This is a genomic window from Pseudomonas sp. KCJK9111, from assembly GCF_046231935.1.
Classification (GTDB): domain Bacteria; phylum Pseudomonadota; class Gammaproteobacteria; order Pseudomonadales; family Pseudomonadaceae; genus Aquipseudomonas; species Aquipseudomonas parafulva_B.
Genome location: NZ_JBJJMO010000001.1, coordinates 108,724 through 166,394, shown reverse-complemented (window position 1 = coordinate 166,394; position 57,671 = coordinate 108,724). Strand labels below are relative to the sequence as shown.

Annotated in this window: 49 protein-coding genes (2 of these 49 only partly in view); 20 read left to right on the top strand and 29 right to left on the bottom strand. The window is 62.5% G+C overall.

Features of this window, described 5'->3' with window-relative positions; genetic code table 11:
- The 3 genes from zwf to ACK59L_RS00850 form a co-directional block, all read left to right on the top strand.
- Window positions 1-622 carry the 3' end of a glucose-6-phosphate dehydrogenase gene (gene zwf, locus ACK59L_RS00860; protein WP_409271263.1) on the top strand. Its footprint begins 887 nt before the window's first position, so 622 of the gene's 1,509 nt are visible here — the last part of the coding sequence; its start codon lies off the left edge, out of view; it ends in the stop codon at window positions 620-622.
- Between the two features lie 91 nt (window positions 623-713).
- Window positions 714-2,507 (top strand): glycoside hydrolase family 15 protein, encoded by a 1,794-nt coding sequence (locus tag ACK59L_RS00855; protein WP_409271261.1) that lies wholly within the window; start codon window positions 714-716, stop codon window positions 2,505-2,507.
- Between the two features lie 147 nt (window positions 2,508-2,654).
- The gene (locus tag ACK59L_RS00850; RefSeq protein ID WP_078478331.1) at window positions 2,655-3,275 is read left to right on the top strand and encodes a TetR/AcrR family transcriptional regulator; all 621 of its coding nucleotides are present in this window, start codon (window positions 2,655-2,657) and stop codon (window positions 3,273-3,275) included.
- A 298-nt stretch (window positions 3,276-3,573) separates the two neighbouring features.
- On the opposite strand, the gene preA is transcribed toward ACK59L_RS00850, so the two are convergent.
- From preA to hydA, 3 genes are all read right to left on the bottom strand, one after another.
- A complete protein-coding gene (gene preA / locus ACK59L_RS00845) occupies window positions 3,574-4,848 on the bottom strand; it encodes an NAD-dependent dihydropyrimidine dehydrogenase subunit PreA (protein WP_058606159.1) in 1,275 nt (424 codons plus the stop codon).
- Window positions 4,849-6,216, bottom strand: coding sequence for an NAD(P)-dependent oxidoreductase (locus tag ACK59L_RS00840; RefSeq protein ID WP_409271258.1), 1,368 nt, complete (start codon window positions 6,214-6,216; stop codon window positions 4,849-4,851).
- 139 nt (window positions 6,217-6,355) lie between these two features.
- Window positions 6,356-7,795: a dihydropyrimidinase gene (gene hydA, locus ACK59L_RS00835; protein ID WP_100851875.1), complete on the bottom strand. Its 1,440-nt coding sequence runs from the start codon at window positions 7,793-7,795 to the stop codon at window positions 6,356-6,358.
- A 337-nt stretch (window positions 7,796-8,132) separates the two neighbouring features.
- Here hydA and ACK59L_RS00830 point away from each other — a divergent pair, with 337 nt between their 5' ends.
- Window positions 8,133-9,623, top strand: a complete 1,491-nt coding sequence (locus tag ACK59L_RS00830; RefSeq protein ID WP_409271256.1) for an NCS1 family nucleobase:cation symporter-1 — start codon at window positions 8,133-8,135, stop codon at window positions 9,621-9,623.
- Window positions 9,624-9,700: 77 nt separating this feature from the next.
- On the top strand, window positions 9,701-10,984 hold the full coding sequence (locus ACK59L_RS00825; protein WP_409271254.1) for a Zn-dependent hydrolase: 1,284 nt from the start codon (window positions 9,701-9,703) through the stop codon (window positions 10,982-10,984).
- A gap of 52 nt (window positions 10,985-11,036) precedes the next feature.
- Here the strand turns inward: ACK59L_RS00825 and ACK59L_RS00820 are convergent, their stop codons facing one another.
- Both ACK59L_RS00820 and ACK59L_RS00815 read right to left on the bottom strand, forming a co-directional pair.
- Window positions 11,037-11,996, bottom strand: coding sequence for an MBL fold metallo-hydrolase (locus ACK59L_RS00820; protein ID WP_409271252.1), 960 nt, complete (start codon window positions 11,994-11,996; stop codon window positions 11,037-11,039).
- Window positions 11,997-12,026: 30 nt separating this feature from the next.
- Window positions 12,027-12,587, bottom strand: a complete 561-nt coding sequence (locus ACK59L_RS00815; RefSeq protein ID WP_058603477.1) for a lipocalin family protein — start codon at window positions 12,585-12,587, stop codon at window positions 12,027-12,029.
- Window positions 12,588-12,767: 180 nt separating this feature from the next.
- On the opposite strand from ACK59L_RS00815, the gene ACK59L_RS00810 reads away from it, so the two are divergent.
- Entirely contained in the window at window positions 12,768-13,580 is an 813-nt protein-coding gene (locus tag ACK59L_RS00810) for a crotonase/enoyl-CoA hydratase family protein (protein WP_409271250.1), read from the top strand.
- Between the two features lie 35 nt (window positions 13,581-13,615).
- Window positions 13,616-14,449, top strand: a complete 834-nt coding sequence (gene nudC, locus ACK59L_RS00805) for an NAD(+) diphosphatase (RefSeq protein ID WP_409271248.1) — start codon at window positions 13,616-13,618, stop codon at window positions 14,447-14,449.
- 66 nt (window positions 14,450-14,515) lie between these two features.
- Here nudC and ACK59L_RS00800 read toward each other — a convergent pair whose 3' ends face one another.
- From ACK59L_RS00800 to cspD, 11 genes are all read right to left on the bottom strand, one after another.
- A complete protein-coding gene (locus ACK59L_RS00800) occupies window positions 14,516-15,295 on the bottom strand; it encodes a TSUP family transporter (RefSeq protein WP_058603474.1) in 780 nt (259 codons plus the stop codon).
- A 133-nt stretch (window positions 15,296-15,428) separates the two neighbouring features.
- Entirely contained in the window at window positions 15,429-16,802 is a 1,374-nt protein-coding gene (locus ACK59L_RS00795) for a glutamine synthetase family protein (RefSeq protein WP_409271245.1), read from the bottom strand.
- A gap of 81 nt (window positions 16,803-16,883) precedes the next feature.
- Window positions 16,884-18,854 (bottom strand): DNA topoisomerase III, encoded by a 1,971-nt coding sequence (locus ACK59L_RS00790; protein ID WP_409271243.1) that lies wholly within the window; start codon window positions 18,852-18,854, stop codon window positions 16,884-16,886.
- A 299-nt stretch (window positions 18,855-19,153) separates the two neighbouring features.
- Complete coding sequence (locus ACK59L_RS00785; protein ID WP_058603472.1) at window positions 19,154-19,588, bottom strand: GNAT family N-acetyltransferase; 435 nt, start codon at window positions 19,586-19,588, stop codon at window positions 19,154-19,156.
- Window positions 19,581-20,747, bottom strand: a complete 1,167-nt coding sequence (locus ACK59L_RS00780; protein WP_058603471.1) for a cupin domain-containing protein — start codon at window positions 20,745-20,747, stop codon at window positions 19,581-19,583. The genes ACK59L_RS00785 and ACK59L_RS00780 overlap by 8 nt, the downstream gene beginning before the upstream one ends.
- Window positions 20,748-20,828: 81 nt before the next feature.
- On the bottom strand, window positions 20,829-22,199 hold the full coding sequence (purB, locus tag ACK59L_RS00775; protein WP_409271240.1) for an adenylosuccinate lyase: 1,371 nt from the start codon (window positions 22,197-22,199) through the stop codon (window positions 20,829-20,831).
- A gap of 273 nt (window positions 22,200-22,472) precedes the next feature.
- Window positions 22,473-23,099, bottom strand: coding sequence for a high frequency lysogenization protein HflD (gene hflD, locus ACK59L_RS00770; RefSeq protein ID WP_027916192.1), 627 nt, complete (start codon window positions 23,097-23,099; stop codon window positions 22,473-22,475).
- On the bottom strand, window positions 23,096-24,220 hold the full coding sequence (mnmA, locus tag ACK59L_RS00765) for a tRNA 2-thiouridine(34) synthase MnmA (RefSeq protein ID WP_058603469.1): 1,125 nt from the start codon (window positions 24,218-24,220) through the stop codon (window positions 23,096-23,098). The genes hflD and mnmA overlap by 4 nt, the downstream gene beginning before the upstream one ends.
- Window positions 24,221-24,278: 58 nt before the next feature.
- On the bottom strand, window positions 24,279-24,719 hold the full coding sequence (locus ACK59L_RS00760) for an NUDIX hydrolase (RefSeq protein ID WP_409271237.1): 441 nt from the start codon (window positions 24,717-24,719) through the stop codon (window positions 24,279-24,281).
- Window positions 24,720-24,814: 95 nt separating this feature from the next.
- Window positions 24,815-27,040: an NADP-dependent isocitrate dehydrogenase gene (locus ACK59L_RS00755; protein ID WP_409271235.1), complete on the bottom strand. Its 2,226-nt coding sequence runs from the start codon at window positions 27,038-27,040 to the stop codon at window positions 24,815-24,817.
- A 462-nt stretch (window positions 27,041-27,502) separates the two neighbouring features.
- Window positions 27,503-27,763, bottom strand: a complete 261-nt coding sequence (gene cspD, locus ACK59L_RS00750; RefSeq protein WP_409271233.1) for a cold shock domain-containing protein CspD — start codon at window positions 27,761-27,763, stop codon at window positions 27,503-27,505.
- Window positions 27,764-27,993: 230 nt separating this feature from the next.
- On the opposite strand from cspD, the gene clpS reads away from it, so the two are divergent.
- Together clpS and clpA are read left to right on the top strand one after the other, a co-directional pair.
- Window positions 27,994-28,356: an ATP-dependent Clp protease adapter ClpS gene (gene clpS / locus ACK59L_RS00745; RefSeq protein WP_023534830.1), complete on the top strand. Its 363-nt coding sequence runs from the start codon at window positions 27,994-27,996 to the stop codon at window positions 28,354-28,356.
- A gap of 30 nt (window positions 28,357-28,386) precedes the next feature.
- A complete protein-coding gene (clpA, locus tag ACK59L_RS00740) occupies window positions 28,387-30,657 on the top strand; it encodes an ATP-dependent Clp protease ATP-binding subunit ClpA (RefSeq protein WP_058603465.1) in 2,271 nt (756 codons plus the stop codon).
- 85 nt (window positions 30,658-30,742) lie between these two features.
- On the opposite strand, the gene infA is transcribed toward clpA, so the two are convergent.
- From infA to aat, 3 genes are all read right to left on the bottom strand, one after another.
- Window positions 30,743-30,961 carry a translation initiation factor IF-1 gene (infA, locus tag ACK59L_RS00735; RefSeq protein WP_002553999.1) on the bottom strand — a complete coding sequence of 73 codons (219 nt, stop codon included), beginning with the start codon at window positions 30,959-30,961 and terminating at the stop codon, window positions 30,743-30,745.
- Window positions 30,962-31,062: 101 nt separating this feature from the next.
- Window positions 31,063-31,770 carry an arginyltransferase gene (locus ACK59L_RS00730; RefSeq protein ID WP_058603464.1) on the bottom strand — a complete coding sequence of 236 codons (708 nt, stop codon included), beginning with the start codon at window positions 31,768-31,770 and terminating at the stop codon, window positions 31,063-31,065.
- Window positions 31,771-31,826: 56 nt separating this feature from the next.
- Window positions 31,827-32,507: a leucyl/phenylalanyl-tRNA--protein transferase gene (gene aat / locus ACK59L_RS00725; protein WP_409271230.1), complete on the bottom strand. Its 681-nt coding sequence runs from the start codon at window positions 32,505-32,507 to the stop codon at window positions 31,827-31,829.
- 381 nt (window positions 32,508-32,888) lie between these two features.
- Here aat and ACK59L_RS00720 point away from each other — a divergent pair, with 381 nt between their 5' ends.
- The 6 genes from ACK59L_RS00720 (at window position 32,889) to cysG (ending at window position 40,576) form a co-directional block, all read left to right on the top strand.
- Window positions 32,889-35,480, top strand: a complete 2,592-nt coding sequence (locus ACK59L_RS00720; RefSeq protein ID WP_409271295.1) for a DNA translocase FtsK — start codon at window positions 32,889-32,891, stop codon at window positions 35,478-35,480.
- 61 nt (window positions 35,481-35,541) lie between these two features.
- Window positions 35,542-36,165: an outer membrane lipoprotein chaperone LolA gene (gene lolA, locus ACK59L_RS00715; protein ID WP_058603462.1), complete on the top strand. Its 624-nt coding sequence runs from the start codon at window positions 35,542-35,544 to the stop codon at window positions 36,163-36,165.
- A gap of 12 nt (window positions 36,166-36,177) precedes the next feature.
- Window positions 36,178-37,503, top strand: a complete 1,326-nt coding sequence (locus ACK59L_RS00710) for a replication-associated recombination protein A (protein ID WP_409271228.1) — start codon at window positions 36,178-36,180, stop codon at window positions 37,501-37,503.
- Complete coding sequence (gene crcB, locus ACK59L_RS00705) at window positions 37,500-37,874, top strand: fluoride efflux transporter CrcB (RefSeq protein ID WP_027916182.1); 375 nt, start codon at window positions 37,500-37,502, stop codon at window positions 37,872-37,874. The genes ACK59L_RS00710 and crcB overlap by 4 nt, the downstream gene beginning before the upstream one ends.
- 29 nt (window positions 37,875-37,903) lie before the next feature.
- The gene (gene serS / locus ACK59L_RS00700; protein ID WP_100851866.1) at window positions 37,904-39,184 is read left to right on the top strand and encodes a serine--tRNA ligase; all 1,281 of its coding nucleotides are present in this window, start codon (window positions 37,904-37,906) and stop codon (window positions 39,182-39,184) included.
- Complete coding sequence (cysG, locus tag ACK59L_RS00695) at window positions 39,185-40,576, top strand: siroheme synthase CysG (protein WP_409271225.1); 1,392 nt, start codon at window positions 39,185-39,187, stop codon at window positions 40,574-40,576.
- 99 nt (window positions 40,577-40,675) lie between these two features.
- On the opposite strand, the gene ACK59L_RS00690 is transcribed toward cysG, so the two are convergent.
- The 6 genes from ACK59L_RS00690 to ACK59L_RS00665 form a co-directional block, all read right to left on the bottom strand.
- Window positions 40,676-42,045 (bottom strand): IS3 family transposase gene (locus ACK59L_RS00690; protein WP_409271223.1). Its coding sequence is split into 2 segments (ribosomal slippage): window positions 40,676-41,563 and window positions 41,566-42,045, totalling 1,368 coding nucleotides; the frame shifts between segments, so codons are not numbered across the junction.
- A gap of 231 nt (window positions 42,046-42,276) precedes the next feature.
- A complete protein-coding gene (locus tag ACK59L_RS00685; RefSeq protein WP_409271221.1) occupies window positions 42,277-43,602 on the bottom strand; it encodes an OprD family porin in 1,326 nt (441 codons plus the stop codon).
- 65 nt (window positions 43,603-43,667) lie between these two features.
- Window positions 43,668-44,066 carry a PPC domain-containing DNA-binding protein gene (locus ACK59L_RS00680; protein ID WP_409271219.1) on the bottom strand — a complete coding sequence of 133 codons (399 nt, stop codon included), beginning with the start codon at window positions 44,064-44,066 and terminating at the stop codon, window positions 43,668-43,670.
- Window positions 44,063-44,614 carry a hypothetical protein gene (locus ACK59L_RS00675; RefSeq protein WP_409271217.1) on the bottom strand — a complete coding sequence of 184 codons (552 nt, stop codon included), beginning with the start codon at window positions 44,612-44,614 and terminating at the stop codon, window positions 44,063-44,065. Before ACK59L_RS00675 ends, ACK59L_RS00680 begins: the two co-directional genes overlap by 4 nt.
- On the bottom strand, window positions 44,611-46,191 hold the full coding sequence (locus ACK59L_RS00670; protein ID WP_409271215.1) for an acyl-CoA synthetase: 1,581 nt from the start codon (window positions 46,189-46,191) through the stop codon (window positions 44,611-44,613). Before ACK59L_RS00670 ends, ACK59L_RS00675 begins: the two co-directional genes overlap by 4 nt.
- Window positions 46,188-47,357, bottom strand: a complete 1,170-nt coding sequence (locus ACK59L_RS00665; protein ID WP_409271213.1) for an acetyl-CoA acetyltransferase — start codon at window positions 47,355-47,357, stop codon at window positions 46,188-46,190. The genes ACK59L_RS00670 and ACK59L_RS00665 overlap by 4 nt, the downstream gene beginning before the upstream one ends.
- A gap of 388 nt (window positions 47,358-47,745) precedes the next feature.
- On the opposite strand from ACK59L_RS00665, the gene ACK59L_RS00660 reads away from it, so the two are divergent.
- From ACK59L_RS00660 to ACK59L_RS00650, 3 genes are read left to right on the top strand one after another with little or no spacing between them, the layout of a single operon-like run.
- The gene (locus ACK59L_RS00660; protein ID WP_409271211.1) at window positions 47,746-48,777 is read left to right on the top strand and encodes a TRAP transporter substrate-binding protein; all 1,032 of its coding nucleotides are present in this window, start codon (window positions 47,746-47,748) and stop codon (window positions 48,775-48,777) included.
- On the top strand, window positions 48,777-50,657 hold the full coding sequence (locus ACK59L_RS00655) for a TRAP transporter large permease subunit (protein ID WP_058603453.1): 1,881 nt from the start codon (window positions 48,777-48,779) through the stop codon (window positions 50,655-50,657). The genes ACK59L_RS00660 and ACK59L_RS00655 overlap by 1 nt, the downstream gene beginning before the upstream one ends.
- A gap of 12 nt (window positions 50,658-50,669) precedes the next feature.
- Window positions 50,670-51,461 carry an SDR family NAD(P)-dependent oxidoreductase gene (locus ACK59L_RS00650; RefSeq protein ID WP_409271209.1) on the top strand — a complete coding sequence of 264 codons (792 nt, stop codon included), beginning with the start codon at window positions 50,670-50,672 and terminating at the stop codon, window positions 51,459-51,461.
- Between the two features lie 287 nt (window positions 51,462-51,748).
- Here ACK59L_RS00650 and ACK59L_RS00645 read toward each other — a convergent pair whose 3' ends face one another.
- On the bottom strand, window positions 51,749-52,573 hold the full coding sequence (locus ACK59L_RS00645) for an RHS repeat-associated core domain-containing protein (protein ID WP_409271207.1): 825 nt from the start codon (window positions 52,571-52,573) through the stop codon (window positions 51,749-51,751).
- Between the two features lie 212 nt (window positions 52,574-52,785).
- On the bottom strand, window positions 52,786-53,709 hold the full coding sequence (locus ACK59L_RS00640) for a LysR family transcriptional regulator (RefSeq protein ID WP_409271205.1): 924 nt from the start codon (window positions 53,707-53,709) through the stop codon (window positions 52,786-52,788).
- A 158-nt stretch (window positions 53,710-53,867) separates the two neighbouring features.
- Between ACK59L_RS00640 and ACK59L_RS00635 the strand changes: the two genes are divergently transcribed.
- Together ACK59L_RS00635 and ACK59L_RS00630 are read left to right on the top strand one after the other, a co-directional pair.
- Complete coding sequence (locus tag ACK59L_RS00635; protein ID WP_409271203.1) at window positions 53,868-54,899, top strand: sigma-54-dependent Fis family transcriptional regulator; 1,032 nt, start codon at window positions 53,868-53,870, stop codon at window positions 54,897-54,899.
- Window positions 54,900-54,986: 87 nt separating this feature from the next.
- On the top strand, window positions 54,987-55,769 hold the full coding sequence (locus ACK59L_RS00630) for an SDR family NAD(P)-dependent oxidoreductase (RefSeq protein ID WP_409271201.1): 783 nt from the start codon (window positions 54,987-54,989) through the stop codon (window positions 55,767-55,769).
- A gap of 27 nt (window positions 55,770-55,796) precedes the next feature.
- Here the strand turns inward: ACK59L_RS00630 and ACK59L_RS00625 are convergent, their stop codons facing one another.
- Together ACK59L_RS00625 and ACK59L_RS00620 are read right to left on the bottom strand one after the other, a co-directional pair.
- Window positions 55,797-56,759, bottom strand: coding sequence for a glutathione S-transferase family protein (locus ACK59L_RS00625; protein ID WP_409271199.1), 963 nt, complete (start codon window positions 56,757-56,759; stop codon window positions 55,797-55,799).
- Between the two features lie 93 nt (window positions 56,760-56,852).
- Window positions 56,853-57,671, bottom strand: partial view of a glycosyl transferase family protein gene (locus tag ACK59L_RS00620; RefSeq protein ID WP_409271197.1) — the 3' portion only. It continues 183 nt past the right edge of the window; the window shows 819 of its 1,002 coding nt (coding positions 184-1,002); its start codon lies off the right edge, out of view; the stop codon is at window positions 56,853-56,855.

The following is a 57,671-nucleotide window of genomic DNA, read 5'->3' as shown; positions in this document are numbered from 1 at the left end:
CTCGGTTCGGGGCCAGTACGTAGCCGGCACCCTGGATGGGAAGAACGTGCCGGGATACCGTCAGGAAACCAAGGTGGAGCCTGACAGCCAGACCGAAACGTTCGTGGCCATGAAGATCATGATCGATAACTGGCGCTGGGCAGGCGTGCCCTTTTACCTGCGCACCGGAAAGCGCATGAGCGTGCGCGATACGGAAATCGCCATCTGCTTCAAGCCGGCGCCGTACGCCCAGTTCCGTGAGTCCGCGCTGCAAAGGCCCAAGCCCAATTACCTGAAGATTCAGATCCAGCCCAATGAAGGCATGTGGTTCGACCTGCAGGCCAAACGGCCAGGGCCGGAGCTTGTCATGGAGAATGTAGAGCTTGGGTTTGCCTACAAGGATTTTTTCAAGATGACCCCGGCCACCGGCTACGAGACCTTGATCTACGACTGCCTGACGGGCGACCAGACCTTGTTCCAGCGTGCCGACAACATCGAGAACGGCTGGCGCGCCGTCCAGCCGTTTCTCGATGCCTGGGCCGAAGGCGGGGAAGTGCATGACTACGAGGCCGGCCAGGATGGCCCGCAGGCGGGCGACGAACTGCTGGCTCGGGACAAGCGCGAGTGGCACCGGCTGGGTTGATAGCGCACCGTTTTGATCCGATCGCGTGGTGCCGGGCCTGTCGGTGAAGGCAGGTTCGGCACAATGGACGCACTGAATTTCTGGAGTCTCGATGCCTGCCCATATTGAAGATTATGCCCTGCTGGGCAATTGCCGCAGCGCAGCCCTGGTCAGCAGCGACGGCTCGCTCGACTGGCTGTGCCTGCCGCGTTTCGATGCGCCAGCTGTATTCGCGGCCTTGCTGGGCAACGAGGAAAATGGCCGTTGGCGCCTGGCGCCTTCGGACCCTGTGATAGAGCGCAGCCGGCGCTACCTGGACGACACGCTGGTGCTTGAAACCGTCTGGGTCACGGCCTCGGGAAAGGCGCGGGTGCTGGACTTCATGCCCTTGGGTGACGAGAACGCAGTGGTGCGCATCGTCGAAGGCCTTTCGGGGCAGACCACGTTCGAAATGGACCTGGTGATGCGCTTTGACTACGGGCGCAGCGTCCCTTGGGTGGAGCGGCTCGACCCGCTGACCCTCAGCGCGGTGGCAGGCCCGGACCGCTTGATCCTGTCCTCGACCGTGGCGCCCCATGCCCGCGATCACCACACGGTGGCGCGTGTGCGGGTAGGCGAGGGCGAGCGGCACGTGTTCAGCTTGCGTCATCACCCGTCCCACCTGCCGGTGCCCGCCGAACAGGACATCGATGCCTGCCTCAAGGCCACCGTGGATCAGTGGCAGGTCTTCGCAGCCAAGTGCCCCGACGTGGGACCGTACACGGCCCTGGTGCGGCGCTCGTTGCTGGTGCTCAAGGCCATGACCTATGCCCCCACGGGCGGGATTGTGGCGGCAGTGACGACTTCGTTGCCTGAGCGCGTGGGCGGTGAGCGTAATTGGGACTACCGCTTCTGCTGGCTGCGCGATGCCACCATGACCTTGCTGGCCTTCATGAACCTGGGCTACTTCGAAGAAGCCCAGGCCTGGCGCGAATGGCTGTTGCGTTCGGTGGCGGGCAACCCGGAGCAGATGCAGATCATGTACGGCTTGGCCGGTGAGCGTGATCTTCAGGAATACACCTTGCCCTGGCTGGCCGGCTACGAGCACTCCCAGCCGGTGCGGGTGGGCAACGCAGCCGCCGCGCAGACCCAGCTGGACATTTACGGTGAGCTGGCTGACGCCATGAGCCAGGCCATCCGCGGCGGTCTGCCCAGGCACCCGCGCAGCGCGGCCATTAGCCGGGTGATCATGCCGTACCTGGAAAGCATCTGGCGTGAACCTGATGAAGGCATCTGGGAAGTGCGCGGTGGTCGGCAGCACTTCGTGCACTCCAAGGTCATGGCCTGGGTGGCGTTCGACCGTGCTGCAGGGCTTGCCGACACCACCGAGGAGGACCGTGAACGGGGCCTTCACTACCGGCAGGTCGCTGATCAGATCCGCCGCGAAGTGTGCGAGCAGGGCCTCGATGCCCAGGGCCAGCACTTTGTGCAGGCCTATGGTTCTTCAGAGATGGATGCCAGCCTGCTGCACATCGCGCTGACCGGCTTTCTGCCGGCCCATGACCCGCGCTTTCTGCGCACCCTGGCCCAGATCGAAAAACGCCTGCTGCACAACGGCCTGTTGCTGCGCTACGACACCGACAGCTGTACCGATGGCCTGACGGCAGGCGAGGGTACGTTCCTGGTGTGCTCCTTCTGGCTGGCCGACGTGTACGTGCTGCTGGGGCGCCAGGACGAAGCGCATGCGCTGTATCAGCGGCTGACAGACCTGTGCAACGATGTGGGCCTGTTGGCCGAGCAGTACGACCCGGTAGGCAAGCGCATGCTGGGTAACTTCCCGCAGGCGTTCAGTCACATCGGCATCATCAATACCGCGCTCAACCTGCACCGTGCGCAGTGCCCTGCGCGTGTGCGCGCCAGTGCCTGAAGCTTGGCAGCCGGCGCTTGCGCCGGCTGATGGTTTCGCTGCGCAAGCGGAGTAGACTACGGGACATTTGCGAGAGTACGGAGCAACCATGGGCATTGGCGGTATGGATTGGCAGATCGACAACATCCCGTTCACGGTCAGCGCTTGATGGCCAACCACAAGATTGAAATCCGTCGTCGCAACATCGAGAAGATTCTGCAGGCCGCCGAGCGTGTGTTCGCCGAAAAGGGCTTCGCTGCCACGTCCATGGGCGACATCGCCGAGCAGGCGCAGCTGCCGCGCTCGAACCTTCATTACTATTTCAAGACCAAGGACGACCTGTTTCGTGCGGTATTGCAGGACTTGCTTGAAGTCTGGAAACAAGATGCCCTGAGTTTCGAGCACTTCGATGACCCCCGCGTCGTGTTGACCAGCTACATACGCGCGAAGATGGCACACTCCCGTTCACGGCCGCTGGGCTCGAAAATCTGGGCCGAGGAGATGCTGCACGGTGCGCCGGTGCTCAGGGCCAACCTGGATGAAAGCCTGGTGCCCTGGGCCAGACTCAAGGAAGCCAAGATCCGCCGCTGGGTGGAGCAGGGGCGCATTCTGCCAGTGCAGCCGTCGGCGCTGCTGTACATGATCTGGGCATCGACCCAGCATTATGCCGACTTCGGGTACCAGGTGGCATTGCTCAACGACGGCGAGCCGTTGTCCGACCGGGATTTTGAAAGCGCCGTGCAGACGGTGACCAGCGTAATCCTGAGGGGCATTGGGTTGGAGCCTTGAGCGAACTACCATGCGGGGATGAAATGGTGGGGCCGCTGCGCGGCCCATCGCGGCACTAGGCCGCTCATACACTGGATTCGATAGCCTTCAGATCTGATAGAAGCGGATGCCTTCTCGAATTTTGTAAATCGAACGTTGCGCTGCAGCTACCCCTTGTAGGAGCGGCCCTTGTGCCGCGATGGGCCGCGCAGCGGCCCCACGATTTCAGCCCTGAATCCCAATCATCAAGGCCCATGTGCGCCCCACCGCGACGGATCCGGCACCTGGCAAAACGGCGCCTGCATTCACACGCCCACCCTCAGCCAGCCTCCCGATAGGGGTTACGCGGGTCCTGCGTCCAGTTCAGGTACGGCTTGCCAGTATCCTGCGCAACCATCTCGATACAGTCTTCCACGGGGCAGGTGATCTGGCACAGGTTGCAGCCCACGCATTCTTCCTCGATCACGCTATAGGCATGGGTCCCGTCGGCCTTCACCGTGCTGGCGATGGCCTGGTGCGAGGTGTCCTCGCAGGCGATATGGCACCGGCCGCAACCAATGCAAGCATGCTGATCGATGTGCGCGATGGACTTGTAGTTGATGTCCAGGTACTTCCAGTCGGTGGTGTGGCCGACCGCCTGGCCTCGGAAGTCCTCAAGACGGGCATGCCCATGCTGATCCATCCAACGTGCCAGGCCGTCCTTCATGTCCTCGACGATGCGAAAGCCATGCAGCATGGCGGCCGTACAGACTTGCACCGCGCCGCTGCCCAGAGCCACGAACTCGGCAGCGTCACGCCAATTGCCAATACCGCCGATCCCGCAGATCGGCAAGCCCTGGGTGGCGGGGTCGCGGGCGATTTCCGCGACCATGTTCAGCGCGATGGGTTTGACGGCCGAGCCGCAGTAACCCCCGTGCGTGCTCTGGTCGCCGACAATCGGGTGGGCCACCATGCGGTCCAGGTCCACGCTGGTGATGGAGTTGATGGTGTTGATCAGCGACACCGCATCGGCGCCACCCCGGTGCGCGGCTCGGGCCGACTGGCGAATGTCGGTGATGTTGGGGGTAAGCTTGACGATCACCGGCAGCGAGCAGTAGGTCTTGCACCAGCGCGTGACCATCTCCACATACTCAGGCACCTGGCCCACCGCCGCCCCCATGCCACGCTCGGGCATCCCATGGGGGCAGCCGAAGTTCAGCTCGATGCCATCGGCCCCGGTGGCCTCGACCAGCGGCAGGATGAATTTCCACGATGCCTCCTCGCACGGCACCATCAGCGACACGATCAGTGCCCGGTCCGGCCAATCCTTCTTGACCTGGGTGATCTCCCGCAAGTTGATCTCCAATGACCGATCGGTGATCAACTCGATGTTGTTGATGCCCTGAACCAGGCGGTTGGCGCCAAAGTGCGCCGAATAACGCGACGAGACGTTCACCGCTGCAGGGTCTTCCCCCAGGGTTTTCCAGACCACGCCACCCCAGCCCGCTTCGAAGGCGCGTACCACGTTATAGGCCTTGTCGGTGGGCGGGGCGGAGGCCAGCCAGAAGGGATTCGGGGCGCGAATGCCGGCGAAGACGATAGACAAGTCAGCCATTTACGCGGCCTCCACATTGAGCATGAGTTGGGCATGGATGGCCTGGGCCGCCACCTTGCCATGTTGTACGGCCTGCACGGTGAGGTCCTGGCCCAGGGCGGTGCAGTCACCGCCGGCATACACGCCCGGTAAGCTGGTCTGCATGCACTCATCGACGCGGATGCGCTCCCCATCGCGGGCCAGTTGCGCGGCGACCGGGTCAGCCAGGCTTTGGTCTTCCAAGCACTGCCCGATGGCCTTGAAGATCGCGTCGGCAGCCAGTTCGAAGGTTTCCCCGGTATCACCCAGGCGACCGTCCACCATCGCCGTGCGCGCGAAGCGCATGCCGCGCACGTTGCCATCGTCGCTCAGCAGTACGGCGTCGGGGCGCGCCCAGGTGTGCAGGCGCACCTGGTTGGCCTTGGCGATGGCTTGCTCGTGGCCCGTGGCGCCCATGTCGGGCGCCCCACGGCGATACACCAGGTTGACATCGCGTGCCCCCAGGCGGCTCATCTGCACGGCCATGTCGATCGCCGTGTTGCCGGCGCCGATCACCAGGCAGCGGTCGGCCAAAGGCAAGCGGCTGAGGTCATCCGCCTGGCGCAGCTCGCGGATGTAGTCGGTGGCAGCCAGCAGGCCCGGCGCCTGCTCATCGGGCAGGCCCAGTTGCCGCACGGCACTGAGCCCAAGGCCGAGAAACACAGCATCGTACTGGTCCCGCAAGTCACCGAGCCTCAGGTTGCTGCCCAGGCGCTGGTTGTAGCGGATCTCGATACCACCGATGCCCAGCAAAAACGCCACTTCACGCTGGGCGAAGTCATCCACCAGCTTGTAGCGGGCAATGCCGTACTCGTTCAGACCACCCGGTTTTTCACTGGCTTCGAACATGACTACATCGTGCCCGTGCATGGCCAGGCGATGTGCGCAGGACAAGCCCGCCGGGCCTGCGCCGACCACGGCGATACGCTTGCCGGTCGCCACAGAGCGCTGGAAGGGATGCCCGCTGAACTGAGCGTTGTCCAGGGCATAGCGCTGCAACTGACCAATCAGCACCGGCGCGCATTCCTGCGCGTTGTTGCGCACGCAGGCCTGTTCGCAAAGGATTTCGGTCGGGCAGACACGGGCGCAACTGCCACCCAGGATGTTGGCCGACAGAATCCGTTCGGCAGCACCTTCCAGGTTTTCATCACTGATGCGGTGGATGAAGGACGGAATGTCGATGTCGCTGGGGCAGGCGTTGATGCACGGGGCATCGTAGCAGTACAGACAGCGCGCGCTCTCCACGGCGGCCTGGCGCGCAGTCAGTGGTGGAACCAGGTCGCTGAAATGCTCGGCCAGCTGGTCGCTACCGGCCCTAGGGCGCGGCAAATGGTTCAGTGCGTCGATCACGGTGGTAGCCTCTCTTTCTTGTCGTGGGCTTGAAAGGGTGGAGCGCAGGCGGCCCCGCTCACCGGCACGCCGTGCCCCAGGCACGGGTTGGCCTGACGAGTCGGTCTTGCAATGAAAGCCGGTCGATCAGTGTCAGCGGCTAGCGGGGCACGGGGATGGGCCGATGGTGGTCGGCCCGACGCTCGAGCAGTTCGTACACCGACGGGTAGGCCGGGCGTTCGACATACCGTCCGGCACCGACTTCGGCGCGCAAGTCACCGTCGGCCCACACCACCTTGCCCTGGCTGATGGTGTGGCTGGGCACGCCGCGCACGGTGCGGCCTTCGAAGATGTTGAAGTCCACCTGCTGGTGATGGGTCTTGGCCGACAAAGTGCGCGTGCCCTGTGGATCCCACAGCACCAGGTCGGCGTCGGCGCCGACACGAATGGCGCCTTTGCGTGGGAACAGGTTGAAGATCTTCGCCGTGTTGGTGGACGTGACGGCGACGAATTCGTGCATCGACAGGCGACCTGTGTTCACACCGGCATCCCACAACACCGCCATGCGGTCCTCGATACCGGCCGTACCATTGGGAATGCGGCTGAAGTTGTCGCGTCCCATGGCCTTCTGCTCGGCGCAGAAACAGCAATGGTCGGTGGCGGTGGTGTGCAGGTTGCCTGACTGCAGGCCGCGCCACAGCGCCTCTTGGTGTTCACGCGGTCGGAAGGGCGGGCTCATCACATAGCCTGCTGCCGTGGCCCAGTCCGGGTCGCGGTAGACGCTGTCGTCCAGCAGCAGGTGGCCAGGCAAGACCTCGCCGTAGACCGGCTGCCCCTTGCCGCGAGCGTAGGCAATCTCATCCAGCGCCTCGCGGCTGGAGACATGCACCAGGTACAACGGCGTACCGAGGGTTTCTGCGATACGGATGGCGCGGCTGGCCGCTTCGCCCTCGACCTGGGGCGGACGTGACAACGGATGCGCCTCGGGCCCTGTCATGCCCTGGGCCAGCAACTTGCGTTGAAGGTGATCCACCAGCTCGCCGTTCTCGGCGTGCACCGTGGGCACGGCGCCCAGTTGCAGGCAGCGCTCGAAGCTGGCGACCAGGGTGTCGTCAGCGGCCATGATCGCGTTCTTGTAGGCCATGAAGTGTTTGAAACTGTTCACCCCATGGTGGGCAACCAGCTCACCCATTTCCTCGGCTACCTGGTCGCTCCACCAGGTGATGGCCACGTGAAAGCCGTAATCGCTGGCGCTCTTCTCTGCCCATCCGCGCCAGGTGTGAAACGCCTCCATCAACGACTGCTGGGGATTGGGGATCACGAAATCGATGATGGAGGTGGTACCGCCTGCTAGCCCGGCGGCGGTGCCGCTGAAAAAGTCTTCGCTGGCCACGGTGCCCATGAAAGGCAGCTGCATGTGGGTATGCGGGTCGATCCCGCCGGGCATCAGGTACTGGCCGCTGCCATCGAGCACCTTGCAACCGGCCGGTGGGTCGAGGTCTTGGCCGATGGCCTGAATCAGGCCGTTTGCACACAGGACATCGGCGCTGAAGCTTTCTTCGTGGGTGACCACGGTGGCGCCACGGATCAACAGGGACATGCCGTTTTCCTCGCAGGCTGACCGGTCTGTGCCGGTTCTTGGAATTGTGGAGGCCAGGGTGGCAGAGAGATCCTGTCATCGCTGACAAGATTCGAGGCTAGATGCAGATTCTGGATTCAGCAAGAAATAAATCACACGGAATTTGTGGTTTTTAACCTGCTGATTAATAAGGAAATAAAACTGAGGGTGGCTCTAGCACAGGCGTTTCGGATCATGCTGACGAACTTGACAAGATCCAAATTTGGTCGAAATTTCTATCCACATTCTGCGTGTGTACTCCGGCCATCGACTCGCCCCGATGAGCGAACAATTACAACAACATTCTGGAGAAGGCCCCATGCAACAGAGCAGATCGCACGTGGTTGATCGCAACGGCCTGGTAGAGCTGTGCGAAGGCGCCGACGTGCTCGACAGCCCGCGCTACAACCCCGACATCGCTCCCACCAAAGTGCATCAGCGCACCTGGAACAGGTGGCACATCACCGCCCTGTGGGTAGGCATGTCCATCTGCGTGCCTACCTACACCCTGGGCGGGGTTCTCACGGCATATTTCGGCCTGAGCGTAGGTGAAGCGCTGCTGGCCATCTTGCTGGCCAACCTCATTGTGCTGATTCCACTGACGCTCAATGCCTTTCCTGGCACCAAGTACGGCATACCCTTCCCGGTGCTGCTGCGTGCATCCTTCGGCATCTTGGGTTCCAACGTGCCTTGCCTGGTGCGAGCGGTGGTCGCCTGCGGCTGGTTCGGGATCCAGACGCTGTTCGGTGGGCTGGCGATTCATCTGTTCCTGGGCTCGGTATTCGAGGGCTGGAAGGCCCTGGGCGGCACCGGCGAGGTGATCGGTTTCATGATCTTCTGGTGCCTGAACCTATGGGTGGTGCTGCGCGGCGCCGAATCGATCAAGTGGCTGGAAACCTTGTCCGCACCTTTGCTGGTATCGGTGGGTATCGGGCTGCTGGTGTGGGCGCTGCCGCACATGTCCATGACCGAGCTGCTGGCCCAGCCACCGAAGCGTCCGCAAGGGGCCAGCGTGGTGGGTTACTTCTGCGCAGGGCTCACTGCCATGGTGGGCTTCTGGGCCACCCTGTCGCTGAACATCCCGGACTTCAGTCGTTATGCCCGTAGCCAGAAGGACCAGATTCTGGGGCAAATATTCGGCCTGCCCCTGACCATGTTCCTGTTCGCCTCGCTGGGTGTGGTGTTGACGGCGGCCTCGGCCTCGCTGGTGGGCGAGACCGTTTCCGACCCGGTGACGCTGATCGGCAAGATTCAGAGCCCCTTCTGGGTAGCGCTGGCCATGGCCCTGATCGTAATCGCTACCTTGTCCACCAACACAGCGGCCAACATCGTCTCGCCCACCAACGATTTCCAGAACATTGCGCCGCGCTTGATCGGCCGCAGCCGGGCGGTGTGGCTGACCGGGTTCATCGGGCTGGCGCTGATGGGCCACGAGCTGCTCAAGAAGCTGGGCTGGATCGTTTCCGACATCAGCCTTGAAAGCGTCTATTCCAACTGGTTGCTGGGGTATTCCAGCCTGCTGGGTCCCATTGCCGGGATCATGGTGGTGGATTATTTCCTGGTCCGGCGTCAGCACCTGGACCTGGCCGGGCTGTACCGCGATGACGTCTATCCTGCGTGGCACTGGCCCGGCTTTGCGGCCTTTGCGTTGCCCGTGGCGCTCACAGTAATGGCCATTGGCAACAGTCACTTCAGTTGGTTCTACGACTATGGCTGGTTCACCGGCTCGCTGCTTGGCGCTGGCTTGTATTACGTCTTCGCCGCCATGGCCGCCCGCAGCCCGGCGCGCATGGCCAAGCCTTTGCCTTGAGTAACCTGCTCGTCGCAGTGCGGGCAGGCCCGCGCCGTGGCTTACACATCTGACAAGAAAAGCCTGAGGAGAAACCTATGACCCGCGCTCAAGACGTTCTTCAATCGACTGCCCGGCATGTCGATAGCGCACGCCTGTGGCAATCGCTCATGGACCTGGCGCGCCTGGGGGCCACCCCCAAGGGTGGCGTGTGTCGCCTGGCCTTGACCGATCTGGATCGACAGGCCCGCGACCTGTTCGTGCAGTGGTGCGAGGCGGCAGGGTGCACGGTGACGGTCGACGGGGTGGGTAATCTGTTTGCCCGCCGGCCAGGGCGCAACGCAGCGCTGCCGCCGGTGATGACGGGCAGCCACATCGACACCCAGCCCACCGGTGGCAAGTTCGATGGCTGCTATGGGGTCATGGCCGGGCTGGAGGTCATCCGCACCCTCAACGACCTGGGCGTTGAAACCGAAGCACCACTGGAAGTGGTGGTATGGACCAACGAGGAAGGCTCGCGCTTTGCGCCGTGCATGATGGGCTCGGGGGTCTTTGCCGGCAAGTTCAGTCTCGAGCAGACGCTGGCAAAACGCGATGCCCAAGGGATCAGCGTGGGCGAAGCGTTGAATGACATCGGCTACGCCGGGAGCCGGGCGGTGACGGGCCACCCGGTGGGGGCGTATTTCGAAGCCCACATCGAACAAGGCCCGATCCTGGAAGACCAGGCCAAGACCATCGGCGTGGTGCTCGGCGCCCTGGGCCAGAAATGGTTCGACCTGACCTTGCGTGGGGTGGAGGCCCATGCCGGGCCAACGCCCATGCACCTGCGCAAGGATGCCCTGGTCGGCGCCGCTGCCGTGGTCGAAGCGGTCAACCGCGCCGCCCTGGGCCACCAGCCGCACGCCTGCGGTACGGTGGGCTGCCTGCAAGCCTATCCTGGCTCGCGCAATGTGATTCCAGGCGAAGTGCGCATGACCCTGGATTTGCGTCACCTCGAGGGGGACCGGCTAGAGGGAATGATTGCCGAGGTCCGCAGCGTGATCGAACAGACCTGCGAGCGGCATGGGCTAACGTATGAGCTGGTGCCCACCGCAGATTTTCCGGCCTTGTATTTCGACAACGGCTGCGTGGGTGCGGTACGTGAATCGGCCCAGGCACTGGGTTTGCCGCACATGGATATCGTCAGCGGGGCAGGGCACGACGCGATCTTCCTGGCTGAACTCGGGCCCGCTGGCATGATCTTCGTGCCGTGCGAAAACGGCATCAGCCATAACGAAATCGAGAACGCTACGCCAGAGGATCTGGCGGCGGGGTGTGCCGTGCTGCTGCGCGCTATGTTGGCGGCGTCCGAGGCGGTGGCCAAGGGGCGAATGGCGGCTTAGCTGCGGGGCTGTTCACGCTGTTGTGGACGCCGTGGGCGCTATGGCGGGCCGATTAATCAACAGCCGACAGCACACCCTCACGCCCCAAATGATACCGCTGAAGGTCCGCGGCCAATGTGAGGTTGCCGGCATAATGCAGGGCAGCCTCCTGCCTGATGTCATCGATCGAGGGGCTGCGCCGATTGTCAGACTGGTAGCGCGCACTGAAGTGCGTCAGCACCAGGTTACGCACTCCGGCCGCTTCGGCAAACCGAGCCACTGCCGCCGCAGTACTGTGGCCGTACGTCACGCCGGATCGCTCCACCGCAGGTTGCGTAAAGGTCGCTTCATGCACCAGCACATCGGCACCTGCCGCTGCCTTGGCCAGCAGTTCGGGCGTGTCGTTGTCGCCGCAGATCATGATGCGGCGGGCAGCTCGACCAGGCTGAAGGTAGTGCGCCGCTTGCAGCTCACGACCTTGGTGATTCACTGCCAGGCCTTTCGCCAGCGCCCCCCACAGCGGCCCACGAGGCACGCCTTCGGCGTCAAGGCGCCTGCTGTCCAGCCGTGGCTCGGGGCAGCGCTCCTCGAAGAGGTAGCCCACGCTAGGCACGCGGTGCGACAAAGTGACGGTGCTCACCGTTACGGCCGCGTTGTGCCAGCCACTGAACGCTTCGACGGGCAACAGCCGCAGATCGAAGGACAGATGACTGTCGGTAACCGCCAAACTGACGCGCACCCAATCGTGCAAGGCCCGGGGCAACACCACATCCAGCGGTTGGCGCCGCCCGTTCATGCTTGCACTGGCCAGCAGGCCGGGCAAACCCAGGCAGTGGTCGCCATGTACATGGGTGATGAAAATGCCGCCCAGGTCATGGGTCGACAGCGGTGTGTGCAGCAGACGATGCTGAGTGCCCTCACCGCAATCGATCAAGTACCAGCGTTTACCCGTCGCCTCCAGCAGCGCCGTTGCGCTCACGTTGCGGGCTTTGGTCGGGGCACCGGCGCTGGTGCCCAGAAACAGCAGGTCCATGTCTACTCCTTGTCATGCGCCATCAAAGTCTTATTCGACGCCTGTGCTGTCAGCCTGGCGCCAGACCAGTTTGCTGGTGTCATAGCCTTGCTCGCGGGCAATGTCCAGCAATTGGTCACGGGTCTTGTCCGGAATGGCCGGGGTGCGGGACAGCAGCCACAGGTACTCGCGGTTAGGATGGCCGACCAGCGCTACGCGGTAGTCCTTGTCGTGATAGAGCACCCAGTACTCACCCTTGGTCAGGTCAGGCGCCAGACGGCTGAACCAGTTGTCGAAGCGTACCCAGAGCTTGTCGGTGCTGCCCGGCTGCTGAGCTTCGGCGATACCCTTGGCCTCGTTCCACTGGCCGTCTTTCTCCCTGCAGCGGTTGGTCACATCGATTCGGCCATCGGTGCGCAGGGCGTAGTGGGCTTCTGATTGCACACAGTTGCGCTGGAAGAACATCGGCAACCTTGCCAGCTCGTACCAGGTGCCCTGGTAGCGTTGCAGGTCCACCTGCTGCGTGCGCGGTGGGGCAGGGTGATCATTGCCGGCGCAGCCAACCAGGGCAAGGGCCATGCAGGAAAGCATCAATGCCTTGCGTATCGCCATTGTGTTTCTCCTGAGAGTGAGTGCTTACACAGATTCGATGCCTGCCTTGAGCAAAAGTTGTACGCGCGTTGCCAGGCCTCCACCGTCCGCCCGTTCCGGCAGTCCCGCTTTTGGCAGACGCACGGCAACCGGGCTGCGCTACCATCGCTGTCATTGCCAGAGCCCACAGGAGTGTCGCCCGTGACCCAGTACAGCGCGTTCAAGGTCGAGCTGAACGAGAACATTGCCCACGTTCAGATCAACCGCCCGGAAAAACTCAACGCCATGAATGCCGCGTTCTGGGAGGAAATCATCGAGATCTTCCAGTGGGTGGATGACACCGACGCGGTCCGGGCCGTGGTCATCAGCGGCGCTGGCAAACATTTCTCGGCCGGTATCGACCTGGCCATGCTGGCCTCGGTCGCGGGGCAGATGGGCAAGGACCCTTCGCGCAACGCCCGGACGTTGCGCAAGACCATCCTGAGCCTGCAAGCCTCGTTCAACGCCGTCGACCGCTGCCGTAAGCCCGTGCTGGCGGCGGTGCAGGGCTACTGCATCGGCGGGGCCATCGACCTGCTGTCAGCCTGCGACATGCGCTATTGCAGCCGTGACGTCCAGTTCTCCATCAAGGAAATCGACATGGGCATGGCCGCGGACGTCGGCACACTGCAGCGTTTGCCACGCATCATCAACGACGGCATCATGCGGGAACTGGCCTACACGGGACGCACCGTCGAAGCCGAAGAGGCGCTGCGCATCGGCCTGGTGAACCGGGTCTACGATGACCAGGCCACCTTGCTTGAAGGTGTGTTCGCCATTGCCCGGGACATCGCAGCCAAATCACCGATCGCCGTGGCGGGTACCAAGCACATGCTCAGCTACATGCGTGATCACCGCATCGACGACGGCCTGGAGTACATCGCCACCTGGAATGCGGCGATGTTGCAGTCCGAAGACATGCGCCTGGCCATGGCTGCACACATGAACAAACACAAACCGTCGTTCGCCGACTGACAGAGTCGACGGGCGCACCTCACAGGAATGCCCTTATGTCAGCACGCTGGACGACCGCAGTACTCGACCCGCAAACGCCCGCCGGACTGGCGGTGGCCCACAGCCCGGAGGGTTTTCTGGTTGGGGAAGAGGGCGCGTTGTTCCAGCGCGACTGGCTCAAGCGCCAGGGGCTGGATGTGCTGTGCGAGCATGGCATCGGCCACTTCGACGGCCAGCCGGTGTTTCTACTTGAGCTCGCCAAGGCCGCCCACATAGCCGGTTGCAGCTGGCGCGGCCTGCGCACGTTCATGCTCGAAGGGGATGCCGAGACCTACACGGTCCTGGGTTATGCCGCGCAGATCGGCACTTGGGCGCGCGAACATCGGTTCTGCGGCAGTTGCGGTCAGCCCATGTCGCAAATTCGCTGGGAGCGCGCCATGCACTGCAGCGCGTGCGACCTGCGCAGCTACCCGCGCATCTCGCCCAGCATGATCGTGTTGATTACACGGGGCGACGAGGTCCTGTTGGCACGCTCGCCGCGTTTCGTGGCAGGTGTGTACAGCACCCTGGCAGGCTTCGCCGAACCCGGCGAGTCGGCCGAAGACTGCCTGGTGCGCGAGGTGCGCGAAGAGGTGGCGCTGGAGGTCAAGAACATCCAGTACGTGGGTAGCCAGTGCTGGCCCTTCCCACACTCGATGATGCTGGGCTTTCATGCCGAATACGCCAGTGGCGACATCGTCATGCAGCCGGATGAAATCGAGGACGCCCGCTGGTTCAATGTGCACGACCTGCCGCCGCTGCCGGCGGGACGGTCGATTGCCCGTTACCTGATCGACCTGTACGTAGCCCGCCGACTGGGCCATGCCGAACCAGCTTTCCCGGGACAGTGACCGATTAGGCCCGCTCCAGAGGGCGCGGCTCCTAACCCGTTATGCGTGCAGTCCCTGGCTGGCGTATCACGCCTGGCCAAACCAGTGCTGCCAGGCCAGGCGCACGGTTAGGGCCAGCACCACGGTGATGAACACAGGGCGGATGAACTTGCTGCCGCCGCTGATTGCCGTTCTGGCGCCGAAGAAGGCGCCGACCATGACCGACAGGCCCATGCACAGGCCGACGATGTAGTCCACCTGCCCGGAAATCACGAACACCGTCAGGGCTGCGATGTTGCTGACGAAGTTCATGCTGCGGGCCACGCCACTGGCGCGAACCAGGTCGATGGGATAGAGCAGCAGGGTACTGACCGTCCAGAACGCACCTGTACCCGGCCCAGCCACGCCGTCATAGAAACCCAGGGTCAGGCCTTGCGGCAGCTGCCACTTCTTGCGAATCGGGGCATCGGCGTCCAGTGGCGCCTTTGGCGTGCCGCCGAACAACAGGTACAGGCCGCAGGCGAACACGATCACCGGCAGCATCTTGTTCAACCATTCGGCGGGCATGTAGTGCGCAACGACCGCCCCTAGCAGGGCCCCGGCCAAGGTGCCGAACAGGGCACGACGCCACTGCACCGGGTGAAAGAGCTTGCGCCTGTAGTACGTCAGGCCGGCCGTGGCCGAGCCGAACGTCGAGCTGAGCTTGTTGGTGCCCAGTACCAGGTGAGGCGGCATGCCGGCTGTCAGCAGTGCGGGCGTGGTCAGCAGGCCGCCGCCGCCAGCGATGGCATCGATGAAACCGGCGACGAAAGCGACCACTGCCAGGATGAGCAGGGTCAAGGGTTCTACGGTAAGTTCGAAAGGCATGGGAATCTGGCAGGCAATGTGACGGTATGCGACAAAACGCCGCGCGATAAGCGGGACATGTTAATACCCCTACCGTGCAAGTGCCAACGCGGGTGTTGATCGAGGTGCCCGCGCCAGCACGATACGGTCGTGATCACAGAAACCAGCGGTACTCGCGAGCACTGATCTCATGCATGAACGCCAAGTGGTCCTGGCGCTTGTTTTCGCAGTACACCTTAACGAATTCGGCCCCCAAGCCTTCGATCACCGCAGGCGCGTGCTGCATGGCCGTCACTGCGCTGAGCATGTCCTTGGGAAAGTCGATGCCGCTGGTGCGGTCGTCGTTCAACGGTGCGATGGGTTCCTGCGCGGCGTCAAGGCCCTGTTCCAGGCCGCACAGGATGGCGGCCAGCACCAGGTAGGGGTTGGCATCGGCGCCGGCCAGACGATGTTCGATGCGCAAGTTGCGGGCATCGGATTCGGGGATGCGAATACAGGCATCGCGGTCTTCGTACCCCCAGCTGGCCCGGTTGGCGGCGTTGACCATGGCGCCGTAACGGCGAAATGCATTGTGGTTGGCGGCGAAGATTGGCATGCAATAGGGCAGCAGAGACAGGCATCCGGCTACTGCATGGCGCAGCGGACGCTGACCATCGGCGGCCAGCAGGTTGTTGCCTCCCTCGTCATACAGGCTGACATGCACATGCATGCCACTGCCGGGCGCATGCAGGTAGGGTTTGCTCATGAACGAGGCGCGGTGGCCGTGCTTGCGTGCTACACCGCGCGTACTACGGCTGAACAACGCCGCCCAGTCCGCCGCTTGCAGCCCGTCGGTGCAGTGTCCGAAATTGATTTCGAACTGGCCTGGCCCCAGCTCGGCGGTGATGACGTTGGCATCCACGCCCTGCACGTTGGCTGTGGCAACCATGTCATGCAGTACGTCTGCGAAGCGGCTCAAGCGCTCGATGTGCAAGTTGGGCTGGTCGTCCTCATCGGCGCTCAGCGGGTCGCGAGGAAACTGCGGCAGGCCCGCTTTGAGCGCGCGGTCGAACAGATAGAACTCCAGCTCGAACGCCACGACCGGATGAATCCCGCGGCGTGCCAGGCGTTGCAGAACACGCGCCAGCACCTCACGAGGCTCGAACGCGATGGGCGCTGGCGTTGCGTCGCTGCTGATCAGCATCTGCCCCAAGGGCTGCGCTTCCCATGTAACGGGCTTCAATGTGCCGGGCACCAGCCGGCGCAGGGCGTCAGGGTCGCCGTCGTTGAAGCAGTAGTCGCCGATCTGGAACAGGCCACCCTGGGTGCCGAGCAGCACCGCGTTCTGGGGCAGTTTGAGCGGGCTACCGGCGGCCACCTTCTCAAGCATGTCGATCGGGTAGCGCTTGCCATAGAAATGGCCTGGGATGTCGAGGCTGATCAGGTCGACATGGCGCACGTCGGGATACCGGGCACGAAAGGTGCGAACTTCAGCGAGTACATTCGGGAAGCTCGTTTGCGCAGGCGTGCGTTCCGAGTCCAGGCTCATGGGCAACTCCACAGTGAAACAGGTCCAGGGAAATCTAGCAGATGCCGCCCAATCCGCCCGCTATGGCCTGCACCCACAGGTTCATGTGGGCTTCTTCCTCGGTTGCCTGCTTTTACTTGCGCCACTTTTGGCGCCTGCTGCCTTGCCTGACGTTGATCGGGCCTTACCACTGCTTCTGCGCTTTTTCTTCCAGGGCGGGGCAGCGCCCGCCGCCGGCCCAGTAATGGTCATGCGCAGACCGCGGCAACGTTCTACCAGCTTGCCCATCCAGGCCGATTGCCGGGCCACGAATTCTTCCAGGCTCATGTCGCCGCTTTGCACCATGTCCAGTGCCTGCTCCCAGATGGCAGTGGTGCCGGGGTCGGCGATGGCGCGGGGTACGGCGTCGATCAGGCTGAAAGCGGCAGGCGTTGCTGCCAGCGCCTTGCCATTTTTGACCAGGTAACCTCGGTCCAGCAGGCCCTGGATGATGCTGGCACGGGTGGCCTCGGTACCGATCCCAGTGGTTTCCTTGAGCTTCTGCTTAAGCCGAGGGTCGTCCACCAGCTTGGCCACGTTCTTCATGGCCTTGATCAGGTCGCCTTCGGTGAAGGGCTTGGGTGGTTGGGTCCACAGGTCTTTGAGCTGGACATCCTGGACCGCGCAGGCTTGGCCTTCGCGCAACGTTGGAAGTACCTGGGGCGGGGCGGCTTCGCGGCCCTTGGCTGGCGTCAAGGCTTCTGGCAGGGCGCGACGCCAGCCTGGCTCGACGATCTGCTTACCCACGGCGCGCAAGGCGTGGCCTGCGCAGTCGAAGTCTGCCTGGGTGCGGTCGTATTCATGGTGGGGTAGAAACTGTGCCAGGTAACGCGCACGGATCAGGGTGTACACCGACTTGTGCTTGGCTGGCAGGCGCCCTGGGTCGCTGGCGGCGACCGTCGGTATGATGCCGTGGTGGGCACTGACCTTGGTATCGTTCCAGGCACGTGAACGGCGCTGGGGCTCAAGATGAGGTTGCAAGGGGGCCAGGCTGGCATCGGCCCGCTGCAGCGCCGCCAGAATGGCCGGCGCTTCCCCGTGCTGGCTCAGCGGCAGGTAACCGCAGTCGCTGCGCGGGTAGGTGATCAGCTTGTGGGTCTCGTAGAGCGCCTGGGCGATATCCAGGGTTTCCTGAGCGCCCAGGCCGAACTTTTTCGAGCACAGCTCTTGCAGGGTACCGAGGTCAAAGGGCAGGGGTGCGGCTTCGCGTACACGTTCCGTTGTAATTTTAACGGCCTGGGCAACACCGGCCTGCTCGATGGCGGCAGCTGCTTGCTGCGCCAATGCCTGGTTCAGGCAGCGACCCTGGTCGTCGCAGGCATCCTCCGGCGCCCGCCACTGGGCCATGAACGCCTGGTTGGCTTGGCTTAGACGGACATCGATGGCCCAGAAGGGCACGGGTACGAACTGTGCGATGCTGCGGTCTCGGTCCACTACCAGGCGCAGGGTCGGCGTTTGCACGCGACCCACCGGGAGTACGCCCTGGTAGCCGGACTGACGCCCCAGCAGAGTGAACAGCCGGCTCATGTTCATCCCGATCAGCCAGTCGGCACGTGAACGGCCCAGCGCCGAGTGGTAAAGGTTGAAGGTTTCCTGCCCCGGCAGCAGGCGGGCCAGCGCCTTGCGAATCGACGCATCATCGAGCGCGGACAACCAGAGGCGTTGTACCGGGCCACGGTAGCGACAGTGTTCGACCAACTCACGGGCAATCATTTCGCCTTCGCGGTCGGCATCGGTTGCGATGACCAACTCGCGGGCTTCGCCCAACAAACGCTTGACCGCCTTGTACTGGCTGGCGGTCTTGGGCTTGACCAGCATCTTCCACTGTTGCGGGATGATCGGCAGGTCGGCCAGGGTCCAGCGCTTGTAGCGCTCGTCATAGCTGTCGGGTGGGGCCGTTTCCAGCAGATGGCCAATGCACCAGGTCACGCACACGTCGGTGCCTTGCCAACAGCCATCGCCTTTGCGATTGGCGCCGAGCACTTTGGCGATGTCTTTTGCCTGGGAGGGTTTTTCACACAGAAACAGCCGCATGGCCACTGACGCTTCATCGATGGATATGAGCGCTAGGATGCGGGTGCGCAACGAAGTAGGCAAGTTTTATGTGGATGGATGTACAGTGCAAGGCGTATCCGGATGTGCCGGCCGATAAGAGCCGGCACAGGATTGGCGCGATATCAGCGTGATTCAATACGGCTACCGGTCAGCCTGCGGCCGGCAAGCAGCTTCTGACTGGGACACGTGCGCACGTGAGCTCGAGCCGCTCCCGTATGGACAAGAGCGGCAATCACCCCAGCACGCCGTGGTTCAGAGGCACGCAGGCCTGGCACGTTTCACGAAGGCAAGTGCGACTCGCGCACCATGTCTACGTGAGGGATGCCGGCTTCGAGAAACTCCTCGCTGACCACTTTGAAGCCCAGCCGCTCATAGAACGGTGTGGCGTGCACCTGCGCGCTCAGCCGTTGCGGCTTGAGGTCACGGCCTTGCGCTTCGGTGATGACGGCATTGACCAGCGCGTCGCCCACTTTCAAGCCGCGCCAATCCTTGAGCACCGAGATTCGGCCGATGGTGCCATCGGCGAGCAAGCGCGCGGTGCCGATCGGGTAGTCGCCCTCCAGAGCCAGGAAATGCAAGGCATCCTGGTCTTCGGAGTCGAACTCCAGTTCGACCGGTATGTGCTGCTCGGCGACGAACACCGCCTCACGGATGCGGCGAATGTCGGCGTTGTCCTTGACCCAATCGGCCAGGCGCACCCGAATCTTATTCATCGGCGAAACCCAGGCTGCCTTGCTTGACCAACTGCTGGATCAGCATCACTGCATCTTCATCCTGCAACCACTGGCCGAGGTTCTCGATATGCAGGGCGTCGGCAGCACATACCAGCTTGAGCAGGTCGCGCAGCTTTCCAGGCAGCGGGCAGCTACGTCCGCTGGCGAACAGCAACAGGTCGCTCTCGAACTCGGACCAGGCCATGCGGGCGCTCGGGTTGCGAATCAGGATGGCGCCCTGCTGCAAGGCGTTGAGCAGCTCCTGCTCGGACAATTCTTCGCCAACGATCTGCTCCGGATAACGCGGCTCGGTCATGAACTGGCCAAACCAGGTCAACAGCAAATCCTTGTCACCCATGTGCTTGTCCAGCAGGGCCTTGAGGCGGTCCAGGGCATCATGCTGGATCTGGTGAGGGTCGCTGACCGGCTGTGCATCGGCGTCGCTGTAGCGCTCTTCGTCCGGCAGGAACTGGCCGAGGAAGTCGGTGAAGTGGGTGAGCACCTCGGCGGCGCTCGGTGCGCGGAAACCGACCGAGTAGGTCAGGCAATCGTCCACGGCAACCCCGTAGTGAGCCAGGCGCGGCGGCAGGTACAGCATGTCGCCAGGCTCCAGGGTCCACTCGCCGCTTTGCTCGAAATCGGCCAGGATGCGCAGGTCGCTGTGTTCGAGCAGGGCGCTGTCACTGTCGCACATCTGCCCGATCTTCCAGTTGCGCTGCCCATGGCCTTGCAGCAGGAACACGTCGTAGTTGTCGAAGTGCGGACCAACGCTGCCGCCGGGGGCTGCGAAGCTGATCATGACGTCGTCGATGCGCCAGCTGGGCAGGAAGCGGAAGTTCTCCAGCAGCTCTGCAACTTCCGGCACGAACTGGTCTACGGCTTGTACCAGTAGCGTCCAGTCCTGCTCTGGCAGCTCGGCAAACGTATCCTCGTTGAACGGGCCGCGGCGCATCTCCCACGGGTGCGCGCCGTGCTCGAGCACGATACGGGACTCGACTTCATCCTCCAGCGCCAGGCCAGCCAGCTCGTCCGGATCGATCGGGCTGATGAAATCGGGGAATGCCTGGCGCACCAGCAGCGGCTTTTTCTGCCAGTAGTCGCGCATGAATTCACGGGCCGTAATGCCGCCCAGCAGCTGCAGTGGAGTATCAGGATTCATCTTCAACCTATTGAAAAAACGTAATTTTCAGATGGGAATAAAAACGCCCGGCCAGGCCGGGCGTTGGGCGCAGAGCGCGCGTTAGACGCGTTTTGCCTGCGCTGCCGCGTTACCGATGTAGGTAGCGGGGGTGAGTTGCTTGAGTTCGGCCTTGGCTTCGGCGGGCATGTCCAGCCCATCGATGAAGCTGAGCAGGGCGTCTGGCGTGATGCCTTTACCGCGGGTCAGCTCCTTGAGCTTCTCGTAGGGGTTCTCGATGTTGAAGCGACGCATGACGGTTTGGATCGGCTCGGCCAGCACTTCCCAGCAGGCATCCAGGTCGGCCGCGATGCGGGCATGGTTCACTTCGAGCTTGCCGATGCCTTTGAGGCTGGCTTCATACGCGATGACGCTATGGGCAAAGCCCACGCCCAGGTTGCGCAGCACGGTGGAGTCGGTCAGGTCACGTTGCCAGCGCGAGACAGGCAGCTTGCTGGCAAGGTGCTGGAACAGGGCGTTGGCGATGCCCAGGTTGCCTTCGGAGTTTTCGAAGTCGATGGGGTTGACCTTGTGCGGCATGGTTGAAGAGCCGATTTCGCCGGCAACGGTCTTCTGCTTGAAGTAGCCCAGCGAAATGTAGCCCCACACGTCCCGATCGAAATCGATGAGGATGGTGTTGAAGCGCGCGATGGCGTCGAACAGCTCGGCGATGTAGTCGTGCGGCTCGATCTGGGTGGTGTAGGGGTTGAACTGCAAGCCCAGCTCGTCTTCGATGAAGGCGCGGGCGTTCTGCTCCCAGTCGATCTGTGAGTAGGCCGACAGGTGGGCGTTGTAGTTGCCCACAGCGCCGTTGATCTTGCCCAGCAGCGGCACGGCAGCGACCTGGGCGATCTGGCGTTCCAGGCGGTACACGACGTTGGCCAGCTCCTTGCCGAGGGTAGTCGGGGAGGCAGGCTGGCCATGGGTGCGCGAGAGCATCGGCACGTCGGCGTGGGCATGGGCCAGGGCGCGAATGGCGTCGGCGATCTGGCGCATCAGCGGCAACAGCACCTCGTCACGGCCGGCGCGCAGCATCAGGGCGTGGGACAGGTTGTTGATGTCCTCGCTGGTGCAGGCGAAGTGGATGAATTCGCTGACCTTGGCCAGCTCAGGCAGCTGGGCGGCCTGCTCCTTGAGGAGGTATTCGATCGCCTTGACGTCGTGGTTGGTGGTGCGCTCGATTTCCTTGACTCGCTCGGCGTGCTCGAGCTTGAAATCGGTGGCCAGGTTGTCCAGCAGCGCGTTGGCTTCGGCGGAGAACGCCGGCACTTCGCTGATCTGCGAGTGGGCGGCCAGGCGCTGCAACCAGCGCACTTCGACCAGGGCGCGGAAACGGATCAGGCCGAATTCGCTGAAGATGGGGCGCAAGGCCTGGGTTTTGCCGGCGTAACGGCCGTCTACAGGGGAAACCGCAGTGAGCGAAGAAAGCTGCATGGGGTGTTCTCGGACAGTCAGGCTTTTGGAGGGCGCATATCATACATGAAAAATGCGCTGGAGTCGGGGGGCTGACCAAAGGTTGCTTGAATCTGCTCGGTTTGCTGGGCGGGCGCTGCACCGATTCGGTAGCGGGGACGCCGGCATAAACTCATCGCGATCAGCGCGCGCTGGGGCTGCTGTGCAGCCCATCGGGGCACAAGGCCCCCCTACAAGGCGTGTGGTCAGCCAGGAGCGTTTGCGTCTGCGCATCAGAGCGTTTGCGCGCCGGCTTCAGGGCGCTGTGCGCATCATGTCGTAAAGCTCGTTGAGCAATTTGCGCCGGCTGAACACCAATTGCCAGCGATGCCCGCCCAGCTGACGCCATAGCCGTGCAGCGCGGATACCGGCCAGGAGCAACGCACGGATCTTGGAGGCGTTGTTGGGCTGTTGCAGGAAGCGCATGTCGCCGTGCACCTGGATGCGCTGACGCAAGGTGCTCAAGGTGTCCTGGTACAGCGCGCCGCTCGACGCGATGACGTTCTCGTGCACCAGGCCGAAGTGATCGGCCTGGGACTGGATCTGCGGCAGGCGGTTGCCGATGGTCTCGAGCAGGTCGCCGCGCTTGTTCAACTGCCGCTCCAGGCCCAGCATTGACAAGGCATAACGCAAAGGCTCGCGCTGCAGGCTGCTGGGGTCGCGCTCCAGCGCCCCGACCAGTGCGCGGTAACCGTCGCGCAAGTTAAGGTCGTCGCCACCGAATACCTCCAGCGTATCCTTGGGGTCGCGCACCAGCAGGCTGCCCAGCATGCAGCCGATATCGGCTTCGCTGGCCTGCCCGGTGCGGGCGATGCGGTCCACCAGCACGGCTGCCTGGAACACGCCACCCAGCGCGATCAACTGTTCCTGCACGCGGTTCACGAGCGTGGGCTCCAAGGCTCGGCTGCTTCGATCACGCCGCCGCCCAGGCAAACCTCGCCGTCATAGAACACCACCGACTGGCCAGGCGTGACGGCGCGCTGCGGCTCATCGAACACGGCCCGATAACCAGTGGCCGTGCGGTGAAGGGTGCACTGCTGGTCGTGTTGTCGGTAGCGAACCTTGGCAGTGAGCTGGCGTGGGCTATCGAGGTCGACCGGGTTCACCCAGAAGATTTCGGAAGCCAGCAGGGCGCGGGAGAACAACCAAGGGTGTTCATTGCCTTGGCCGACCACGAGCACATTGCGGGTCAGGTCCTTGTGCAGTACATACCAAGGCTCGTCCCCGGCATCCTTCAGACCGCCGATACCCAGGCCCTGGCGCTGGCCAATGGTGTGGTACATGAGGCCATGATGGCGACCGATCACGTCACCGTCGGTGGTTTCGATGTCGCCGGGTTGGGCCGGCAGGTACTGCTTGAGGAAGTCGCTGAAACGACGCTCACCGATGAAGCAGATGCCGGTGGAGTCTTTCTTCTTGGCTGTGGCCAGGCCGTGTTTCTCGGCAATGGCGCGCACCTCGGGTTTTTCCAACTCACCTACCGGGAACAAGGTGCGGGCGATTTCCTTGCCGCCCACGGCATGCAGGAAATAGCTCTGGTCCTTGTTCGGGTCCAGGCCTTTGAGCAGTTGGGTCAGCTCGCCCGTGTCGCGGCGGCGCACATAGTGACCGGTGGCGATCAGGTCGGCGCCCAGGGACAGGGCGTAGTCCAGGAATGCCTTGAACTTGATCTCGCGGTTGCAGAGGATGTCGGGGTTCGGGGTGCGGCCGGCCTTGTATTCCTCAAGGAAGTGCTCGAACACGTTGTCCCAGTACTCGGCCGCGAAATTGGCGGTGTGCAGGGTGATACCGATGCGGTCGCAAACAGCCTGGGCATCTGCCAAGTCTTCACGGGCCGTGCAGTATTCGGTGCCGTCGTCCTCTTCCCAGTTCTTCATGAACAGCCCTTCCACCTGGTAGCCCTGCTCCATGAGCAGAAGGGCGGAGACGGAAGAGTCCACGCCGCCGGACATGCCGACGATGACGCGGGTCTTGGCGGGGTCTTTGAGTGCTGGGCTGGTCATGGTTACCGATGTAGATCAAGAGGAAAAACGCCGATACTACCAAACCCGCAGCGACGCGTCAGTCGCGCAGCAGGTCGAGGCTATGCAGCGGGCCTTGCAGGTAGTCGTCAAGGCAGCGTGGCACCAGTTCACTGCGCCAGCGCGCGGGGTCGGCGAGCAGCTCGTCACGCGTCAGCCACAAGGCGCGCTCGATATCGCTGTCCAGGGGGCTGTCGACCCGATGATGGACCGGGCGGGCGGCAAAGCAGATGCGCTGGTAGGTCACGCCGTTGCTCGGGGCCGTATACAGGTAGATGCCAACCAGTCCGGTCAGCTCTACCTCCCAAGCCGTTTCTTCCAGGGTTTCACGCAGCGCCGCCTGGGCCAGGGTTTCATTGGGTTCCAGGTGACCGGCAGGCTGGTTGAAAACATGTTTCCCGGCCTTGAACTCTTCGACAAACAGAAACCTGCCGTTGTCTTCGACAACGGTGGCGACGGTGATATGGGGGTGCCAGGTCATGCAATGCTCCAGGGTGAGCGAGTTGGCCGTTCTGCGGCCCAGAAAGCACGAACCCCGGTGCGTGGCCGGGGTTCGTGGGTTACGTCAAGCGAGCCTTACAGGGCAGCGATGGCGCTGTTCAGGGTCTGGCTTGGGCGCATGACCTTGGCAGTCAGGTCGGCGTCAGGGGCGTAGTAGCCACCGATGTCCACTGGCTTGCCTTGGACCGCGTTGAGTTCGGCAACGATTTTTTCTTCGTTGTCGCTCAAGGCCTTGGCCAGCGGAGCGAAGCGAGCTTTCAGGGCCGCATCGTCATCCTGGGCTGCCAGTGCTTGTGCCCAGTACAGGGTCAGGTAGAAATGGCTGCCGCGGTTGTCGATGCCGCCGACCTTGCGCGAAGGCGACTTGTTGGTGTCCAGGAACTTGCCGGTCGCCTGATCCAGGGTCTGGGCCAGCACCTTGGCGCGTGGGTTGTCGTAGGTGTTGCCCAGGTGCTCCAGGGATGCGGCCAGGGCCAGGAATTCACCCAGCGAGTCCCAGCGCAGGAAGTTCTCTTCCACCAACTGCTGCACGTGCTTGGGTGCCGAGCCGCCAGCGCCGGTTTCGAACAGACCGCCACCATTCATCAGCGGCACGATCGACAGCATCTTGGCGCTTGTGCCCAGTTCCATGATCGGGAACAGGTCGGTGAGGTAGTCGCGCAGCACGTTGCCGGTCACCGAGATGGTGTCCTTGCCTTCGCGGATGCGAGCCAGGGAGAACTTGATGGCCTCGACCGGGGACATGATGCGGATATCAAGGCCGGACGTATCGTGGTCCTTGAGGTAGGTTTGCACCTTCTCGATCATGGCGCTGTCGTGGGCGCGAGCCGGGTCCAGCCAGAACACGGCCGGGGTATCGCTCAGGCGGGCGCGGTTGACAGCCAGCTTGACCCAATCCTGGATCGGCGCATCCTTGACCTGGCACATGCGGAAGATGTCGCCCGCTTCGACCTGCTGTTCCAGCACCAGGTTGCCCTTGGTGTCGACAACGCGCACGACGCCATCGGTCTTGATCTGGAAAGTCTTGTCGTGGGAGCCGTATTCCTCGGCTTTCTGCGCCATCAGGCCAACGTTCGGTACGCTGCCCATGGTGGTCGGGTCGAAGGCGCCATTGGCCTTGCAGTCTTCGATGGTGGCCTGGTAGATGCCCGCGTAGCAGCGGTCAGGGATGATCGCCTTGGCGTCCTGCAGCTCGCCTGCGCTGTTCCACATCTTGCCCGAATCACGGATCATGGCCGGCATCGAGGCGTCGACGATCACGTCGCTTGGCACGTGCAGGTTGGTGATGCCTTTATCGGAGTTGACCATCGCCAGGGCAGGGCGCTCGGCGTACAGGGCCTGGATATCCGCTTCGATTTCGGCCTGCTTCTCGGCTGGCAGGTCCTTGATGCGGGCGTACAGGTCGCCGATGCCGTTGTTGGCATTGAAGCCTACGTCGGCCAGGGCGGCAGCGTGCTTGGCCAGTACATCGTTATAGAATTCTTCGACGATGACGCCGAACATGATCGGGTCGGAAACCTTCATCATGGTCGCTTTCAGGTGCACCGACAGCAGCACGCCCAATGCCTTGGCGTCGGCGATCTGCTCGGCGACGAAAGCCTTGAGGGCCTTGCGGCTCATGGTGGCGCAGTCGATGATCTCAGCTGCCTTGACGGCGGTTTTTTCTTTCAGAACGGTGGTGGTGCCGTCGGCGCCGACCAGCTCGATGCGCAGGCTGTCGTCAGCCTCGATCAGTGCAGCCTTCTCGCTGCCGTAGAAGTCGCCCTGGCTCATGTGAGCCACGTGCGACTTGGAGTCGGCCGCCCAGGCGCCCATCTTGTGAGGGTGCTTGCGTGCGTAGTTCTTGACCGACAGCGGTGCGCGACGGTCGGAGTTGCCTTCGCGCAGGACCGGGTTCACGGCCGAACCCTTGATGCGGTCGTAGCGGGCGCGCGATTCTTTTTCCTCGGCGGTAGCCGGTTCGTCGGCGTAGTCCGGGATGTTGAAGCCCTTGCCTTGCAGCTCCTTGATCGCAGCCTTGAGCTGCGGGACCGAGGCGCTGATGTTAGGCAACTTGATGATGTTGGCTTCAGGGGTGGTGGCCAGCTGGCCCAGTTCCGCCAGGTGATCGCCTACCTGTTTCTCTGCGCCGAGTTGCTCCGGGAAGGCTGCAAGAATACGGCCTGCCAGGGAGATGTCGCGGGTTTCGACGGCGATGTCAGCGCAAGCGGTGAAGGCTTCGATGATCGGCAGCAGCGAGTAGGTGGCGAGGGCAGGAGCTTCGTCGGTGAAGGTATAGATGATCTTGGAACGGGTGGGCATGCGGGCTAACTCTCTGTGTGCTGAGCGTGCTCGAGTCTCGTGGTGCACCGGGTAGGCGCACCGCCCTGGCAGCGCCATGGGCGGAAAGTCGAGAGGCTGCGAGCTGTGATGGTGGATGCATCAGTCGAGCGTCAAGTGCCGAGCTGCGGTAACAACCCGGGCTTAGTGGCCTGAGATGGCCTGGGACGGTCCGCATTTTCCTAGGGATCGCCCCGGTGACCCTGCGGTCGCGGGGCAGTATATCAAACCAATCAGCCTAATCATCAAGACTGAGTGATATCGGCCCATTTATAAGACCAAAGACGTAGCGACAATGTGACCGGTTGTCGCACGGAACAGCACCACAGCCCGTGCAGGCGCTAAGGGTAGTCTGGATGACGAAGTTGTAACTCCATACGTACAGATACGCCGCACGCTACTGGTCATCGTACGTACGGTACTCCCAGGATGGAAATACGGGCGTCACGCATCCACAGTACTGACTACCGGCGTCGCGTCACGTGACAGCGCCTGCACGGCTTCCTGGGTACGGATGTTGACAGCATGCAGGCCCTTCGGGCCCTGGATGACATCGAACTGAACGGACTGACCGGCCTTGAGTGTCTTGTAGCCATCCATCTGGATCGCGGAATAATGGGCAAAGAGGTCTTCGCTCTTGCCATCCTCGACCACGAATCCATACCCTTTGGCGTTGTTGAACCACTTGACTTTACCGTTTGCCATCCCTATGTCCCTCTGCAAGGACTCCATCACTGGAGTATCATCCACGTCATCCGCATACGAACCTTCGGAAAAAATCGGGTTGGCTGCGCGGATCTTTATTGACCACGGTGTGTTCCTATTGGTTGTAACACCGTTCTGCCGATAGTCAAGGTCATGCAGCGGCCAGGCCGTATCGCTTGCTGCAGGGTCAACCCATAACCTTATCCTGTCGATGTGATGAAATTCTTTCCATGCATGCACACAGCCAGATTCGACTAACATTCAATCAGGATCGCCCTCAATCCAACGAGGACGATGGCGCTGGTCTGGCGGTTCAGGAAGCCAAGCCGATCCTGCAGGCGCCACCTATGTACAAGGTGGTTTTGTTCAACGATGACTACACGCCGATGGATTTCGTCGTCGAAGTGCTCGAAACGTTCTTCAATCTGAACCGTGAGCTGGCGACCAAGATCATGCTGACCGTCCATACCGAGGGGCGGGCAGTGTGCGGATTGTTTACCCGCGACATCGCCGAAACGAAGGCCATGCAGGTCAACCAATACGCCAGGGAAAGCCAGCATCCGCTACTCTGTGAAATCGAGAAGGACGGTTAATCGCCGACCACTTGGGTATGAGGTGAAGCTATGTTAAACCGCGAGCTCGAAGTCACCCTCAATCTTGCCTTCAAGGAGGCCCGTTCGAAGCGTCATGAGTTCATGACGGTCGAGCATCTGCTGCTGGCCCTCCTTGACAATGAGGCTGCCGCGACCGTTCTGCGCGCCTGTGGCGCCAATCTCGACAAGCTCAAGCATGACCTGCAAGAGTTCATCGATTCTACGACCCCTTTGATTCCCGTCAGCGATGAAGACCGCGAGACGCAGCCGACCCTGGGCTTCCAGCGTGTGCTGCAACGTGCGGTGTTCCATGTGCAGAGCTCCGGCAAGCGCGAGGTCACCGGTGCCAATGTGCTGGTGGCGATCTTCAGCGAACAGGAAAGCCAGGCTGTGTTCCTGCTCAAGCAGCAGAGCGTGGCCCGCATCGATGTGGTCAACTACATCGCCCACGGCATCTCCAAGGTGCCCGGCCATGGGCCGCATTCGGACAGCGACCAGGAAATGCCGGACGATGAGGGCGGTGAAACCACCTCTTCGAGCAATCCACTGGACGCCTACGCCAGCAACCTCAACGAGTTGGCCCGCGCCGGGCGTATCGACCCGTTGGTTGGACGCGAACAGGAAGTCGAGCGCGTGGCGCAAATCCTGGCTCGTCGGCGCAAGAACAACCCCCTGCTGGTAGGTGAGGCCGGCGTGGGCAAAACTGCCATTGCCGAGGGCCTGGCCAAGCGCATCGTCGACGGCCAGGTGCCTGATCTGCTGGCTCAGAGCGTGGTCTATTCCCTTGACCTGGGCGCTTTGCTGGCCGGTACCAAATACCGCGGCGACTTCGAGAAGCGCTTCAAGGCGCTGCTCGGTGAGCTGCGCAAGCGGCCACAGGCCATCCTGTTCATCGACGAAATCCATACCATCATTGGTGCCGGCGCAGCGTCTGGCGGCGTCATGGATGCCTCCAACCTGCTCAAGCCGTTGTTGTCGTCGGGCGAAATCCGTTGCATCGGTTCCACCACGTTCCAGGAATTCCGCGGGATTTTCGAGAAGGACCGGGCGCTGGCACGGCGCTTCCAGAAGGTCGATGTGAGCGAGCCTTCCGTGGAGGACACCGTTGGTATCCTGCGCGGCCTGAAAGGGCGTTTCGAAAGCCACCACAACATCGAGTACAGCGACGAAGCGCTGCGCGCAGCGGCGGAGCTGGCCTCGCGCTACATCAATGACCGGCACATGCCCGACAAGGCCATCGACGTCATCGACGAAGCCGGCGCCTACCAGCGCCTGCAGCCCGAGGCCAATCGCGTGAAGCGGATCGACGTCCCTCAAGTCGAGGACATCGTCGCCAAGATCGCCCGTATTCCACCCAAGCATGTCACCAGTTCCGACAAGGAGTTGCTGCGTAACCTGGAGCGTGATCTGAAGCTGACGGTATTCGGTCAGGACGCAGCCATCGATTCGCTCGCGACCGCCATCAAGCTGTCGCGTGCAGGGCTCAAGTCGCCTGACAAGCCTGTGGGTTCGTTCCTGTTCGCCGGCCCTACCGGCGTGGGCAAGACCGAGGCGGCGCGTCAATTGGCCAAGGCACTGGGGGTCGAGTTGGTGCGATTCGACATGTCCGAGTACATGGAGCGTCACACCGTGTCGCGCCTGATCGGTGCGCCACCTGGCTACGTCGGGTTCGACCAGGGCGGTCTGTTGACCGAGGCCATCACCAAGCAGCCGCACTGCGTGTTGCTGCTCGATGAGATCGAGAAGGCCCACCCGGAAGTCTTCAACCTGCTGCTGCAGGTCATGGACCACGGCACCCTGACCGACAACAACGGGCGCAAGGCGGACTTCCGCAACGTGATCCTGATCATGACCACCAACGCGGGTGCTGAAACCGCTGCGCGGGCGTCCATCGGCTTTACCCACCAGGACCATGCGTCCGATGCCATGGAAGTCATCCGCAAGAGCTTCACACCGGAGTTCCGCAACCGCCTGGATACCATCATCCAGTTCGGCCGCCTGAGCACCGAGACCATCAAGAGTATCGTCGACAAGTTCCTCATCGAGCTGCAGGCGCAACTTGAGGACAAGCGCGTGCTTCTGGAGGTCAGCGACGCGGCGCGTGGCTGGCTGGCGGTGTCGGGCTACGACGTGCAGATGGGTGCGCGGCCGATGGGTCGACTGATTCAGGACAAGATCAAGCGGCCCCTGGCCGAGGAGATTTTGTTCGGCGAATTGGCCGAGCACGGCGGTGTGGTGCACGTGGACCTGCGCGATGGCGAACTGGTCTTCGACTACGAGACCACTGCCGAGGTGGCCTAAGCCTCAGGGGCCGCATGCGGCCCCTTCCTTATCCACACAGGCACAAAAAAGCCCGGCACATGCCGGGCTTTTTCATGGCTGGAGCTTAGCGCGCACGGTATGTGATGCGGCCCTTGCTCAGGTCATACGGCGTCAGTTCGACGCGAACCTTGTCGCCAGTGAGAATACGGATGTAGTTCTTGCGCATCTTTCCGGAGATGTGCGCGGTTACGACGTGCCCGTTTTCCAACTCCACGCGGAACATGGTGTTGGGCAGGGTGTCGACGACAGTGCCTTCCATTTCGAAGCTGTCTTCTTTCGACATGCAGTAGAGCCCTCGGATCCAGTGTTGGCCCGACGCATAACCGCACCGGGCAAAAAAGTGGCGTGGATTATGCCCGAAAACTGTGTGTCAAGCCAATGCTTTCAGTTGAGGGCAACCCAACGCTGATTTATCAACAACTCGATAGGCCGATACTGCGTCTTGTAGTTCATTTTCTTGCAGTTCTTGATCCAGTAGCCGAGATAAACGCCGTCCAGATCAAGTCGCAACGCCTCGCCAATCTGCCAGAGGATGGCAAACCGGCCCAGGCTGCGGCGCTCTTCATCAGGCTCGTAGAAGGTGTACACGGCAGAAAGGCCATTGGGCAGCAGGTCGCAGACGGCGACTGCCAGCAGCCGGCCGCTGGCGCGAAATTCGTAGAACCAGCAGAACGGCAATTGGCGAACCAGGAACGTGGAAAACTGATCGCGGCTGGGTGGATACATGTCCCCATCAGCGTGACGCGCCTCGATGTAGCGCCGGTACAGATCGAAATACTCTTCCTTGAAGGCAGGGCGTGCAGCGGTCACCGTTACATCGGCGTTGCGCTTGAGAATTCGACGCTGCTGACGGCTGGGCACAAACCGTGCCGGCGGTATGCGCGCAGGCACGCACGCGTTGCAGTTCTGGCAATGAGGGCGATAAAGGTGATCGCCACTGCGGCGAAATCCCATCTCCGAAAGGTCGGCATACACGTTAACGTCCATTGGCTGGCTGGGATCCAGGAACAACGTGGTGGCCTGCTCGTCGGGCAGGTAGCTGCAGGTGTGGGGTTGAGTGGCATAGAACTTCAACCGCGCCAACTCTGTCATGGTCAACCCCTTCGGTGAGACTTTGCCTAAGTGTAAGCCAGGTGTGGAAAACGCGCCTAGCAAACCCAGGTGGCGGTGTTGGGCTGATCGAGGTGGCGTGCCAGGTAGCCTGCGAATTCACGCCGACTGATGGCATGGGCGCCCAGGCTCTGCAGGTGATCGGTCTGCATCTGGCAGTCGATCAGCACGAAGCCGGCTGCTTCCAGGTGCCGGACCAGCGTCACGAAGCCAACCTTCGAGGCATTGTCCGCGCGGCTGAACATGGACTCCCCGAAAAACAGCTGCCCCATGGCCAGGCCATACAGGCCGCCCACCAGCTCACCGTCCTGGCGAACTTCGACCGAATGGGCAATACCGCGTGCGTGCAGTTCACAGTAGGCCATGCGCATGGGGTCGGTGATCCAGGTGCCGTTGGTGTAATCGCGCGGCCCCGCGCAGGCTGCGATGACTGCGGCGAAGTCGGTGTCGAAGCTGACCTGGTAGCGGCCTTGGCGCATCCATTTGGCCAACGAGCGCGACACATGCAATCGAGCAGGCGCCAGCACGGTGCGCGGGTCAGGCGACCACCACAGGATCGGCTGGCCATCCTGGTACCACGGAAAGCAGCCGTGACGGTAAGCCTGGACAAGCCGCTCGGGCGTCAGGTCGCCGCCTGCGGCGAGCAGGCCGTTGGGCTCTTGCAAGGCGCGGTCCAGCGCAGGGAAAGTCAAGGAATCGCGTTTCAGCCAGGTCAACATGGTCGGTCATGCGGTAGGGGAGGGGGGTGGCCAGCATGGCGCGATGGGCAAATGGGGTCAATCGCTTGAAGGTCGCGATTGAGCGCTGCGCCAGTAATCGGGTGGCTTGTGCTGAACTGCGGGCCATGGGCAGCGCCGGTGTAGGCAGTGTCTCGCAGTGATCTGGGCAATTTCGGACACAATGCAGCTATGGCCGGCACCATCGGCGACATTTGCTGTCACACCTGTGCAAAAACACAGCATAAGCCTTTGTCACAGAAGACAATGCGTGCTCAAATTGCAGCTATTGGAAAGTCGCCCCCGGCCAGATCCCCAGACGGCGTGCCGCCATGGCGGCTGGCGGGCAGTAATGTTAAAAGTAGTGATCCGTTGGCTTCGGCCCTGGCCGATCACTATTGGACGCGCACCACGCGCAGGAATAGACGCGTTTTGAAGAAATCCACCGCAACCCCAGCTCCCTTGCCCGTGCCCCTGTGGCGGCAGCAGCTGCACTACCGTCTCAAGGAGGGTGCGCTGATCGCCGTCGGCGCCCTGTGCCTGTACCTGTGGATGGCGCTGCTGACCTACGACACCTCGGACCCGGCCTTCAGCCACACCGCCACCGTCGACCAAGTGCAGAATGCCGCCGGGCGAGCCGGCGCCTATTTCGCCGATATCCTGTTCATGGTGCTGGGCTACTTCGCCTACATCTTCCCGTTGCTGCTGGCGATCAAGACCTGGCAGATTTTCCGCCAGCGCCACCAGCCCTGGGACTGGAGCGGCTGGTTGTTCTCCTGGCGGTTGATAGGCCTGATATTCCTGGTGTTGTCCGGGGCCGCGCTGGCCCATATCCACTTCCATCCTCCGGCAAGCATCCCGTTCTCGGCCGGCGGCGCCCTGGGCGAAAGCCTGGGCGACCTGGCTCGCAACTTCCTGAACGTGCAGGGCAGCACCCTGATGTTCATCGCCCTGTTCCTGTTCGGGCTGACGGTGTTCACCGACCTGTCGTGGTTCAAGGTGATGGACATGACCGGCAAGATCACGCTGGATCTGCTGGAACTGGTGCAGGGCGCGGCCTCGCGCTGGTGGGAGGCGCGTAACGAACGCAAGCGCCTGGAAGCGCAGCTGCGCGAGGACGAGCCCGTCGTCAAGGCCAAGCCTGTGGCGCCCGAACCCCGTGAGCCGGCCAAGCCTGCACTGCGCGAACGCTTGTTCAAGCGCGAGCCTGCGCCTGCTCAGCCCGAGCCGCGCGAACCGACCCTGGGCGGTGAGCCTGTGACGATGCGCGACCCGGTTGCGCGTGAGCAAGAGGTGGTGCAGCGCGAACCTGTGATCACACGCGAACCGGCACCGGCCCGGCCTTCGGCGCCCGCGCCAGCGGTCGCGCCGGCCCTGATCTCCAACATCGTGCCGCCCTCGGCTGCCAAGGCGCCCGAGCCAGTCAAACGCATCGCCAGAGAAACCCCGGCGCCGCAATTCATCGACAGCGCAGTGGAAGGCACCTTGCCGCCGATTTCCATCCTGGACCCGGCTGAACAGAAAAAGATCGAGTATTCCCCCGAGTCCCTGGCTGGTGTTGGTCAACTGCTGGAAATCAAGCTCAAGGAGTTTGGTGTCGAGGTGGCGGTGGACTCCATTCATCCAGGGCCTGTGATTACCCGGTACGAAATCCAGCCGGCCGCCGGGGTGAAGGTCAGCCGCATCGCCAACCTTGCCAAGGACCTGGCGCGGTCGCTCGCCGTGACCAGTGTGCGGGTGGTCGAGGTGATCCCGGGCAAGACCACTGTGGGGATCGAGATTCCCAACGAGAATCGCCAGATGGTGCGCTTCTCCGAAGTACTTGCCACCCCGCAGTACGACGAACAGAAGTCGCCGGTCACCCTGGCCCTGGGCCACGATATCGGCGGCAAGCCGGTCATCACCGACCTTGCGAAGATGCCGCACTTGCTGGTGGCGGGTACGACCGGCTCGGGTAAGTCGGTGGGCGTGAACGCGATGATCCTGTCGATCCTGTTCAAATCCAGCCCCGAAGATGCACGGCTGATCATGATCGACCCGAAAATGCTCGAATTGTCGATCTACGAAGGCATTCCGCACTTGTTGTGCCCCGTGGTCACCGACATGAAGGACGCGGCCAATGCCCTGCGCTGGAGCGTGGCGGAAATGGAGCGGCGCTACAAACTGATGGCCGCCATGGGCGTGCGCAACCTGGCGGGCTTCAACCGCAAGGTCAAGGATGCCCAGGAAGCCGGCGAAATCATCCACGACCCGCTGTATCGCCGCGAAAGCATGGAGGATGAACCGCCTGCCTTGAAGACGCTGCCGACCATCGTGGTGGTGGTGGACGAATTCGCCGACATGATGATGATCGTCGGCAAGAAGGTCGAGGAACTGATCGCGCGCATCGCGCAGAAGGCGCGGGCTGCCGGTATCCACTTGATCCTGGCGACCCAGCGACCGTCGGTGGATGTGATCACCGGCCTGATCAAGGCCAACATCCCGACGCGCATGGCGTTCCAGGTGTCGAGCAAGATCGACTCGCGTACCATCATCGACCAGGGCGGTGCCGAGCAGCTGCTGGGCCACGGTGACATGCTGTACATGCCGCCTGGCACCAGCCTGCCGATCCGTGTCCACGGCGCATTCGTGTCCGATGACGAAGTGCACCGTGTGGTCGAGGCGTGGAAGCAGCGCGGTGCCCCTGACTACAACGACGACATCCTCAACGGTGTTGAAGAAGCCGGCAGCGGCTTCGAAGGTGGCAGTGGCGGTGGTGATGGCGACGATTCCGAAAGCGATGCCCTGTACGACGAAGCCGTACAGTTCGTGCTCGAGAGCCGCCGCGCGTCCATTTCCGCCGTGCAGCGCAAGCTCAAGATCGGCTACAACCGGGCGGCCCGCATGATCGAAGCCATGGAGATGGCCGGTGTGGTCACTCCGATGAACAGCAACGGCTCGCGGGAAGTGATTGCTCCAGGCGGCCCACGCGATTGATATCACCCTGCCGGGCGCCAACGGTGGTGCTCGGCCCATTCAACGCTCAATGAGGATTCCCATGCGCGCTATTCGCATGCTGTTGGTTTCGGCCCTTGCCCTGGGCCCGGTCTCGGCGTTCGCCGGCGAGCAGGACGTCCAGCGCCTGACCCAGTTGCTGGAAAAGTCGCAGACCATCGAAGCCAATTTCTCCCAGCTGACCCTGGATGCAGGCGGCACCAGCCTGCAGGAAACGTCCGGCAAGATGACGGTCAAGCGCCCAGGCCTGTTCTACTGGCACACCAATGCGCCCCAGGAGCAGGTGGTGGTATCGGACGGCAAGAACGTCACCCTGTGGGACCCAGATCTTGAGCAGGCTACCGTCAAGAAACTCGACGTGCGCCTGAACCAGACGCCGGCGCTGCTGCTTTCCGGTGATGTGTCGAAGATCAGCCAGAGCTTCGATATCGTCTCCCGTCAGCAGGGCGATGTGATGGACTTTACCCTCAAGCCCAAGACCAAGGACACCCTGTTCGACTCGCTGCGTGTATCGTTCCGCAAGGGGCTGATCAATGACATGCAGCTGATCGACAGCGTTGGCCAGCGTACCAACATCCTGTTCAATGGCGTCAAGGCCAACCAGGCGGTGGCGGACAGTACCTTCAAGTTCGACATCCCCAAAGGTGCAGACGTCATCAAGGAGTAACCAGAGCCTGTCATGGACCTGTTTCGAAGCGAACCTGTCGCCCAGCCCCTGGCCGCCCGTCTGCGCCCGTCCAACCTGGACGAGTATGTCGGCCAGGAGCACCTGCTTGCCCGCGGTAAACCGCTGCGTGAAGCACTGGAGCAAGGTGCGCTGCACTCCATGATCTTCTGGGGCCCGCCGGGGGTTGGCAAGACGACCCTGGCGCGGCTGCTGGCGCAATTTTGCGATGCGCATTTCGAAACGGTGTCGGCGGTACTGGCGGGCGTGAAGGAAATCCGCCAGGCGGTGGAAGTGGCCAAGCAGCAGGCCGGCCAGTACGGGCGTCGTACCATCCTGTTCGTCGACGAAGTGCACCGTTTCAACAAGTCTCAGCAGGATGCCTTCCTGCCTTTCGTGGAAGACGGCACCTTGCTGTTCATCGGGGCTACCACCGAAAACCCGTCCTTCGAACTGAACAACGCGCTATTGTCACGGGCGCGTGTCTACGTGCTCAAGAGCCTGGACGAGCCTGCGCTGCGCAAGCTTGTAGACCGCGCCCTCACCGAGGAGCGGGGGCTAGGCAAACGTCACTTGCGCGTTGGCGACAAGGCCTTCGACATGCTCAGGGCCGCCGCCGATGGTGACGGAAGGCGCATGCTCAACTTCCTGGAAAATGCTGCTGACCTGGCCGAGGACGGCAGTGAGATCGACGTCGATCTGCTGCAAAGCCTGCTAGGAGACAGCCGTCGCCGGTTCGACAAGGGCGGGGAAGCATTCTATGACCAGATATCGGCGTTGCATAAATCCGTCCGGGGTTCGGACCCTGACGCGGCGCTCTACTGGTTTGCGCGCATGCTCGATGGCGGCTGCGACCCCCTCTACATTGCGCGCCGGGTGGTGCGCATGGCCAGCGAAGACATTGGTAACGCCGACCCCCGCGCCTTGAGCCTGTGCCTGGCAGCCTGGGACGTGCAGGAGCGGCTGGGCAGCCCTGAAGGTGAGCTGGCAGTGGCACAGGCCATCACCTACATTGCCTGCGCCCCGAAGAGCAACGCCGTTTACGTCGGTTTCAAGACTGCCCTGCGCGAGGCGGCCGAGCATGGTTCGCTGGAGGTGCCGCTGCACCTGCGCAATGCGCCAACCAAACTCATGAAACAGCTGGGTTACGGCGATGAGTATCGCTATGCCCACGACGAACCGGATGCCTACGCAGCCGGTGAAGACTACTTTCCCGAAGCGCTGGAGCCACGCCAGTATTACCAACCCGTGCCGCGCGGGCTCGAGCTCAAGATTGGCGAAAAACTCCGGCACTTGGCCGATCTTGATCGCAGTAGCCCGCGACAGCGGAGAAAGCTATGATCACGCTGATCGCCGCCGTCAGTGCCGGCGGTATCGCCGGTACCCTGTTGCGCTTTGCCGCAGGCAATTGGGTGGTCGCCCACTGGCCGCGGCACTTCTATATAGGTACGCTTGCCGTCAACCTGGTGGGCTGCTTGTTGATCGGCCTGCTGTATGGCCTGTTTCTGCACAAACCCATGGTCCCGGCCGAGTTGCGGGCTGGTTTGATCGTGGGGTTTCTGGGCGGCCTGACCACGTTTTCCTCTTTTTCGCTGGACACCGTACGCTTGCTGGAAAGCGGGCAGGTGCCTCTGGCGTTGGGCTATTCGGCCATCAGTGTCGTGGGCGGGCTGCTCGCGACCTGGGCAGGATTGTCCCTCACTCGATTCTGACCAACACCTACACATAACGAGAGAACGATATGCTCGATTCCAAACTGTTACGCGGCCAACTTCAGGAAGTGGCGGATCGCCTGGCCTCCCGTGGCTTCAGCCTGGATGTCGCGCGCATCGAATCACTGGAAGAGCGCCGCAAGGCGGTGCAGACCCGTACCGAGCAACTGCAGGCCGAGCGTAATGCCCGTTCCAAATCCATCGGCCAGGCCAAGGCCAAGGGCGAGGACATTGCCCCGCTGATGGCTGATGTGGAGCGCATGGCCAATGAGCTGGCCGCCGGCAAAACCGAGCTGGACGGTATCCAGGCAGAACTGGACAGCATCGTGCTGACCATTCCCAACCTGCCCGATCCCAGTGTGCCGGTCGGTGCCAGCGAAGACGAGAACGTCGAAGTGCGTCGCTGGGGCACGCCCAAGTCGTTCGATTTCGAGATCAAGGACCACGTCGCCCTGGGCGAACTCAGCGGCGGGCTGGACTTCGAAGCGGCGGCCAAGCTGTCTGGCGCGCGTTTTGCCGTACTGCGCGGCCCAATCGCACGCCTGCACCGCGCACTGGCGCAGTTCATGATCAACCTGCACACCGGTGAGCATGGCTACGAAGAGCACTACACCCCGTACCTGGTGCAGGCGCCAGCCCTCCAGGGCACTGGCCAGTTGCCCAAGTTCGAGGAAGACCTGTTCAAGATCACCCGCGAAGGCGAGGCGGACTTCTACCTGATACCGACCGCCGAGGTGTCGCTGACCAACCTGGTGGCTGGGGAAATTCTCGACGCCAAGCAACTGCCGCTCAAGTTCGTGGCGCACACGCCGTGCTTTCGCAGTGAAGCCGGTGCTTCGGGCCGAGACACGCGCGGCATGATCCGCCAGCACCAGTTCGACAAGGTCGAGATGGTGCAGGTGGTGGAGCCTGGCAAGTCGATGGAAGCGCTCGAAGGCCTGACGGCCAATGCCGAGCGTGTGCTGCAACTGCTCGAGCTGCCGTACCGCGTATTGGCACTGTGCACCGGTGACATGGGCTTTAGCGCCGTCAAGACCTTTGACCTGGAAGTGTGGGTGCCCAGCCAGGACAAATACCGCGAGATCAGCTCGTGCTCCAACTGCGGCGACTTCCAGGCCCGCCGCATGCAAGCGCGCTGGCGCAACCCGGAAACCGGCAAGCCGGAACTGGTGCACACCCTCAACGGTTCCGGTTTGGCCGTGGGCCGCACGTTGGTCGCGGTGCTGGAAAACTACCAGCAGGCCGACGGCTCGATCCGGGTGCCCGAAGTGCTCAAGCCCTATATGGGTGGCGTTGAGGTGATCCGCTAAATGGACTACCTGCCGCTGTTCCACAAACTGCAGGGCGCCTTGGTGCTGGTGGTTGGTGGTGGCGAGATCGCGTTGCGCAAGGCGCGTCTTTTGGCTGATGCTGGCGCCGCGCTGCGTGTGGTGGCGCCAGAAATCGATGGCCAGCTGGCCAGCATGGCGCGTGAAGGCGGTGGCCAGGTGCTGGTGCGCGGTTACCTGCCGGGTGACCTCACAGGTTGCCGACTGGTGATCGCCGCCACGGACGATCCGGGGCTCAACGCCCAGGTATCGGCCGATGCCCAGGCCCTGAGCCTGCCGGTCAACGTGGTCGATGCGCCGGCATTGTGCACGGTCATCTTCCCGGCCATCGTCGACCGCTCGCCTTTGGTGATCGCGGTGTCCAGCGGGGGCGATGCCCCGGTCCTGGCACGCTTGATCCGGGCCAAGCTCGAAGCCTGGATCCCTGCTGCCTACGGTGAGTTGGCCGGGTTGGCGGCGCGTTTCCGGCACACGGTCAAGTCGTTGTACCCGGATGTAAACCAGCGCCGGGGTTTCTGGGAGACCGTCTTCCAGGGGCCGATTGCCGAACGCCAACTGGCTGGGCAGGGCGCAGAGGCCGAGCGGTTGCTGCAGGCGATGGTCGATGGCGCGCCGGTGCAGCAGGGCGGCGAAGTCTACCTGGTCGGTGCTGGCCCGGGAGACCCGGACCTGCTGACGTTCCGCGCGCTGCGGTTGATGCAGCAGGCCGATGTGGTGCTGTACGACCGCCTGGTGGCGCCTGCGATCATCGACATGTGCCGTCGGGATGCCGAGCGCATTTATGTCGGCAAGCGTCGTGCAGAGCACGCCGTTCCCCAGGATCAGATCAACCGGCTATTGGTGGACCTTGCCCAGCAAGGCAAACGCGTGCTGCGTCTGAAGGGCGGTGATCCGTTCATCTTCGGCCGTGGCGGCGAGGAGATCGAGGAGCTGGCCGAGCACAACATCCCGTTCCAGGTGGTGCCGGGTATCACCGCTGCCAGCGGTTGTGCCGCTTACGGCGGCATCCCGCTGACCCACCGCGATCATGCCCAGTCGGTGCGCTTTGTCACCGGGCACTTGAAGGACGGTAGCAGCAACCTGCCTTGGGACGACTTGGTCGCGCCTGCCCAGACGCTGGTGTTCTACATGGGCCTGGTCGGCTTGCCGACCATCTGCGAAGAACTCATCCGCCACGGGCGGGCAGCGAGCACGCCGGCCGCGTTGATCCAACAAGGCACGACGCGCAACCAGCGTGTGTTCACCGGCACCTTGGCCGATTTGCCTGCGCTGGTTGCACGCCATGAAGTGCATGCGCCTACCTTGGTGATCGTGGGCGAGGTGGTGCAACTGCGCGAGAAGCTGGCGTGGTTCGAGGGGGCACAGCACGGCTGACAGTCTGCGGACGCTTTGAGGGGGGGAGTAAGGCAGTTGACCCTCAAGCCTGCAGATCTAATGCAGCCCTGAGCTGCGCCCCAAATGTTGGACAGTTGGTTAGCCTATCTCAGCCTGGGTCCTGTAAGCCACAGGGCTCAGGCCGTTGAGCTTCATTTTGATTCGATCATGGTTGTAATAATGGATGTCTTCATCCAACCCCGCCTTAAGCTCAGCAACGCTTGCGAAGCGCTCACGGTGGAAGTACTCCGATTTGAGCGTCCCAAAAAAGCTTTCCATCGCCGCGTTGTCCAGGCAGTTGCCCTTGCGTGACATGCTCTGTTCAAGCCCTGCTTCTTTCAACCGCTTGCAGTAGTCAGGGTATCGATAATGCCAGCCTTGATCTGAGTGCAAGAGCGGTCGGCTGTTGGCTGGGAGCTTATTGATCGCTATCTCCAACATTTCGCCTACCAAGGTAAATCGGGGTCGGGAGTCGGTACGATAAGCAACGATCTCGCCGTTATAAAGATCCATGATCGGAGAAAGGTACAGCTTCTCACCTGCCACTTTGAACTCGGTAACATCCGTTACCCACTTTTGATTTGGCTGGTCTGCGCGGAAGTCGCGCTTAAGGATGTTGGGGGCGGCTTCGCCCATTAGCCCCCGATAAGATTTGTACTTCTTGGGGCGCACTGTACATTTCAGGTCCAGTTCGGCCATCAGACGACGTACCTTCTTACTGTTAACCGATTGCCCTTCGCTACGCAGCGTAGAGGTGACTCGCCGATACCCGTAGCGGCCGCGATGCCGGTGGCTGATGTCTTGTATCAACGTTTTGAGCGAGGCACACCGATCCCCAGCCTCGAGCACGCCGAGCTGGTAATAATAAGTGCTGCGCGACAAATGAGCTGCTTTGAGCAGCCAGGCAAGGGGGTAAAGCTTACGTAGCGCCGCGACTAGCCGGGTTTTTTCCTGGCTATCTTCTTCCTCGCCTTCTCCTCGTCTAGCTCCTCGAGCTTTTTTAGATAGGCGTTCTCCGCTTCGAGCTGGGCTAGCCTTGTCAGCAACTGCTCACGAGTGAGTTGTTCAGTAGGCGTGGATGAAACGTCTTCAGACTTGCGGGGTGCTTTAGGCATCGCGGTAATCACTGGCTTCTTACGGGACGGTCGGGGTTGATGTCCGCCACTGTAATACTGTTCCTCCCAACTGCGAACCAGTGTGGAATTGCCTAGGTTGTAAAGCGCTGACGTGGCGCGCAACGAAAGGTCTTCACGCCATTTATGATGAAGAACGGCGAGTTTGAACTCGGCGCTGTAATGGCGGCCTGTTTTCTCCAGACTGGCCTGACCGTGCGTACGGTAGGCCACGACCCAGCGACGAAGGAGCGTCGGATCCATTTGGAACTGCGCAGCAACATGGCGAAAGCCATACCCGCGATCAAGAAAGGCCTGAATGGCTGACAGCTTAAACTGCTTTGAATACTTGCGCATAAAAACCCCAAAAGTGGACGGGTGTCCAACATTTGGGGCGCAGCTCACCCCCCTGTGGGAGCGGCCCTTGCGCCGCGATGGGCCGCAAAGCGGCCCCGGCAACGTTAGCGGCGACGCTGAAATCCTGGGGCCGCTTCGCGCCCCATCGCGGCGCGAGGCCGCTCCCACACAAGGCTGAGCACACACAAGGCTGGGCACACACAAGGCTGCGTGAACACGGACATCCGTGCCCTAGAACAATGGCACGGTGTAGCTGACGGTCACCCGGTTCTGATCCTGTGCCCACTCGCTGGGCAACCCACTGCGCAGCATGCCGTTGCGCCAGCTCAAGCCCAGCCCCTTGAGCGCACCGTCCTGCACCACATAGTCCAGGGCGATGTCACGTTCCCATTCCTTTTCGTCACCGCCGGCAGCGGTGCGGATGTGCGTGCCCTTGAGGTAGGTGAGCGAGGCAATCAGGCCGGGCATGCCCAATGCCGCAAAGTTGTAGCTGTATTGGCCGAAGGTGGTGCGTTCACCTGCACGGGTGAAACTGGTCACCAGCCGATCGGTGAACAGATACAGGCTCGAACCAGCTGCGCCTTCGCCTGTATTGCCCTGGTTGATCTGCACGAAGTTGCCACTGTCCGAGACCCGCTGATGGCCAAGTAAGACCGAGTGGCCACCTATGGCGTAGGTGAACATGGCACTCCAGGTATCATTGTCGATTTTGCCTGCGGTATCGCCCAGGCCGGTGACGCGATACCCTGCCGCGCGCCCGCTGGCTGAGTCGTTGCGTCCATCCGCGTCGGTCTTGAAGTAGCGCAGGTCGGTGGTCAGCGACTGGTTGTCGCTCAGGGCCCAGGTGTGCACGAGCCCCGCGAAATGCTGGACATAGTAATCCTCCAGCTGGGCGCCGTAATATTGCAGCTTCAAGGCGGGGGTGAGCTGGTAATCGGCCCCGGCAAACACAAACGCATTACTCTCGCGTGTACCCCCCGCCACGGCCAGGCCTGAGCGGTTGGTCGAGCCCCGGCCGGTGGTATGCTCCAGGCGGCCTCCGATCAGGGTCAGGCCATCGATTTCTTTTGAGGTGACGATCCCGCCTTCGAAGGTCTGCGGTAGCAAGCGCCCATCGTTGGCCACCAGAATCGGCAGTTTCGGTTGCAGCGTACCGTAGCGTGCCTCGGTCTGGGAAAAACGGACCTTGCCGGTCAAGCCCAGGCGACTCCATTCGTCCACCGCGCTGCCATCGCTGGCATCCGGAATCATCGAACTGCCTCGGTGATTGCCTGCACCGCCATCCAGGCGTAGGCCCAGCAAGCCGAGGGCGTCAACGCCGAACCCCACGGTGCCGTCGGTGAAACCGGACTTGTAGTCGAACATGAAACCCTGCGCCCATTCGGCCGTCTTGCTCTGGCCGGCAGGGCCGGGGCGGTCGCGGTAATCGTTGTTGAAATAGTAGTTGCGCAGGTGCAGGTTGGCTTTGCCGTCCTCGATGAAGGCCGCCTTGGCAGCCGGAACGGCCAGGGTGGTCAAGGTGAGTAGGTACAGGGGCACGTAGGGCTTTCTTGTCATTGTTTTCTTCCTGAGGGTGATGGGCGCCCAGAGAGCGGGCGCAAAGGGTGCTGCAGTGTGGGCAGTCAGTCCGGCAGCCACTCCTGCAGGGTGAGCTCCACGGTAATGAAGGACAGGTTCCGACCCCGTTGCAGGCAGCCGGCGAAGAGCTTGCCGTCGGCGTCGGCGAGCACTGCCTGAAGGTGGCTTCGGCCGGCAATGACCTCACCGCTCAGGCTGAGGATCTCGATACCGGGCCCGGGTACATGAATGGCTTGATGGCCGTGCTCGCCGTGGTAGCGCAGTTCGCCGTCGATCAGGCTGCCCAGCCCGCCACGGATCACGGCGCAGGCGATGCCGTGGCTGGCGCAGAGGGCTTCGGCGCTGTCGATCACATCCTCGTTGGGCTTTAGGCGGGCGACTACCAGCCGCCCGAGACGGCCTTGCTGGACCTGCGTGGTAGTAGAGGGCAGGGCAGGTGTCATGAGGCCTCCTTGAGCACAGGGTGTAGCAGGTTGAATTGGGTCTCGGTGTCAGGCTGTACCTGGTAGGCGACATGCTCGAACAGGCATAGCCGCAGTACCAGGGGTTCGCTCCCGACCACGACTCGCTGCAATACCAGGTGCCCGCCGTGCTGTTGCCCAAGGCTGTCGAGCATGCCGGCATGGCAATGCAGCAGCGGGGCGCCGCTGGCATCCCTGCCGACAGTCAATGCACCACTGATGAAGGTGACAGGGCCTGTAAGCACCACGGGCTTGCCGTAGTCGTAAGGGCGTTGGCTGTCGCTTGTGGTCACCATGCGGTGGTAGGTCAAGGCGCACGCGCTACCCCACAACACGCGGCCGACTGCACTCTGGTAGCGACAGCGCTCGAGCACTGACAGCAGGCTTTCGCCCACCTGGCTGCCGGGGGCAAGCTCGACGCGCAACTCCTGGCTGCACGCGACTTCACAGTCGAGCAGCCTGGGTAGGCGGGCCGGGCCTGCATGGTTGAAGTGACGCACCCCGCCGCGCAGTTCGAAATGGGGCGTCATGCCGGTTGCTCCGTGCCGGTCTCGAGCAACGTGCGGATGTGTTTCTTGACGATCTTGCCGTAGCCGGACTTTGGCATCTCATGCCAGCGTACAAACTGCTTGGGCCATTTGTAGCGCGCCAGGCGGGGCTCCAGGTGCGCGAGCAGTTGGTCATCGCTGACCTGGGCAGTGGTGACGATCACCGCGCAACCACATTCGCCCCATTTATCGTCCGGCATGCCGAGCACGGCCACTTCGGTGACGGCAGGGTGGGTCAGCAACGCTTCCTCCACTTCGCGCGGGTACACGTTCGAGCCGCCGGAGATGTACATGTCCGAGGCGCGCCCGGTGATGAACAGGTAACCGTGCTCGTCCACATGCCCCAGATCGCCGGTATGGAACCAGCCATGGCGGAAGCATTCGGCATTGGCCTGGGGGTTGTCGTAGTAGCCGGCGAACACGGCCGGGCCGCGCACGCAGATTTCGCCGTCCGTACCCGTGGGCAGCTCGCGGCCTTGTTCATCGAGTATGGCCACCTGCATGCCGGTGCGTGGGTAGCCGCAGGAACCGACCTTGGCCTGAGGGCCATCGTCGGCATCATGGCAGTCGGCGGGCAGCACCGTGATGTTGCCGGTGACTTCGCCAAGGCCGTAATACTGCACCAGCACCTTGCCCAATGTGCGTAGCGCATGGCACTGGTCGGCGCGGTACATGGGGGCACCTGCGTAGATCACGTAGCGCAGGCTGCTGTGATCGTAACGGCTGACGGCCGGGTCTTCGGTAAGCATCTTGACGATGGTCGGCACCGTGAACAAGTTGTCGATACGGTGCTGCTGCACCAGGCGCCAGGCCTCGTCACAGTCCAGTCGGTCCCCGACAGGGAGTACGCAGGCAGCACCCCGGGCTACGTTGACCAGTGCATGGATACCGGCCCCGTGGGACAAGGGGGCCAGCACCAGCGAGCGTGACTGCTGGCTCAGGCAGGGCATCAGGTCGGCCAGGTGGTTGTTGACCACGAACGCCATTTGCCCGTGGGTCAGTACCCCTGCCTTGGGGTGCCCGGTGGTGCCGGAGGTGTAGAAGAACCACAGCGGATCGTTGTAGTTCACCTCGGCCGGGCGAAAACCAGGCTGAAGCGGGGCGCCTTCATCGAGCAGGGCATCGTAGGCCACTTCACCCGCGCGGGGCGCAGCCATGGCAATCACGGTCCGCAGTGCCGGTGATGCCTGGCGCACAGCGTCCACGTAATGGCCAAAGCCCTCGTCGTAGAGCATCGCCACTGCGCCGCTGGAGCTGCCCAGGTAGGCAGCTTCAGGGGGGGTGATGCGCACATTGGTGGGCACCCAGACCATCCCCAGGCGAAAGGCCACCCAGGCACTTTCGAACAGCGGCAGGTTATTGCGCGAGTGCACCAGCAAGCGGTCGCCCTTGCCCAGGCCGCGTGCACGCAGCGCGGCGGCGACGCTGTCTACACGGTGCAGCAGTTGACGCCAGGACACCTGTTGCTCGCCGCGAATGAAGCCTGGCAGATCGGGCAAACGCCGAGCCACCTGGGCCAGTAGCTCCCCCAGGTTCATGACATTGTCGATTCCGTTCATCGCACGCTCTCCAGAATGCTCACGTAGTTGGTCACGGCCGCCCCGCCCATGTTGAACACGCCAGCCCGGTCTGCGCGCGGCAGTTGCATGTCGCCGGCCTGGCCGGTGACCTGCATGGCCGCCATCACGTGCATCGAAACGCCGGTCGCACCAATGGGGTGGCCCTTGGACTTGAGGCCACCGGAGGGGTTTATCGGGAGCCTGCCGTCCTTGCGGCTCACGCCCTCGGCGATCACCCGTGCGCCTTGACCGCGCTCGGCCAGGCCCATGGCCTCGTATTCGAGCAGCTCGGCAATGGTGAAGCAGTCATGGGTCTCCACCAGGGACAGGTCGTCCAGTGTGAGGCGCGCCTGGCTCAGCGCCTGCTGCCAGGCCCGTGCAGCGCCTTCGAAGACCGTGGGGTCGCGCCGTGACAATGGCAGGTAGTCGTTGACCTGGACGGCCGCGCGAAAACGAACGGCTTGACCGCCCCCGGTCGGTTGATCGCCCCGGCTGATCACCAGGGCGGCCGCGCCGTCGCTGATCAGCGAGCAGTCACTGCGCTTGAGGGGGCCCGCCACGAAGGGGTTCTTGTCCGAAGGTGTGCGGCAGAAGTCGTAGCCCACGTCGCGGCGCATGTGCGCATACGGATTGAGTGCGCCGTTGGCGTGGTTCTTGGCGGCGATCATGGCCAGTGCATCGGACTGATCACCGTAGCGTTCGAAGTAGGCGCTGGCGATGTTGCCGAACACCCCGGCAAAGCCGTTCTCGATGTTGGCTTCTTCAGGGGTGTAGCAGCACTTGAGCAGGATCTTGCCGACCTCGGCGGTGGGCAGGCTGTTCATTTTCTCAAAGCCCACCACCAGAGCATGGCGCGATTGTCCGCTCAGTACGGCGTGCAAGGCCGAGTGAATGGCTGCCGAACCGGTGGAACAGGCGTTCTCCACGCGCACGGCCGGGGTGAAACGCAGTGCTGGCAAGTGATTGGCGAGCAGCGCGGATGGAAAGTCCTGGTAGAGAAACCCTGCATTGAAGTGGCCGACGTGTACCGAATCGATCTGCTGCGCCTCAAGCCCTGCGTGGTTGAGGGCGCCCAGAGCCGCGTCAGCCATCATGCGCTCGGGGTCGATGTCGGGAAACTTGCCGAAGGGGGCGTGGTACCAGCCGTTGATGAGGGGTGAATGCATGAGAGTAATCCTCGCTCGGGGTTGGCGAGGTCGATGGCAAGAACGGTGCCAGGCCTGCGGCAAGCGCTCTGCCATGGGCATTCGTGGCACGTTCGACGGTGGCTGCGGGTAGCGAACACGTGCTACAGGTGTCGCAGTGACGTGGCAGGCGACACTCAAGGGAGACACCTGTTACACCCTCAAGCAGGTCCGAGATGCCCATTGGCGCAGCACCACGCCCCGGGAGATTTTATTTAGCACTTCAAAATCAGTCAGTTAAGCGCGCTTTGTGGATGGCCACTACGCTATCCCGTGCACCCGCTTGAGTGTGGCACCTCAATTGCAATGTCATCTGCACCATCGCCGTATCCCACTCGATCAATAAGAACAAATAGGTCAGGAGAGCTTCATGAGCGATTTCACCCGCCGTTCCTTCATCAAGACGGCCTCCCTGGCATCGGCCGCAGTCGCCGCTGCCGGCTTGGGCCTGTACAGCACTGGCGCCCGGGCTGCCGACTTCAAACTCAAGTTTGCCAACAACCTGCCCATCAGCCACCCCATGAACGTGCGTGCTCGGGCCATGGCCAAGGCCATCCAGGAGGAGACCAACGGCGCGTTGGTGGTGCAGGTGTTTCCAAGCAGCCAGCTGGGCAGCGACACCGATACCCTTGCCCAGGTGCGCTCCGGTGCGGTCGATCTGTTTTCCCTCTCGCCCGTGATCCTGGGCACCATGGTTCCATCGGTGCAGATCAGCGCCGTGGGCTTTGCGTTCAAGGACTACCAGCAAGTGTGGAGCGCCATGGACGGTGCCTTGGGCGAGCATGTGCGTGCGGAGATCGCCAAGACCGGCACCCTGTTCGCATTCGACCACATGTGGGACAACGGCTTTCGCGTCACCACCACCAGCACCCGGCCGGTCGCAAACCCGGACGACCTGCGCGGCATGAAGCTGCGTGTTCCGCCTAGCCCGATCATCATGTCGATCTTCCGCGCCCTGGATGCTGCGCCCACCAGCATCAACTTCGCCGAGGTGTATTCGGCCTTGCAGACCCGCATCGTCGAAGGGCAGGAGAACCCCATGACCCTGGTATCGACGGCCAAGCTGTATGAAGTGCAGAAGTACTGCTCGCTGACCAATCACGTGTGGGATGGCTTCTGGATGCTCGGCAACACTGCCTCGATCGGGCGCCTGCCGGCGGATATGCAGGCGATCCTGCGCAAGCACATCGACGCGGCGGTGATGGGTCAACGCCAGGACCTGGCCAAGCTCGAAGGCAGTACCCGCGATACCTTGAAAGGGCAAGGCCTGGAACTGGTCGAGGCGCCTGCCGATCCGTTTCGCGACAAGCTGCGCAGTGCCAATTACTACGCCCAGTGGCACGACAAGTTTGGCGACCAGGCCTGGGGCATCCTTGAGCAATACGCCGGGAAGCTGGCGTGATGCGCGCGCCAGCGCTACCGGCCTCCACCGTTTCGCAGCGCCTGCCGGCCCGGGTGCTCATCTGCCTCAACCAGTGGGCCATGCGCCTGGTGGGCGTGATCGCGGTTGCCCTGATGGTGATCGAGACCTTCGTGCTGCTGGCCGGCGTGATTGCCCGCTACGTGCTGCATAGCCCGTTGGTCTGGTCCGACGAACTGGCCTCGTCACTGTTCATCTGGCTGGCCATGTTCGGCGCGGTGCTGGCGTTGGACCGTGGCGAGCACATGCGCATGTCGGCGCTGGTCAACAAGCTGCCGCAGGCTTGGCGCGGATTCAGCGAAACTTTGTCGGCGCTGATCGTCTGCCTGTTCGTGGCGATGATCATCTCGCCGGCCATGCAGCATTCCCATGAACAGATGTGGATCACCACACCGGCGCTGGGGATTCCCGACGGCGTGCGTGCTGCAGCGCTGCCGGTAGGGGCTGTGCTGATGCTGCTGGCGGCGGTTGCGCGTATGGCCCGTTATTCGACCGTGCGCCAGTTCATGGCCGGGCTGGCGGTGGTGGCCACGGTGGCCGCGGCCTTGTGGCTGGCGCAGCCCATACTGGCAGCGATGGGCAATTACAACCTGGTGGTGTTCTTCCTGGTGCTGCTGGGCGCCTGCGTGTTTGGCGGCATCCCTATCGCCTTTGCGTTCGGCACGGCGACCATGGCCTACCTGGCCCTGGCGACCCACGCGCCCCTCTCGATCGTGGTCGGCCGCATGGACGAGGGCATGTCCCACATGGTCCTGCTGGCCGTGCCGCTGTTCGTGTTGCTGGGTGTGGTGCTGCAATTGTCGGGCATGGCCCGCACGCTGATCGATTTCATGGCTTCGCTGCTGGGGCACGTGCGTGGCGGTCTGCAGTACGTGCTGTTGGGGGCGATGTTCCTGGTGTCGGGTATTTCAGGATCGAAGGTTGCCGACATGGCCGCAGTGGCCCCGGCGTTGTTTCCTGAAATGAAGCGGCGCGGCTCAAAGCCTGAAGAGCTGGCAGCGCTGTTGTCGGCCACGGGGGCGATGACCGAGACGATACCGCCGAGCCTGGTGCTGATCACCATCGGTGCGGTGTGCAGCGTGTCGATCACGGCGCTGTTCATCGGCGGGTTGATGCCTGCGGTGGTGGCCACCCTGGCCATTGCGGTGGTGTGCTGGTGGCGCTCGCGCAAGGATGAGGCGCCGGCGATTGCGCGGGCACCTTTGTCCCGCGTGGCCAAGACGTTCCTGATTGCCCTGCCGGCCCTGGCGCTGCCGTTGCTGATCCGGGTGGCGGTGCTGGAAGGGGCGGCCACCGCTACCGAGGTCTCGACCATTGGTGTGGCCTACGTGGTGCTGGTGGGGCTGGTGATGCACCTGTTCATGCGCCATATCGAATGGCGCCGGCTGTACCCGATGTTGCTGGAAGCGGCGGCCTTGTCCGGGGCGATCCTGCTGATCATCGGCATGGCCTCGGCGATGGCCTGGGCGCTGACGCAGTCGGGCTTCTCGCAGTCGCTGGTGGAACTGATCGAGGAGATACCAGGCGGGGTGATGGGCTTCATGGTGGTCACCATCCTCACCTTCCTGATTCTGGGCAGTGTGTTGGAGGGTATCCCGGCCATCGTGCTGTTCGGCCCGCTGATGTTCCCCCTGGCCGAAATGCTCGGCATTCACCCGGTGCACTATGCCATGGTCGTGATCCTGGCCATGGGCATCGGGTTGTTCGCACCGCCCTTGGGTGTGGGTTTCTACGCGGCCTGCGCCATCAGCAAGACGTCGTCCGATCATGTCATTCGCCGCGTCTGGGGGTACCTCGGGGCGTTGCTGGTGGCGTTGGTGATCGTTGCCTGTTTCCCATGGATTTCCATCGGTTTCCTTTAAGAGAGCGCTGACATGAGCCAACTTGCGAAAAAGACTTTGCCTGCAACTGCCGTGGGCCGCGTGGCGCTGGTCACCGGTGCGGCCATGGGGATCGGCGCGGCCATCGCCGAACGCCTGGGGCATGATGGCCACACGGTAGTGGTGGCCGACATCAACCTGCAGGCTGCCGAACTCAGGGTGGAGGGGTTGCGCGAGCAGGGCATCGATGCCTTGGCACTGGCAATCGACATTGGTGACGCAGCGTCGATCACGGCGTTGTTCGATGAGCTGCGTGCACGCTGTGGACGCTGTGATGTACTGGTCAACAATGCCGGTATCGCCCGCACCCAGTCGTTTCTGGACACCGATCTGGAAGGCTGGCAGCGGCTGATGAACGTCAACCTGACCGGCACACTGCTGTGCAGCCAGCAGGCTGCTCACGTGATGCGCGAGCACGGGTGGGGGCGCATCATCAACGTTGCCTCCATCAGCGGCATGCGGGCGAGCATGGGGCGCACTGCGTATGGCACGTCGAAGGCAGCGGTGATCGGCCTGACTCGGCAGATGGCGATCGAGCTGGCCGAACATGGCATCACGGTCAACGGCATTGCCCCGGGCCCGGTGGACACGCCTTTGACACAGGCACTGCATTCTGCGGCGACACGCGAATCCTATGCCCGTGCGGTGCCTTTGCGCCGTTACGGCACACCGGCGGAGATGGCGGGGGCGGTGGCGTTTCTTGCGTCCGATGATGCGTCTTACATCAGTGGGCATGTGATCCCGGTGGATGGGGGGTTCATGGCGTCCGGGATTCTGGAGATTTGAGCGGGGGCTGCGTGGGGGAGGGTACCGGTCACGGGCTGTCCGGCGCAGCCTTGAGTGCTCACCATTATCGTGAGTTCATGCCGCCGGGTCGGAGCGGTAGACGGGTTTCAGCAGGCTTGAATGCTGAAGTACTGGGACCGCTGCGCGACTCCTAGTGGTATAAGGCCGCTATACATGGGCGCGCTGGTCATCAGTTTTGATGAGCGTTGAATCTGACCTTCTTACTTCATTAATACGCCACCCATGTTCGCCAACAAAAATATTCAGGCAGTTGCTTCATGCTAGCCTTACGGCTGATTGTTTCGTCGAATTCCAGAACTGACCCCTATGACAGTAGTTCTCCGAATTGATGTGGCTAGAGGTTGTATTGTAGTCACCTGGTCCGTCTGTACTGATAATGCTGGGGAGTGTACCCGGGGCGGAGGGAAATTTTCGGATTCGAACCGACGTAGGAGGAAGCTGTCTTCAGCCAGCGCGTCAGCTTGCTGGGAAAATTCCGAGCTTTGTGAACTGCTTGTCAGGCTCTGTTCGTGCTGCCGCAATGCCTCACGCTGATCCAACTCGGCAGCGATACTAAAAACTTGTCGCTGAATCGGATCGTTTGCGGTGCTCGCCTCGGCTCTATTCATCTGTGCGGACTGAAATAAATCATGGGCAAACTGAGTAGTTCGCCTGGCGGTCACGCGGGCAACCCTGGCTTCAGCTCTAGCCGACATTTCACGTTGTACAAGGACACTGGCACGGTAAAGTGTGGAGTTAAATCCACGGCGGCGTATAGAGGTATTAACGGGTTTGAGTGGGGTCCGTGTTTTTCCGGTTGGGTCCGAAAAGTTGACGGGGTCGTCTTTGCAGTAGCAATAGATATTGATCCCCCCTTGCAAAAAAGGACTGTGTGCGTCTGGCGTGTGGAATCTCATCAACCGACTATTGTAAACGCGATGACCATTCCCAAGGAAATAAAGTTGAGACTGCGTATCGTAACGCTCACCACAGTAGGCAACGGTTGGTGTAAATGATTCAAAGCAAATGGGCGTGCCATAGACGGTATAACTCAGGTCTGTCCTCAGTTTTATTTTTGAATGGCCGATCTGGTCGCCGAATTGGAGCGTCATGATCAATTAGTCTGCCTTGAGATAATTGAGCATGGTACTGCCTCATGTCCGGCAGTCGCACCTGACACTTTTGCCAGGCACCGGTGATTGGGTGGTGTCGCTGGAAGCGATATCAGTCCAAACTGACCTGCCACAAGTCGTGTTGATCCACCTGAAAGCGCAACAAGCCGAGCTAAAATGGCGACGCGATAGTCGGCATCTCGATCAAGTGCTCACTGCTCCGAACCGCGTTGCGTCTGATCCTCTCGGGTCGCCTGTTCCCCGGCTTGCAAGGCCGTTTCGACGAAGGTGGCGATGCAGGGGTTGTGATTGTCGGCCTTCCATACGGCCACCACTTCGATCACCGGTGCTTCGCGCAGGGGCCTGAAGCTGGTACTGGCCAGGCGCATGTTGCGCATCGACCGGGGGACCATCGCCACCCCCAGGCCTTCGCCCACCAGGTTGACGATGGTCTGCTGCATGTTGATCTCAAGGCCGATGTTGGGGGTGACCCCATGCTGCAGGCAGTAGTTGCAGATCATGTCATGCAGGGCAGGGGCAATACGCCGTGGCACGATGATGAAGGTTTCACCGGCAAGCTCACGTGGCTCCACGACGGTTTGCTCGGCCAGGCGGTGGCCGGGCGGCAGTACCAGGGTCATTTCCTCGCGGTACAGCGTGACGGTTTCCAGGCCTGTGCAGTCCTGAGGCCGGTACATGATCGCTACATCCTTGTTGCCACTGGTAATGTCCTGGGCCAGGTCCAATGGCAGCGTCTCGGTCAACTTCAAGTTCACCTGGGGGAACAGCGCGGCATAACGGCGGGTGATCGCCGGTGTGATGCTGTAAGCGGTGGACATCATGAACCCCACGGAAAGTGCCCCCGCCGCACCGCGCGCGGCGGCCAGTGCATTGCGCTTGGCTTGCTCGAAGGCTGCGAACACCGTGCCGGTATCGAGGTAGAAGCGCTGGCCGGCCTCCGTCAGCTCGACCCTGCGCCGGGAGCGGTCGAACAGCTTGACCCCAAGCTCTTCCTCCAGAAGCGCAATTTGCCGCGACAGCGGTGGCTGTGAAATATGCAGGCGCTCGGCCGCTCGGCCGAAGTGAAGGGTTTCGGCCAGCGTGCGGAAGTACTGCAGATGCCTGAGCTCAATCATGATGCTCTCGAAGGTATCAGTCGATGCATGATTATGTATTGGAAAATATAACTGCGCCTCCCTAATGTGAACCGTGCAACGTCATTCGGCCGAGGCGGCGTCACAAGCCCGCCAGTCGACATAGTCAAAAGCTATAGAACAAGAAAAAGGTGACGCTAATGACCGCTTGTAACCCTGCCGTTCGTGCGCCCCAACCCGTCGTGGAGGCGTGCAACATCGCTCAAGACAGTGACCCTGTGGTGCGTCAGGCCTTTAACCGGGCCTTGCGGCTGATGGAGCGTGGCATTGCCGTACTGATCCGCGGGGAGACCGGTACCGGCAAGGAAATCCTCGCCCGCGCCCTGCACGCGCACAGTCAACGCCGCGGTGCACATCTGGTGGCGCTCAATTGCGCGTCCATTCCCGAAACCCTCATCGAAAGCGAGCTGTTCGGCTATAGCCGCGGGGCGTTTTCGGGTGCTTTACCGGGCGGCAAGAAAGGCAAGGTTCAGCAAGCCGATGGCGGCGTGCTGTTTCTCGATGAAATCGGCGACATGCCCCTGGAACAACAGACGCGCCTGCTACGGGTGATTGCCGAACGTGAGGTAACGCCCCTGGGTGCCGAGCGCAGCATCCCAGTCAACTTCGCGCTGGTCTGCGCGACGCACCAGGACCTCTCGGCACGGGTTGCCGAGGGCAGTTTCCGCGAGGACCTGTTCTATCGCATCGCCACGGGCGTGGTGCAGTTACCACCGCTGCGCGAGCGCCAGGACCGTGGCGAGCTGTTGTGCAACATGGTGGCCCATGAACTGCCAGGCTGTGATCCACGCCAGGTACTGGCGCCGGTGTGGAGCTTGCTGATGGCCCACGCCTGGCCGGGGAATCTGCGCCAGATGCGGGCGGTCGTGCGTTACGCCTGCGCCGTGATGGAAGGCCCGCGCATGCTGCGCAGCGATCTGCCGCTGGACTTCATCGAGCAGTGCCAGACCCCGGCTGCGTTGCCTGCCAACATCACGCCCATCCGCCGGGCGGCGCCTTCAGGCGATGAGCGCAGTGAGGTGTTACAGGCCTTGCAAAGCTGCCGCTGGAACATGTCGGCGGCGGCCCGCGTTCTGGGGATCTGCCGGCCCTCGTTGTACCGGGTGATGCGCCGGCTGGACATTCCCCCGCTCAAGGAGCAGTTGGCGCTCGGCGCCTGCGGCACCGCGTGATGCCCTGACCCTCCAGTACCTTTGACGACCGCCTGCTGCCCATGAGCAGGCGCGCCTGGCTGCGGCCATTTTCGATGGATGACGACCATGAGCACTCCCGTTGTGCATGCTGCACTCAATTTCACCCTGACCGGCCGCACGGCCCTGGTAACGGGCGCCGCCCGTGGCATTGGTCATGCGATCGCCACGGCACTGGGCCAGGCCGGTGCCCGAGTAGGGGTGTGCGATTTGGATGCCGAGGCAGCCGAGGCGGCTGCGGCTCGGTTGCGAGAAGCCGGGATCGAGGCGATTGGCGTGGGAGCGGATGTTGCCGATGAGGTTCAGGTCCAGGCCATGGTGAACCAGGTGGAAGCCTTGTTGGGAGGGGTCGACATCCTGGTCAACAACGCAGGCATCGTCTCGACTGGCCCTTTGCTGGAGGTCACCACCGCGGAATGGAACCGGGTGATGGCCATTGACCTGAACAGCGTGTTTTTCTGCGCCAAGGCCGTGCTGCCGGGCATGATGGCGCGCCAAAGCGGGCGCATCATCAATATCGCATCGGTGGCAGGTAAGCGTGGGGGTGGCTTGCTGGGTAATAGCTGCTACGCGGCGGCCAAGGGCGCGGTGATCGCCTTGACCAAAGGACTGGCGCGAGAAGCCGGCCCCTATGCCATCACCGTCAACGCGGTGTCGCCGGCACTGACCGACACCGAGATGACCAGCGCGCTGGCGCCTCAGGCCAGGGCCGAAGTGCTCGCACAGATGCCGCTTGGCCGCGCCGGCACGCCCCGCGACATCGCCGCCGCCGTATGCTTCCTGGCCTCGCGGGAGGCCGGGTTCGTGACCGGCGAGATCATGGACGTCGATGGCGGGTTTATGCGCGACTGATTCGGTCTGGGCAGGGCACAGGCTAGTTCAGCTCCCACCCCATATACCCTTGCCGGGCAAGCGAGCGCGATCATGGGGCAGCCTGAAGTCCAGCAGCGGCCCCTTGGGCACGATGCCGTTGGGGTTGATGGTGGTATGGCTGAGGTAGTAGTGGTTCTGGATGTGCTGCATGTTCACCGTGTCGGCTATCCCTGGCCATTGATACAACTCGCGCAGCCAGTGGGTCAGGTTGGGGTAGTCGCTCAGACGGCGCAGGTTGCACTTGAAATGGCCGTGGTAAACGGCATCGAAGCGTACCGCCGTAGTGAACAGGCGTACGTCGGCCTCGGTGAGGTACTCGCCTGCCAGGTAGCGGTGTCGGCTAAGCACATCTTCGAGGTGATCCCATTCGCTGAACACCTCGTCGAAGGCCGCTTCGTAGGCCTGCTGTGTCGTCGCAAAGCCTGCGCGGTAAACGCCGTTGTTGATCGCCGGGTAGATGCGTTCGTTCAAGGCGTCGATGTCCGCTCGCAGCGGTTGTGGGTAGAAGTCGAGCAGGTTGCCGGTCAGCGAATTGAAGTCATGGTTGAAGATCCGCACGATCTGCGCCGACTCGTTGTTAACGATGCGGTTCTCTTGTTTGTCCCACAGCACCGGTACGGTCACGCGCCCGGTGTAGTGAGGGTCGTCCTGGGTGTAGCGCTGGTGCAGGTACTGGAGCCCGTCGAGGTGATCGCCCGATGAGCCGTTCTGGCGGTCGAAGGTCCAGCCGTCAGCTTGCATCAGCCAGCTGACCACCGACACGTCGATCAGCGGCTCGAGGCCTTTGAGCGCGCGCATGATCAGAGTGCGATGAGCCCAGGGGCAGGCCAGCGAAACATACAGGTGGTAACGCCCCGGCTCAGCGGCAGGCAATGGGTTGCGCCGCTGTGAGTCCTCACGCTTGAACGCGCCGTCCTTGCCATTTTCGTACCACTGGTCATGCCAGCGACCGTCGACCAACAGGCCCATGATGAGCTCCTTAACAAAGCGATTTGTCGTTGGAGCCCAGTCTAGAGAAAGACGTTCGAAGCAATAGCGCAAAGAGTGGGGCGGTATGATCGGTTAAATCGATCGATTGCGATCAGCCCACCACGCTTGCGCACGGGCAAACGCCTGCTCGCGGTCTTGCCCCAACCCGCGAAGCGCCAGCGCCATGGTGGCCAGCACTGCTTTTTGCGCATAGCTGTCTTCAACCTCACCACGCCAGAAGGCCAGCATGTGCTCAGGCTCAAGCGCTGCCGGCTTGACGTGGCGCCGCTCGCTCAGGGCAGGCCATTCTTCGTCCCAGGCTTTGCCGTCAGTGGTGCCGTAGAGATGGCTGAGCACATCCGGGTTCACCTCGATTTCGCCACCATCACCCTTGATCACGATCGCATGATCGCCCAACAAGCGACTGGCCTCGCGGTGTACGGCCTGGTAACCCGGGTGGAAGATGCTTTGCAGGCCACAGCGTGCGCCGAGCGGGTTCAGCACCCGTGCGAGGGAGTGGATCGGCGAGCGCAGGCCCAGAATGTTCCGCAGGTCGATCATGCGCTGAAGTTCAGGCGCCCAGTCCTGCAGTGGGAAAAAGGCCAGGTGGTGCTGGTCCAGGGCCTCACTGACGGCCTGCCAACCGCGGCACAGAGGTATGTGCAGCAGCGCGAGCAGTTGCTCGCTGTACAGGCGGCCTGCGGTGTGCGCACCGCCACCGTGCATCAGGATACGCACCCCATTGCCGGCCAGGCACTTGGCGGCCAGCAGGTACCAGGGCAGATGGCGCTTCTTGCCGGCATAGCTCGGCCAGTCAATGTCCACGGCAATGGCAGGCCCTTGCAGGTGCGCGCGCAGCGCTTCGGTGAAGCCGGCGAGCTCTTCTGCGCTTTCTTCCTTGTGCCTTAGCAG

Coding starts and splice junctions, on each gene's coding strand:
- ACK59L_RS00855 (WP_409271261.1), top strand. CDS start 714: ATGCCTGCCCATATTGAAGATTATGCCCTGCTGGGCAATTGCCGCAGC.
- ACK59L_RS00850 (WP_078478331.1), top strand. CDS start 2,655: ATGGCCAACCACAAGATTGAAATCCGTCGTCGCAACATCGAGAAGATT.
- preA (WP_058606159.1), bottom strand. CDS start 4,848: ATGGCTGACTTGTCTATCGTCTTCGCCGGCATTCGCGCCCCGAATCCC.
- hydA (WP_100851875.1), bottom strand. CDS start 7,795: ATGTCCCTGTTGATCCGTGGCGCCACCGTGGTCACCCACGAAGAAAGC.
- ACK59L_RS00830 (WP_409271256.1), top strand. CDS start 8,133: ATGCAACAGAGCAGATCGCACGTGGTTGATCGCAACGGCCTGGTAGAG.
- ACK59L_RS00825 (WP_409271254.1), top strand. CDS start 9,701: ATGACCCGCGCTCAAGACGTTCTTCAATCGACTGCCCGGCATGTCGAT.
- ACK59L_RS00820 (WP_409271252.1), bottom strand. CDS start 11,996: ATGGACCTGCTGTTTCTGGGCACCAGCGCCGGTGCCCCGACCAAAGCC.
- ACK59L_RS00815 (WP_058603477.1), bottom strand. CDS start 12,587: ATGGCGATACGCAAGGCATTGATGCTTTCCTGCATGGCCCTTGCCCTG.
- nudC (WP_409271248.1), top strand. CDS start 13,616: ATGTCAGCACGCTGGACGACCGCAGTACTCGACCCGCAAACGCCCGCC.
- ACK59L_RS00800 (WP_058603474.1), bottom strand. CDS start 15,295: ATGCCTTTCGAACTTACCGTAGAACCCTTGACCCTGCTCATCCTGGCA.
- ACK59L_RS00795 (WP_409271245.1), bottom strand. CDS start 16,802: ATGAGCCTGGACTCGGAACGCACGCCTGCGCAAACGAGCTTCCCGAAT.
- ACK59L_RS00790 (WP_409271243.1), bottom strand. CDS start 18,854: ATGCGGCTGTTTCTGTGTGAAAAACCCTCCCAGGCAAAAGACATCGCC.
- ACK59L_RS00785 (WP_058603472.1), bottom strand. CDS start 19,588: ATGAATAAGATTCGGGTGCGCCTGGCCGATTGGGTCAAGGACAACGCC.
- ACK59L_RS00780 (WP_058603471.1), bottom strand. CDS start 20,747: ATGAATCCTGATACTCCACTGCAGCTGCTGGGCGGCATTACGGCCCGT.
- purB (WP_409271240.1), bottom strand. CDS start 22,199: ATGCAGCTTTCTTCGCTCACTGCGGTTTCCCCTGTAGACGGCCGTTAC.
- mnmA (WP_058603469.1), bottom strand. CDS start 24,220: ATGACCAGCCCAGCACTCAAAGACCCCGCCAAGACCCGCGTCATCGTC.
- ACK59L_RS00760 (WP_409271237.1), bottom strand. CDS start 24,719: ATGACCTGGCACCCCCATATCACCGTCGCCACCGTTGTCGAAGACAAC.
- ACK59L_RS00755 (WP_409271235.1), bottom strand. CDS start 27,040: ATGCCCACCCGTTCCAAGATCATCTATACCTTCACCGACGAAGCTCCT.
- cspD (WP_409271233.1), bottom strand. CDS start 27,763: ATGGCAAACGGTAAAGTCAAGTGGTTCAACAACGCCAAAGGGTATGGA.
- clpS (WP_023534830.1), top strand. CDS start 27,994: ATGCATGCACACAGCCAGATTCGACTAACATTCAATCAGGATCGCCCT.
- clpA (WP_058603465.1), top strand. CDS start 28,387: ATGTTAAACCGCGAGCTCGAAGTCACCCTCAATCTTGCCTTCAAGGAG.
- infA (WP_002553999.1), bottom strand. CDS start 30,961: ATGTCGAAAGAAGACAGCTTCGAAATGGAAGGCACTGTCGTCGACACC.
- ACK59L_RS00730 (WP_058603464.1), bottom strand. CDS start 31,770: ATGACAGAGTTGGCGCGGTTGAAGTTCTATGCCACTCAACCCCACACC.
- aat (WP_409271230.1), bottom strand. CDS start 32,507: ATGTTGACCTGGCTGAAACGCGATTCCTTGACTTTCCCTGCGCTGGAC.
- lolA (WP_058603462.1), top strand. CDS start 35,542: ATGCGCGCTATTCGCATGCTGTTGGTTTCGGCCCTTGCCCTGGGCCCG.
- ACK59L_RS00710 (WP_409271228.1), top strand. CDS start 36,178: ATGGACCTGTTTCGAAGCGAACCTGTCGCCCAGCCCCTGGCCGCCCGT.
- crcB (WP_027916182.1), top strand. CDS start 37,500: ATGATCACGCTGATCGCCGCCGTCAGTGCCGGCGGTATCGCCGGTACC.
- serS (WP_100851866.1), top strand. CDS start 37,904: ATGCTCGATTCCAAACTGTTACGCGGCCAACTTCAGGAAGTGGCGGAT.
- cysG (WP_409271225.1), top strand. CDS start 39,185: ATGGACTACCTGCCGCTGTTCCACAAACTGCAGGGCGCCTTGGTGCTG.
- ACK59L_RS00685 (WP_409271221.1), bottom strand. CDS start 43,602: ATGACAAGAAAGCCCTACGTGCCCCTGTACCTACTCACCTTGACCACC.
- ACK59L_RS00680 (WP_409271219.1), bottom strand. CDS start 44,066: ATGACACCTGCCCTGCCCTCTACTACCACGCAGGTCCAGCAAGGCCGT.
- ACK59L_RS00675 (WP_409271217.1), bottom strand. CDS start 44,614: ATGACGCCCCATTTCGAACTGCGCGGCGGGGTGCGTCACTTCAACCAT.
- ACK59L_RS00670 (WP_409271215.1), bottom strand. CDS start 46,191: ATGAACGGAATCGACAATGTCATGAACCTGGGGGAGCTACTGGCCCAG.
- ACK59L_RS00665 (WP_409271213.1), bottom strand. CDS start 47,357: ATGCATTCACCCCTCATCAACGGCTGGTACCACGCCCCCTTCGGCAAG.
- ACK59L_RS00660 (WP_409271211.1), top strand. CDS start 47,746: ATGAGCGATTTCACCCGCCGTTCCTTCATCAAGACGGCCTCCCTGGCA.
- ACK59L_RS00655 (WP_058603453.1), top strand. CDS start 48,777: ATGCGCGCGCCAGCGCTACCGGCCTCCACCGTTTCGCAGCGCCTGCCG.
- ACK59L_RS00650 (WP_409271209.1), top strand. CDS start 50,670: ATGAGCCAACTTGCGAAAAAGACTTTGCCTGCAACTGCCGTGGGCCGC.
- ACK59L_RS00645 (WP_409271207.1), bottom strand. CDS start 52,573: ATGACGCTCCAATTCGGCGACCAGATCGGCCATTCAAAAATAAAACTG.
- ACK59L_RS00640 (WP_409271205.1), bottom strand. CDS start 53,709: ATGATTGAGCTCAGGCATCTGCAGTACTTCCGCACGCTGGCCGAAACC.
- ACK59L_RS00635 (WP_409271203.1), top strand. CDS start 53,868: ATGACCGCTTGTAACCCTGCCGTTCGTGCGCCCCAACCCGTCGTGGAG.
- ACK59L_RS00630 (WP_409271201.1), top strand. CDS start 54,987: ATGAGCACTCCCGTTGTGCATGCTGCACTCAATTTCACCCTGACCGGC.
- ACK59L_RS00625 (WP_409271199.1), bottom strand. CDS start 56,759: ATGGGCCTGTTGGTCGACGGTCGCTGGCATGACCAGTGGTACGAAAAT.